Below are 56,426 nucleotides of genomic sequence, written 5' to 3' on the forward strand. Positions count from 1 at the left end.
TGGCCGGCTTTTCCACAAAGGCGTTGATCTTGCGATCGCCATCGATCGCCATCACCCCGAAGGCACTCGCTTCACTGCGCGGCACTTCGATACAGGCAACGGTCACCTTGGCGCCCATGTTGACGTGGTCGAGCAGCATGGCGGCGTAGTCCATCTTGTAGATGTGGTCGCCTGCCAGTACGACGATATATTTGGGACCGTGGTCGCGGATGATGTCCAGGTTCTGATAGACCGCATCGGCGGTGCCCCGATACCAGTTGACCTCGTCCACGCGCTGCTGCGCGGGCAGCAGGTCGATGAACTCGTTCATCTGATAGCGCAAGAAAGACCAACCTGACTGAAGGTGGCGCAGCAAGCTGTGGGATTTGTACTGGGTCACCACACCGACGCGGCGAATGCCGGAGTTGATGCAGTTGGAGAGCACAAAATCGATGATGCGGAATTTTCCGCCAAAGTGGACTGCAGGCTTCGCTCTGTTATCAGTTAACTGTTTGAGGCGACTACCCCGCCCTCCGGCGAGAACCAAAGCCATGGTCTCGTTCAGCAACTGTCTTGCCTTTGCTGTATTGGCAGGTTGTAACAACATCTTGTATCCCTTTGTAGATAAATCACTACAATCTTGCCGCTTTTGAGACCTAAAGAAAGTGCTTTCAGTCACACTTTTGCGGGGTATGCCGTAATAAAATGACTTTTTTGTTATTAAGGTGTGGTTGTTTTTTCATCTTTTGCTGTCAATCTGCTCACTCGTAAATTTTCTTCGCAAAAAGAAGCTAACAGCGTTAACAGAGGGGGCAGGAAAGAGGCCCCTGCTTGTGTGCAGGGGCCGCAAGGTGGGAGGTAAAACAGACCGTAAAAAGAACCGCAAAAAGGGCGGTTATGCCGCCTCTGCCAGCGGCTCCTCACCCTTCCTCTGATAGGCCTGCGGGCTCAGACCCAGCAGCTCCTGCACGGTGGAGGCCACCGTGATGGAGGAGATGGTCCCCACCAGAATGCCGGTGAACAGAGTGAAGGAGAAACCGTAGAGGGTATCGCCGCCAAACAGCAGCAGTGCCCCGACGGTAAACAGGGTGGTGCCCGAGGTGATCATGGTACGGCTGAAGGTGGCCTTGATGGCGACATCAGAACATTCGTGGATCCCCATCTGGGTGCGCGAGCTCAGCAGATCCCGCAAACGGTCCGAAATCACGATGCTGTCGTTGAGGGAGTAGCCGATCACCGCCATCAGACCGGCGATGACGTTGAGATCAAACTCGATGTTGAACAGCGCCAGCAACCCCAGCGCCACGATGGCATCGTGGATCACCGAGATAAGGATGCCGATGGCCTGACGCCACTCGAAGCGAAACGCCAGATAGGCCGAGATGGCGAGGGAGGCGACCAGCACCGCCAGCATCCCCTGCTGGAACAGCTCGGCGCCCACCTGCGGGCCGACGATGGTGGTGCGCAGCAGCTCGACCGGCATGCCCAGTTGCTGGGTCAGCATGGTGGCAAGCTCGGTGGCCTGCCAGGGCAGTTCGTGCGGTGGCAGTTTGATCAGCCACTCGCCGGGGACACCGGCAGAGCTGAGCTCCACCGCGCCTGCCAGCGGGGAGGTGAGCATGGCGTTGAGCTCATGGGCCTCCTTGAGTGTCTGGATATGAAACTCCAGCAGGGTGCCACCGGTAAAGTCGAGGCCGAGGGCAAGGCCGTTGACCAGCAGCATGGCGATGCTCGCCACTGTCAGTACGATAGAGGCCCACAGGCCGATATAACGCCAGCGGGTCAGCCCCATGGCAACAATCATTCTCAACATAGTTCTCTCCTTGGCCTGCCAGCGCCTGGCTGGCGGCCGGATCCCGACGTGCCTTGGCACGGCGGGGGAAATGTCTCTGATCCGGTGCGCCCAACTGGCCATATCCATGGCCGGCGGCGGTGCCGGATCCGCTCATCAGGGGGAGGTTCGCCCCGTTACACCTTCAGCGTGCGCTCGCTGCTGCGGCCCCACAGGGGGTTGATGATGGCGCGTGTGCCCCAGATCCCGGTCACCATGCTGGAAATAAGCCCCAGAATGAGGGTGATGGAGAAGCCTTGCAGAGGCCCGGAACCGATGGAGTAGAGCACCACGGCGCAGATGAGCGTGGTGATGTTGGCATCGAAGATGGTGCGAAATGCCGAGCGATAGCCAAAGTCGATGGCGTTGGCCAGCGAGCCGCCGTCACGCAGGCGATCCTTGATCCGCTCGAAGATGAGCACGTGGGTATCCACCGCCATCCCCACCGTCAGCACCAGACCGGCGATCCCCGGCAGGGTCAGCACGGCCCCCGGCAGCACCGCCAGCATGCCGACCTGCATCAGCAGGTTGGCGACCAGCGCGGTGATGGCGACCCAGCCGAACTTGCGATACCAGGCCATCATGAACAGCATCATGCCTGCCATACCGAAACCGAGGGCGGTGAAGCCCGCTTCGATATTCTGCATCCCGAGGGTCGGGCCAATACTGCGCTCTTCCAGGATCTTGAGCGGTGCGGTGAGGGCCCCGGCGCGCAGCAGCATGGCGAGCTCCTGCGCTTCCGGCAGGCTGCCAATCCCGGTGATGCGGAACTGGTTGCCAAGGGCGGTCTGGATGGTGGCGACGTTGATCACCTCGCTCTGGGCGCGCAGCTTGCCCTGAGCGTTGGTCTTGTACTCGGTAAAGACGGTCGCCATCGGCTTGCCCACATGCTGGCGGCTGAACTGGTTCATCTTGTTGCCACCCAGGGTGTCGAGCACGATGTTGACCTGCGGTTGGCCCATCTCGCCCATGTTGGCCCGGGCATCGACGATGTGCTCGCCGGTCAGCACTGGCCGGCGCGCCATGCCGACGGCCTGACCGTTGCGATCGGCGATGTAGAAGTGGCTGTCAGCCTTGGCCTCGTAGAAGGCCAGTGACGCGGTCGCCCCGATCACCTCTTTGGCCTGTTTGGGGTTGTGCACGCCCGGCAGCTCGATGCGGATGCCATCCTGCCCCTGACGCTGTACCGAAGCTTCGACGATGCCGAGTTCGTTGATCCGCTTCTTGAGGATGGAGAGGTTCTGGGTCACGGCGTTGTTGATGAGCTGGGTGCGTTCGGCCTCGCTCAGCACCAACTTGAGCTGGTTGCCGCTGCGGGTCATTTTCCACTGATCCTGACGGGTACCGGCGCTCTCCTTGATGATGGTGAGCCAGCCACTCTGATCGTCAGCTTCCGGCAGGGTGACATTGACGCTGCCCAGATCGGCCCGGGCCACGCTGGCACCGCGCAGATTGGCTTCACGGAAGCGGGTGCGCAGGGTGTCGACCAGATTCTTGGTCTGGGCATCGAGGACGAAATCGACATCGACCCCGATCAGCAGCTGGGAGCCGCCGCGCAGATCGAGCCCGAGCTTGATGGGATCGGCACCAAGGCGGCTGATCCAGGTCGGGGCGTTGGAGTGGAACTCCAGCGTCAGGGCTGCGCTGTCGAGGCCCTGCTGCTCCAGCAGTTGTTTGGCTCTTTGCTGTTCACTCTGGCTGGCAAAGACCAGCTCGACCCGCTCCGGTTGTTCGATGATCTTGGCCGGGGTCAGGTGGTTGTCGGTCAGCAGCATCTGCTGTTTGGTGGTCAGGCTTTGCTGACCGTGCAGACCAAGAGAGGGCTGCTCACCAAAGAAGGTGGGCAGCGAATAGAAGGTAAAGGTCAGCAGCATGAGCAGCAGTAGGGCGTACTGCCACTTGCTCATGCGGTTGAGAAGGGTATGACTGGTTTTTCTCATGGCAAATTGGCCTCTGTCAGGAGAATGGTGCGCAGGCCGATAGCATCAAGGCTCGGCAAGGCGCAGAAAAATGGATGCATCAAGTGCGGATCAGGCCGAAGCGGGATCCGTCAGAAGGAGGAGATGAGCAAACAGTGGATGCGCCAACCCCTCGGGGTCAGGCGCTCAGATAGCTCTGGGTGAAGCGGTACTGCAGATACTGGCGCTGCAGCCGGTGGCGGTGAATGGTGGCGAAGGGATCGCGAAAGCGCTGCTTGTGGTAGAGCTGGGCGGCGAGCAACAGCCAGCCAAGCAGCACCAGCAGGATTGCCTGGGCAGACCAGCTCTGGATCAGTTCGTAGACCACATTTTTGGGCTGGTTGTCGCTGCGCAGGGAGTGCTCAAAACGCAGCAGGTGATTCTGGTTGGTCGCAACAAACTTGATGACACCATCGTCGCTCTCGCTCGCTTGCGAGAGGCTCTGGGTCTGTTGCTGATCGGGTAGCAGCGGGCCTTCCATCACATTGATGGAACAAAGCAGAGTGAGCGAGACAACGAGTGCCACCAGCCCCAGTTTGACTTTGTCGATAAGGCGCAAAAGGGTATTCCCGATAAATGGAAAGGGGAAACTACCACAGGCGGCGCAGGCGGGACAACCCTTGCCGCCCAATTAGGATTATTCTGAAACCCCTTGGTCAGCTCCCGGTCATCTGCTGGAAATCGCGGGCATAGCCCTTGAGCAGGGAGTAGAGATGGGCCCGCTGGGCCAGATCCAGCGACTGGCTCATGGCGCAGAGCCAGTTGACGGTGCGCTGGCGCGACTGCTCGGTATAACCGGTGAAGCGGCCATCCATCATGCCGTCCCCCTGTGCCAGCAGCTCGGTCAGCTCGCGGGTGAAGTCGGGGCTCTGGCGCTGCTGCATCAGCCTGTCCAGCTCTTTGGTCCAGGAGGTCTGGAACTCGAGCCAGGGGGGCATCAGCTCGTACTGCCACTCGGCCCACTGGGCCACCAGTGGCGCCTGCGCCGGTTTCACTTCGCCAATCCAATACTCGAGGCGCTGGTTCATCTTGTCGCGAAACTCCGCCAGCATCTTCTCTTTGGGTTCGCTGGCAAACTCCTGCTGCCGCTCCTGCTGGCGCTTGAGCCGATCGGCCATGAAGCGGGTCACCTGCTCATCGCTCAGGGTGCTCGCCAGCCTGACGGTGCGGGGAATGGCGTTCTCCAGGGTGCGGGTCAGGCTCTGCTGCACCGCATCGAGATTGGTGGAGATCTGCTCCGGTGTCATGGGGCTGGCTACCGCTTTGGCGAGGGTATCGAGATCCCGGGCGTAGCGGGGCAGCTCGTGCTGGCGGTGCCATGCCATCAGCCCTTTGACCTCGCGGCTCAGCAGATCCTTCTGGGGTGAGGTGAGGACGAAATAGTCGTCCAGCTGCCAGATGATGGCAGTATCAATCCAGTAGTAGATGACCCGGGTCGAGCAGCCGGTCAGCAGCAGGCCAAGCAGTAGCAGACCCCAGGTTTTTGGCTTGTGCCAGCGTACCTTGTTGATCATCTGTCACTCCAGTCGTTGCCGGTTGAGGGCAATCAGTGCGTCGTAGTCGGGCGAAACGTGTTGTTCCGTCATCAGCAGGGCCCAGAGCAGGCCGATATAGTCGACCCAGGGGATGAACGCCTCACTCTGAAAATCGGGCCACTGATGGCGTGGTAGCGAGCGCAGATAGTGCTCCTCCAGCGCTAGGCGCCGCTCTGCGGGCCAGTCGTGGGTGCGCTGGATGCTGGCCACCTCAAAGCCGGGATGGCCTGCCGCACCGTACTCCCAGTCGATAACCCAGGGCGCGTGACCCAACAAGTTAGCCGGATTGAGATCATGGTGGCAAGGTCGCCAGCAATCGTCGGGTTCGCGGTTGGCAAGCAGGCTGCGCTCCAGTGTCGGCAACCAGGTCGGTACCTGAGCCAACCGGGTGCGATAACCGGCGGCGTGGGCGCGCACCGCCATCACCACCGTGGGCAAAGGGAGGCGATGCAGCTTGCGCAGCACTTCAGCCAGCAGACGGGGCTGCTCGGCGACGGAGGGCGCAGCCTCTAGCCAGTTGGGCTCGTCGCACCACTCCAGCAGCATCAGGCCGCTGGCAGGGTCCTCGTAATGACAGGGCAGGGCCAGACCCGACCTCATGGCTCCCTGATAGAGCTGCCACTCGGTGGCCCGGTCGATGCCAAGGCGCACCGGGTCCGGGTGGCCTTGGCGCAAAAAGTAACTGCGCCCCGAAGGGAGGCGCAGTCGATAGTTGCTGTTGGTGAGGCCCGCGCCGAGCGGCTCGAGAGCCCCGTCCCGCCATGGGACGGGCAGCGTGGCGAGCAGGGCGTCGGGGGCGAGCATTACCGGGTCAGCCTTACCAGCCAAAGGTGGACTTCTTCGCCTGCTTGCGGATCTCTTTCTGGTCAGCCCAGAGCAGCTCGCCGCTTTGCAGGTCCATCAAGTTCATGGTCATCTGGTAGTAGACATCCTTCACCTTGCCATTGTCCTTGACGATGCTGGCGAGGTTGCCATAGACCATGTAGCGGGCACCGGTCTGCTTGCCAAGCCGCACCATGGAGGCGGGATCAACCATGCCGCTGCTCTGCTGATATTCGAGTTGCTGCTTGACGGCGGCAACCTTGCTCATGTCGACGAAGCGGAACTTGCCGGCCCGCAGCAGCTTGGTGCGGATGGTGTCGGTGATCGCTTCAGTATCGATGTGCTCGGAGGTCTTGTTGCGGATAGAGTCCATAAACATCACCGGACGGCCGCCGGCGGTGATCTCGCTGGTTGCGGGGGAGGCCAGCATGGAATCCGCCATCTTGTCGGCGATGGCCTGCAGATCGCTTGAGCCGTAATCGACGGTGACCGTTTCGGTTTCGGTCGGATCACCGTAGCTGACCGTGGTGCTGGAGCAGCCGCCCAGCAGCAGGGCAGAGGTCAGGATCAGCAGGGCATGATTCATTTTCATCAGTAGGATTCCTCAATCACTTCACGTACATAAATCCGGTAACCGCGGGCGGTTGGGCTCGGCGCCAGGGCAGACAGGGTGCGGGTCTGATAGCCATGCAGCTTGAGCGGTGTCCAGCCACGACCGTCGCTGGCGACCTCCTGACCGGCCTCATCATACCAATAGAACATATATTGCAGCTTGTTGTCGCCACGCTGGGTGCTGGCGGCGGCCACATTGACCTGCAGCAGGCCGTTCTGTTCACGGCGGCTCAGCTCGGTCAGGGTGACGTTGACGTTTTGATGCTGCTCCGGCACCGCTGCGGCGCCCGGTGCTCCATAGAGCGCCACGCCGGAGGTGTTGGTGGCGCAGCCGGTCAGCAGCAGCGTGAGCCCGAGGGCCAACCCGTATGCTTTCATCTTGCTCTCCTTGATTGGAGTGAGTGGGGCAGCACTGGGGGCTGCCCGGTTAATCGTCTTGCTCATCTCTCTTTGCCGCTTGCTCAGAGCGGCATCACCCGGGTGGTCAGGCCGGCGCCGAGGCGCTGAACCCAGACCAGGGTGGTGCGGCCGCTATGAATGGTCAGCGGCAACTGGCGCTGGGCAGCACCCGCTCCCAGAGTGAGGTTCACCTCACCCGCCGGCACCATCCCCTGCCAGCTAGATGCCTGCGCCGGCAGTGTCAGCCAGCTGCGGGTATCGGCTCGCTCCGAGAGGGTGTTGAAGATCCCCACCAGAATATTGCCCACATCGCCCCCCTCTTTGGCGGCGGTGCGGCGCATCTGCTCCTTGGCCACCAGCCGCAGCGCCTGGCGGGTCAGCATACCGGGCAGCCGCTCCTGCAGATCCTTGGCGGCCAGCGCTTCCAGCCTGACCAGCTCGCTGGTCTGCTCAACCCGTTTGCCGAGCGTGACCGTGAGCGGCCCCGTGTCGCTGGCCCGATTATCGTAATAGGGGATGGCCACGGTAAAGGTGCGAAAATCGCCGTGGGAGGTGGAGATGGGCAGCGGCAGGAAGAGTTCGCGCCGCGCCGGGATCAGGCCATCTTCAAACAGCACCACCAGTTGGCCCTGATTTTTAGCGGGTGGTGGCGCTTTGCGACCCACCTTTTTCTCGGTCGCTCGGATCTCGTCCGGCGCGCCGCGCAGCACCGCCAGACGCAGCAAGGCATCCTGCAGGCTGCGGTTGTCCGGCGCTATCTGGTAGCCGCGCTGGTAATCGATCCAGGCGTCGTTGAGATCCCCCGCAGCCTCATAGAGCACGGCGGAGAAGTAGAAGGTATAGGCGTTCTGGAAACCGTTCTTGACCTTGCCGATCAGCCGGTCGAGCTCGGGTGCGCCGCGCGACATCAGCTGGCGCATCTCCCCCTCGGTCTCGGCCTCTTCGCTCTCATCCTTCGCTTTGCGCACCTCGTCTGCTCGCCGTTTCAGGGCCTGCTCCTGCACCTGATTGGCCCGACGTACCTCCACCAGAGCGCCATCGGCATCACCCCGTTGCAGGTAGTTGAGGGCCAGATAGTGGTGCAGCATGGTGCGTTCGTAATCGGGGGTGAGGTAGGCCATCGACTGGTCGTTGGTGAGCAGGCTGCCCACCTGATCCAGACCGTGGCTCAGCCGGTATTCGGCCTGATTGTCTTCCCACTCGAGGCGACTGTCGGCGGCAGAAAACGCCTGCTTGCTGCCCGCATCCTGACCGGCGAGCCAGGCGATGCGCCCCTCTTCAAGGCGATCGAGGACAAAGGTGTCATCGCCGAGGGTGGAGTCGCGCACCTCGGGCAGCGCTTCGGCGGCATGGCCCAGCAGCAGCTGGTTGCGCAGCGGCACCATCTGATCGGAGTAGGAGACGAACATGTCTTGCCAGCGGGAGGCGCAGCCCCCCAGCAACAGCAAGGCACCGCAGAGCAGCAGGGCTCTGCGGCAGGTGGCGATGTGGCGAGTCATTACAGGCTGAGCAGCGGTCCCAGCGGCTGGCCACCGACCAGATGCATGTGGATGTGGTAGACCTCCTGCCCGCCGTGGCGGTTGCAGTTCATGATGAGGCGGTAGCCATCCTCGGCAATACCCGCGTCGGCGGCGAGCTTGCGGGCCACGGTGAACATCCGGCCAAGGGCCAGTTCGTGCTCCGGCTCCACATCGTTGACGGTGGGGATCAGCACATTGGGGATGATCAGTACGTGGGTCTTGGCTTTGGGCTGGATGTCCCGGAAAGCGGTCACCAGATCGTCCTGATAAAGGATGTCGGCGGGGATCTCTTTACGGATGATTTTGCTGAAAATGGTTTCTTGCGCCATGGCTAACTCCCTTATGAGAAAAAGAAAATCGAATTTGGATCCCAAGCGGCTCCGCGCTGCACGGCAAGTGTGACACAAGCCGAGATTTGACACAGCTGATGTCCCATTCCCTTCAGTTATTGTTAAAAATACCGATAGCCGGAGGGACGTCATCTGTAGCGCCTGTTCAGGGTGGTCTGCAGGGTATCAAAAGGACGGGGTACTCAGGCAAGGGACTTTTGCATATACAGCGGGATAATAATGAAACAATCAATGTCGGATCTCTCCATCTTGCAGCGGGTCTATCTCGGCTTCGCTATTCTGGTGGCCGTGATGGTGGCCAGCTCACTGCTCACATTTCGTAGTCAGGAGACCCTCGGCGGGGCGCTGGAACAGGTTACCCAGCAGTCGATGCCGCTGGTGATCGCCAGCAGTCAGACCCAGATCTCTCTGCTCAGCGCCAACAAGTGGCTCGGGGATGTGCTGACCGAGCAGGACCCCAAACAGCTGCCGGCCGAAGTGGCCGAGCTGAAACAGGCCAAGGCGCAGGTCGACAAGACCCTGGCCGCCTTGCGTCAGCAGGTGGCCGAACACCCCGAGCTGCAGGGCGAGATGACCGCCCTTGGCGAGCAGGTGGCGCGGTATCTGGAACTGACCGATACCCTGCCCGGTGAGCACGAGGCGCTGCTCACCCGGCTGCACAAGGTCAATCTGGCCAAGGGGCAGTTTCAGGTCAGCCTGCCCCAGTTCAAGAAGAATCTGGGTGACATGATGATCACCATCGACGACAGCTTCATCAAGATGCTCTCCGAGACCCTGACCACCAAGCTCTCTGCCATCGAACTCTCCACCATGGACGCCCTCAACCAGACCATCCCGGCTCCCATCGAAGGGGCGCTCAAGCGTAACAAGATGCAGATCGAGGGGTTCAACAGCACCATCAAGGATCTGCAGGGGGAGCTCAAGAATTTCGAGAACGACATGGGCCACTATGTCCACGGCTTCGTGCGCGACACCACGGCCAGTGAAGGGGTGCTGGCCCAGTATCTGGCGCTGATGAAGCAGCAGGAGCTGATGCGGGAGAAGAGCAAGCAGGCCAGCGCTCTTATCGTCGAGATCCAGAACCGGCTGGAGCGGATGACCGCGAGCAGCCAGCAGTTGATGAACGGCAGTATCCAGCATGCCAAAGAGGTGCAGCGCCAGAGCACTCTGACTCAGGGGGCGAGCATCGTGGTCGCCATCCTGATCGCCATGCTGGTGGCCTACACCCTGGGCAAGGCGATCCGCCGTCCGCTGCGGGAGCTGCTGCGAGTCCTCTCCGAGGTGACTCGCGGTGACATGACCCAGCGCATCGGCTTTCAGAGCAAGAACGAATTTGGCCAGCTGGGCAGCCAGCTCAACCTGCTGATCGAACAGATGGGGGAGGTGCTGGCCCAGCTCTCCAACGCATCTGCCCAGCTTAACGATGCTGCTCACGGCAACCGCCATACCACCGAATCGGTGCGGGCCGATCTGGAGAAACAGCGGCAGGAGACCGCCTCGGTCGCGGCCGCCATGACCCAGATGGAGGCCTCGGTGCGCGAGGTGGCGCAGGCTGCCAACCAGACTCTGGAGCGGGTGATGGATGTGGAGAAGGCCTCCGAGATGGGGCGCAAGGTGATGGCGGGCAATATCACCACCACCCATCAGCTGGCGGGCAAGCTGCAACAGACCGGCAAGGTTATTGGCGATGTGAGCAGCATGAGCAGCCAGATCGGCAACATCCTCGACGTCATTCGCGGCATCGCCGAGCAGACTAACCTGCTGGCTCTCAACGCGGCCATCGAGGCGGCGCGTGCTGGCGAGCAGGGGCGCGGATTTGCGGTAGTGGCCGACGAGGTACGCAGTCTGGCGGGGCGCACCGCGCAATCCACCAGCGAGATCCAGACCATGATCGAGAACCTGCAGCAGGGGGTCGCCAGAGCGGTGACCGTGATGCAGGAGTGCTCGCGCGAGATGGACAGCTGCATGGATCAGAGCTCCCACGCCAACAACGCCATGGAGGAGGTGCAGGGGATCGTGGTGCTCATCAGCGACATGTCGAGCCAGATTGCCTCTGCCGCCGAGCAGCAGCAGGCGACCAGCGCCGACATCGCCACCAACCTCAACCGTATCTCCGATATCTCGGATCTCAACTATCAGGGGATCGAGCGGGTGGCCCAGACCAGCCAGCAGCTGGACTCCCTCGCCGAGCAGCAGGAGAGCCTGGTCAAGCGCTTCCGCCTGAGCGCCTGATGGCAACAGGCTGAAACAACAAGGCCCCGCAGATGCGGGGCCTTGTTGTTTGTGACAGTGACAAGAGGATCAGGCGTAGGCGATGGCGCCCTTGCCGACCCCTTCATAGGCAACAATCTTGACGAACTTGTCGCCCACCATCTTCTTCACTTCACGGGCGATGTAGCAGGCCAGCAGCTCGACCGTGGTGTCGGTGTCGATCATCTCCACCTCGGTGGTGGGGATGGCCAGCTGGAACAGCCCCTGCGGCGCCACATATTTGAAGCCGGTGTGGTGTTCACCCAGCTGCACGTTGGCACGGGCACTGAGGGCCAGCTCTGCGAGGGCAACTTTATCTTCATCGGTGCCGAGATAGATATCTGCCCAGCGTTCGGCCCAGTTAAGCTCCAGCTCGCCATCACGCTCGCCATCGATGTGGATCTCGATGGGGGAGCGGTGGCCGTGGGCGATACGCTGACAGTTGCCATCGTGCTTCTTCAGGCCGTGGCTGTAGTGATAGAAGGGGCCGTCGATGGCTTCCTGACGCAGGGTCAGCGACAGATCCTTGATGTTGCCCGGCAGCCGCTTGGCCAGAACCGCCAGCAGGTAGTGAGTGACCGACTCCTTGTCGACCTGCGGGGCAGGGATAAAGGCAAAACCCTGAGTCGGGCAGCGCAGGTGGATGGAGCGGCCGGGGCGCAGCAGATCGACGCAGCTCTCGCCATCTTCCAGCGTCTCGACATGCACCAGAGAGCAATCGGTCGGGACCAGCAGCTTGTGATCCACCTCGTCATCGATGATCGACTTGATCAGCTTCTTTACCCGGCCGAAGTCCAGCAACATGCTCATCTCGTTGAGCTCGCCGCTCATTTCGATATCTACCAGCCAGCTCTCACCTACCATGCCGCGGCGTTCGCAGAGGTAGCTGGAGTCGATCACGGTCAAATCTCTTACAAATAACTTCATCAGTCAGGCCTTGCTACAGAGAAAGGGCAGTTTTGCGCTATTATGACCCGCGATTATCGGCAAAGGAACTGGAACCCCCCATGAACAAACTGCTTATCAAGAATGCCACCTTGGTCAACGAAGGCCGCATCTATGCCTCCGACGTGTTGATCGAGGGGGAACGGATTGCCCGCATCGCACCCGATATCGACGCGCACGATGCGGTGGTGATCGATGCCGCAGGTCGCCACCTCATCCCCGGAATGATCGATGATCAGGTCCACTTCCGGGAGCCGGGGCTGACCCACAAGGGGACTATCGCCAGTGAATCCCGGGCCGCCGTCGCCGGTGGTACCACCAGTTTCATGGAAATGCCCAACGTCAATCCCCAGACCACCACCCTCGACGCCCTCGAAGCCAAATACCAGATCGCCGCCAACTCCTCCGTCGCCAACTACAGCTTCTATCTCGGTGCCACCAACGACAACCTGGAAGAGATCAAGCGACTCGATCCCAAGCAGTCCTGTGGGGTCAAGGTGTTTATGGGCTCCTCGACTGGCAACATGCTGGTGGACAATCAGGAGACCCTGGCGGCCATTTTCCGCGAGAGCCCGGTGATGATCGTTACTCACTGCGAAGACACCCCGACCATCGCCAAAGCCGAAGAGGCGGCGCGGGCCAAGTGGGGCGAGAATGTGCCGATGGGCGAGCATGGTCGCATTCGTAGTGACGAGGCGTGCTACAAATCCTCCAGCATGGCGGTGGCGCTGGCCAAGCAGTACGGTGCCAAGCTGCATGTGCTGCATCTGACCTCGGCCAAGGAGCTGTCGCTCTTTACCGCCAGTCACGATCTCAGTGAACTGAAAGACAAGAACATCACCGCCGAGGTGTGTGTTCACCATCTGTTCTTCAACGAAGCCGATTACGACACCCTCGGTAGCCAGATCAAGTGCAACCCGGCGGTGAAGAGCGCGGCCGATCAGCACGCGCTGCTCGATGCGGTGCGCAATGACGTGCTCGACATCATCGCCACCGACCACGCCCCCCACACCTGGGAGGAGAAGCAGAACAGCTACTTCAAGGCGCCGTCCGGTGTGCCGCTGGTGCAGCACTCCCTGCAGGCATTGCTGGAGCTCTACCATAACGGCGTGTTCACTCTGGAGACTATCGTCAAGAAGACCTCCCATGCGGTGGCCGAGCGTTTCCAGGTGCAGGATCGCGGCTACATCCGCGAGGGCTATTTTGCCGATCTGGTGCTGCTGGATCTGGGCAAGCCCTACGTGGTCAACGATGACAACATCCTCTACCACTGTGGCTGGTCGCCCTTCAACGGCTACCGTTTCCACAGCACGGTGGAGATGACTCTGGTGAACGGCCAGATCGCCTGGCAAAACGGGCAGGTCACTGACCAGATCCTGGGCAAGCGGCTGACCTTTAACCGCTGATTGTTCGCAAAGCAGGCGAACGCACCATTGTCGGGGAATTGGCGGCGTTTCTTTGTTGACAGGGCAGGGCCATCTCCATAAACTCAGCCCCCGTCAGCTCAGACTGACTTCGTCGGCGTGTAGCGCAGCCAGGTAGCGCACTGTCATGGGGTGTCAGGGGTCGGAGGTTCAAATCCTCTCACGCCGACCATCATTCCCCGGAAAAGGCCTTGTCAAACGACAAGGCCTTTTTTCTTTTCTGCTCTTTGCCGTTGCTGCGATTGTCTATCCCCCTTGCGCTGTGCTGTAGTAGCGGCACTGTTCTGCCCTGACGGGGATTATCGTGTCTCTCTCTGCATCCATCTGGCGATCTCTGGTTTTGCTCTCGCTGCTGCTCGGTGGCTGTGCCACGCCATATCAGCAGGAGAAGTCGTTCTGGAACGGTCGCACCGGCTTTTCCGAGACCCGCCTTGCGCCTGACAAGTGGCAGCTGGAGTTTGTCGGCAACGATCTGGTGGACAGGGAGACGGCCCGCAAATATGTGCTCAAGCGGGCAGGGGAGCTAGCGCAGCGGGAGGGTTACCCCATGCTGCAGGTGGAGGAGCTGACCATTGCGCGCGATGCGATAAGGGTGACCCCGGAGCGCCCCATGTTCGGCTTTGACGAGGATGAGCCGGACACCTTCATGGCGCAGATGCAGGTACAACACACCATCTCGGCCCTGCTTACCTTCCGGTTGCTAAAGCGGGCAATTAATAAACAGTCGCTTTCCACCAAATATCTTGCTGATATAAAAATAAACGGTGATTAATATCGGTTTGTTGCAAGATCCATATCACATACATCTAACAGCAGCATAAAATTCTGGAGTAAGCCTCTAGATTTACCCCCTGCTTTTAGGCATTCTCCCAGCATACCAGCCGCCAGGAATCAACGGCTCGGATCACAAAAACGGACTGTAGTGGCTCCCATGCCACTGTCAACGGCTTGCACCAATCAAAACCGGGACTCCCCCATGAAAATGAATAAACTGACGGTCGCCATCCTCATTTCGATGTTGCTTGGCATCCTTACCGGCCAGGGCTATCGCCTGTTTGCTGCCGATCAGGCGGCAGACTTTGCAAACAACATCACGATCCTGACCGATATCTTCCTGCGACTGATCAAGATGATCATCGCGCCATTGGTCTTCACCACCCTGGTGGTCGGCATCGCCAAGATGGGCGATACCCGCACTGTGGGTCGTATCGGTGCCAAAACCCTCGGCTGGTTCATGCTGGCCTCCCTGCTCTCCCTGAGCCTGGGTCTGGTGATGGTCACCCTGATGCAGCCGGGTGTGGGCCTCTCCCTCTCCCTGCCCAATGATGCCGCTACCTCTGGCATCTCTGCCGGCGCGATTACCCTGAAAGATTTCGTGACTCACGCCATTCCGAAAAGCGTGGTCGAGGCGATGGCCACCAACGAGATCCTGCAGATCGTGGTCTTCTCCCTGTTCTTTGGTCTGGCCGCTGCGGCGCTGGGCGATCTGGCCAAACCGGTGGTAGTGCTGATGGCCAGTGCTGCCGAGATCATGCTGAAAGTGACCGGCTACGTGATGAACTTTGCGCCGTTCGCCGTGTTTGGCGCCATTGCCGCCATGGTGGCCAAAGAGGGGTTGGGTATTCTGGTTACCTACGGCAGCTTCATGGCCCAGTTCTACATCGCCCTTGGCTGCCTCTGGCTGCTGCTGATCGCCATGGGTGGCGCCTTCCTGCGTGGCCGCATCATCAAGCTGCTGGCGATGATCCGCGAACCCATCCTGCTTGCCTTCTCTACCGCCAGCTCTGAAGCGGCCTATCCGAAGACGCTGGATCGTCTGGAGAAGTTTGGTTGTGACAAACGCATCGCCAGTTTCGTGCTGCCAATGGGTTACTCCTTCAACCTCGACGGCTCCATGATGTACTGCACCTTCGCGGTGATGTTCATCGCTCAGGCTTATGGCATCGAGCTCTCCACCGCCCAGCAGATCACCATGCTGCTGCTGCTGATGGTCACCTCCAAGGGGATGGCCGGGGTGCCGCGCGCCTCTCTGGTAGTGATTGCCGCGACCCTGAACCAGTTCCACATTCCGGAAGCGGGCATCCTGCTGCTGCTGGGTATCGACCACTTCCTCGATATGGGTCGCTCTGCCACCAACGTGCTGGGCAACGCCATCGCCGCCAGCGTGGTCGCCAAGACCGAAGACAGTCTGGGCGAGACCGAAGAGCTGGGCGAGAGTGCTCCCGCCAAGGCATAACCATGGCTTGAGCTGACCAGAGGGTTGGCCGGTGCAAAGAGAAATCCCCGTCATGATCATGGCGGGGATTTTTTTATGGCTGGCCGGTTTAGAAGCCCGAACCGGGTTGCAGCAAAAACGTCGCCTCTTCCGGCGTCGAGGTGCGACCCAGAATGTCGTTGCGGTGGGGGAAGCGGCCAAAGCGTTCGATGATCACCTGATGGCTGCGGGCAAAGTCGGCAAAGCCCGCGAAGGTCTCGTTCGCTGGGGAGTGCGCCTGCTCGGCCGCCAGCTCTTCAAACAGGGCCACGCTTCTGGCTTGCTGCTCGCGGGATTCGGCGTGTTCCAGCGGCAGATAGAAGAAGACCCGCTCCAGCGGCGAGAGCTGCCGATCCATGCCAAGGGATAGCCCCTTGAGGCACTGCTCGCGGGCGAGCGGATCCCGGGCAAAGGCGGTGGGGGTGCCGCGATGGATATTGCGGGGCAACTGGTCGAGCAGCAGGATCAGCGCCAGCCTGCCGTGGGGCTGATCGGCCCAGTCGGCCAGCTCCCCGTTGGCGGCCGCCTCTGCTTGCGCGCCAAAGCGCCGGGCCAGCAGGGCATCGGTCTCGCTACTTTTGCCCCACCAGAGCGGGGCTTGTCGTTTGGCGCGCAGGGTGTCGTCGGTCGGGTCGCCAAACCAGAAATCGAGCAGAGGTTGCCAGGGTTGCATGGGGACTCCTTGCTGGTGTGTTGAGGAGGGCCAATAACAAATGGCTCCGGGTTGCTGCCGAAACGGTAGCTTCTCGTTACACTGTGCCATCTTTTGCCCGAAAGAAGTAACCCCAGATGGCGAGCGACGGTTGCCTGGCGCGGCCGATGATGGCCTGCCACCGCCATGAGGTGGCCCTGCTGACCCTGGTGGTCATCAGACCGCACATCTTTCTCCAAGGGTTGTTCTCATTGATATAAGGAATCTCTGATATGGCCGGAACCAGTTTGTTGGCCCTGCTCGACGATATTGCCAGCGTGCTTGATGACGTGGCGCTGATGACCAAGATGGCGGCGAAGAAGACTGCCGGGGTGTTGGGGGACGATCTTGCTCTCAATGCGGAGCAGGTCTCCGGAGTGCGTGCCGAGCGGGAGCTGCCGGTGGTGTGGGCGGTGGCCAAGGGCTCATTTCGCAACAAGTTGATTCTGGTACCTGCCGCCATCGCCATCAGTGCTCTGGTGCCCTGGCTCATCACTCCGCTCTTGATGCTGGGGGGCGCTTACCTCTGCTTTGAAGGTGCCGAGAAGCTGGCGCACAAGTTTTTGCCTCATCAGGAGGAGGGAGAACATCATGCCGGCCCCATTCCTGACGATCTGGTGGCCTTCGAGCAGCAGAAGGTGAAGGGGGCGATCCGCACCGACTTTATTCTCTCCGCCGAGATCATCGTCATCGCCCTTGGCACTGTGCAGGGGGCGAGCATCGCCCTGCAGCTCTCGGTGGTGGCGGGTATCGCCCTGCTGATGACCATCGGGGTCTACGGGCTGGTGGGGTTGATTGTCAAACTGGATGATATCGGCCTGCATCTCCTGAAAAAGCCGGATGGCGGGGCACTGCGCCGCGCGGTGGGGCAGGGATTGCTGAGTACGGCGCCCAAGCTGATGCATCTGCTGGCGCTGGTGGGGACGATCGCTATGTTCATGGTGGGCGGCGGCATTCTGGTGCATGGTTGGCCTTTTGCCCATCACCTCATTGAAGGTGCCGCCGCTGTTGTCGCCACTCTGCCCACTGTGGGGGCCGTACTGGCAGTGGTGATGCCGACTCTGCTCAACGCGGTGGCCGGTGTGGTGGCGGGCCTGCTGCTGGTGCTGGCGATGACGCTGGTAAGCAAACTCAAGCCAGCCAAATAAGACCCTGCATTATCTTTCGGGGCCGCCAGTGACAGATGCTGGCGGCTATCTCTCCCTGTTCGACATCTTGATAACGAGCCTTCAATGCAAGCAACCCGATACCTTCAGCAGTGGCACAACCACCATATTTATCCTGCTCTCGACAGTCCCGAGCTTGAGTCCGACATGGCCGAGGCCCGTGCCGCCCTTGCACCACTGGCGGCACTGGTCGCCAATCTGGCCGACCTTGCGGGGGATGCGCGGCAAGATTGTCTGCGGGAGGTGCGCCTGCGTGCCCGCCGCATTCGTCATATCGGCTGGAACGTGGCGATTCTGGCCGCCTGCCGGGGCAGTCAGGATGCTCGCGATACCCAGGCCAAGCAGCTGGCATCCCGTGCTCGCGCCCTCAATGCCGATCTGTTCAAGACGCTGGCGCCGGTGGAAGACCTGATGCTAGCGCTGCCGGAGGCCGAATTTGGTCTGTTGATGGCGGATCCCCTGCTTGGCGAGGAGGAGTATCGCCTGCGTCACGAACGCAGATTGCAGGATCAGCGCCTGCCGGTGGCGGCAGAGCAGCTGGTGATCGGTCTTGGTACCGATGGGCTGCACGCTTGGGGCAACCTCTACAACGATCTGGTGGGCAAGATCCGGCTGGTGATCGATGGCCGCGAGATGGGACTGGCGGAGGCGAGCAATCTGCTCTCCAGCCCGCTGCGCTCCCTGCGCCGGGAAGCATTTGATGCCATCAGCGCAGGCTGGGAGGGAGAGCAGGAGACGGTGGCCGCCATCCTCAACGCCATCAACGGCTGGCGGCTGGAGCTCTCGCGTCAGCGCGGTAGTGAGCGGCAGCTCGATGCGCTCGCTCTCTCCTGTCATCAGAGCCATATCGAGCGCGCCACCCTGGATACGCTGATGAGCGAGACCTGGCAGGCCCGAACCCTTGGTCAGCGGGCGCTGGAGCTGATGGCCGCACGCCTTGGCATTGACGATCCTGGGGCCGAGGATCTCTTTGCGCCGCCTCCTGCTGCCAGCAGCCGCGAGATCCCGTTCGAGGAGGCGATCGAGCTGATTGCCGCTGCCTTTGCTCGTTTTGATCCCGAGATGGGGGAGTTTGCCCGGATGATGGCCGAGAAGGGGTGGATCGATGCGGCGCCCACGCCAAATCGCCGCACCGGCGCCTACTGCACCAAATTTGCCGAACCGGTCGAGCCGCGGGTCTTCGTCACCTATGCCGGCACCATGGACAACGTCATTACGCTGGCCCATGAGCTGGGCCACGCCTGGCACAACTGGGTGATCCGCGATCTGCCGATGAGTCAGCGCAGCTATCCCATGACGTTGGCCGAAACGGCCTCCATCTTTGCCGAGACTCTGGTGCGCAGCGCCCTGTTCGAGCAGGCAGAAAGTCCCGAAGAGCAGTTGGCGATCGCCTGGGCTGAGGCCGATGGTGCAGCTACCTTCCTGGTAAATATCCCGGCCCGTTTCGACTTCGAGCGGGCGCTGGTGGCCGAGCGGGAGCATGGCTATGTTGCGCCGGCCCGCCTCAAGGCGCTGACCGATGAGGCGTGGGGACGCTGGTATGAGAAGAGCCTCTGCCGCTATCACCCCATGTTCTGGGCGGCCAAGGCGCACTTCTCCATCGCCGGGCTGGGTTTTTACAACTATCCCTATCTGTTCGGTTATCTCTTCAGCCTCGGCGTGTATGAGCAACTGATGAGTCGCAAGGCGGCGGGAGACGACAATGTGGCGCAGGCGTACCGCGATCTGCTGCGCGATACCGGCCGCATGAGCGCCGAGGCGCTGGTGGCAAAACATCTGGGGCAGGATATTCGCCAGTCGGCCTTCTGGCAGGGGAGTCTGGCTCAGGTGGCGCAGGCGGTAGAGCGCTTCGCACAGCTGCCAGCCTGATTGGGTAAGCGGTGATGTGAGTGACAGGCCCCGGACCTGTGTCCGGGGCCTGTTGGTTATGCCTGCTCTTGCTTCGGTTTGACCGGGCCGACCAGCAATGGTTTGGTCTGGTGGGTCAGATCCGGTTGGTAGCCGTTGAAGAAGAGGTTGAGCACTACCGAGCTGATGGTGGCCAGCAGAATGCCGCTATGAAACAGCGGCTGCAGTGCCGCCGGGAAGTGCTGGAAGAAAGAGCCGGAGACGGTCGGGATCATGCCGATCCCGAGGCTGATGGCGACAATGTAGAGATTGTGGCGGTTGGTGTTGTAGTCGGCCCGCGCCAGAATGCGAATGCCGGTTGCCAGCACCATGCCGAACATCACTATGCCTGCGCCCCCCAGCACGAAGGGAGGGATGGAGGCGACCATCACCGACATCTTGGGGATAAGGCCAAAGGCGAGCAGGATCCCCCCTGACATCACGCAAACCCAGCGGCTCGATACCCCGGTCACACTCACCAACCCGATATTCTGGGAGAACGAGGTGTGGGGGAAGCTGTTGAAGACTCCGCCGATGATGGTGCCGATGGCATCCACCCGCAGCCCGCGTACAATATCGCCGCGACTGGCCGGATGGCCTACGATATCGCCGAGCGCCAGAAACATCCCCATCGATTCGATGAAGGTGATCAGCATGATCACCGTCAGGGTGGCGATGGAAATGGGATCGAAGGTGGGCCAACCAAAGGCGAACGGTACTATGGGGGCAAACCAGGCCGCCTCACCAAGACCGTCGAGACTCACCTCTCCCATGGCGATGGCTACTATGAAGCCGAAGATGATCCCGAGCAGCACCGAGATATTGCTGAAAAAACCTTTGGTGAAGCGGGTCACAGCCAGAATGAAGGCGAGCACCACAAAGCTGGTGCCGATATAGCGCAGGCTGCCATATTCGGGGTTGCCCTTGCCCCCCGCCATCCAGTCGATCCCCACCTGCATGATGCTGATCCCGATGGAGGTGATCACCACCCCGGTCACTACGGTGGGGAAGAGCGGCATCAACCGGCCTATCAGGGGCACCAGCAGGGTCGAGATGATACCAGCGGCTATGGTGGCGCCGAAGATGCCGGTGAGCCCCAGATCCGGATTGGCACCGATGGCCAGCATGGGCATCACGGCGGCAAAGGTGACCGACATGATGACCGGTAGCCGGATCCCGGCGAAACGTCCGATACCGACACACTGCAGCAGGGTGACGATGCCGCAGCAGAAGAGATCCGAACTGATAAGGTAGGAGATCTGCTCCTTGGGCAGTCCCAGACTGCCGCCTATCACCAGTGGGACGGCGACGGCGCCGGCGTACATCACCAGCACATGCTGCAGGCCGAGGGTAAATAGCTGGCCAGCGGGGAGCATGCGCTCCACTTCGTCATCGGGACGTATTCGCTTTCCCGGTCGGGAGGCGGGGGGATTGGTCTCGTTCATCAACAGATCTCTCCTTGGCGAGCCCCGGCAACGGGCAGGGGCAAGATAGGGAAAGCCGCGGCTTTCCCGGTCACAGATGTTATCGAGTGCGTGGATCGCCAAGCTCATCCGGATTAGCAGGAGGGAGGGATCCGGTGCAGGCCATGGTCAGTGCACAAAACATGCTCAATCGTGACTGGTGGTGAAAACGTTTGGCTTTTTTGAGGGTTCAATCACATCCGGATCGGGATCAGGCACAAGAAGAGGGACAAAGGGCACTGCCGGGCATCTCAGATTGGTAATGGCGGTATCATTTTTGGCCACCGCCTCTCACTTTGATAGGGCTGCTCTGTGTATTGCGCCGGGCAAGGGCTCCCGCGCAGCATCTTGTTGCAGGGGCTGGCGTGATCCAAAGCAAGAAAGTTGGATGTTTTGGTGGCGCGTGAGGCTGCCGCTGGGGTAGTTTCGATAAAACCGACACAGATCCTGAGGTCTTATCCATGATCATCTACCTGCATGGCTTCGATGCCACCAGCCCCGGCAATCACGAGAAAGTGCTGCAGTTGCAGTTTATTGATGATGATGTGCGTTTCGTGCACTACAGCACGGTTCACCCCCGTCACGATATGAGCCACCTGCTCAAGGAAGTGAAGAAGCAGCTCGACATGAGCACAGATCCCAAGCCCCTCATCTGCGGTGTCGGACTCGGTGGCTACTGGAGCGAGCGCATCGGCTTTTTGTGCGGCATTCGTCAGGTGATCTTCAACCCCAATCTGCACCCTGAAGAGAACATGCAGGGCAAGATCGACCGGCCGGAGGAGTACGAGGATATTGGCACCAAGTGTGTAACTGAATTTCGTAAGAAAAATTCAGGAAACTGCCTGTGCATCCTTTCCGTTCAGGATGAAGTGCGCGATAATCGGGACACTGAACGTGAATTGAAGAACTATTACGACATCGTGTGGGATGATCGCGAGACCCATAAGTTCAAAAACATCTCGCACCATCTGCAGCGGATGAAGGCCTTCAAAGAAGCCTGATCCATCACGTCGACCGATTTCGTTTTAGGGAGCCAATGGCTCCCTTTCGTTTTGAGGAACCGAGGAAAAATCATCATGATGAATATTGTCGTTGTAGGCGGCGGCGCCGGTGGTCTGGAGCTGGCCACCAGTCTGGGTCGCAAGCTTGGCAAGAAGAACAAGGCCAAGATCACTCTGGTCGATCGCAACCGCACCCACCTGTGGAAGCCCCTGCTGCACGAAGTGGCGACCGGCTCCATGGACGCGGGCATCGATGCCCTGAGCTACCAGTCTCACGCCAAGAACCACGGTTTCGACTTCCAGCTCGGCACCCTGACCGACATCAAGCGTGACGAGAAACGCATCGTACTGGCCCCGATCCACGACGACAGTGGCGACATCGTGGTCAACGAGCGCGAGCTGCCTTACGACTATCTGGTGATGGCCATCGGCTCTGTCTCCAATGACTTCAACACCAAGGGCATCAAGGATCACTGCATTTTCCTCGATAGCCCCTCCCAGGCGCACCGTTTCCACAACAGCATGATGAACCGCTTCCTGCAGTTCGCCACCGAATATCAGCCGGGCGACAAGGTGAAGATTGCCATCGTTGGTGGCGGCGCCACCGGCGTCGAGCTCTCTGCCGAGCTCTACAACGCGGTCGAGCAGCTCTATGCCTACGGCTTCAAGAACCTCACCACCGACAGTCTGAAGGTGACCCTGGTGGAAGCGGGCCCCCGCATCCTGCCGGCCCTGCCGGAGCGCATCAGCGGCGCCGCTCATCAAGAGCTGGTCAAGCTGGGTGTGGATGTGCGTACCGCCACCATGATCACCGAAGCGACTGCCGAAGGTCTGCATACCAAGGATGGCGAGCTGATTGAAGCTGACCTGATGGTGTGGGCTGCCGGTATCAAGGCGCCGGATTTCATGAAGGATATCGCTGGTCTTGAGACCAACCGCATCAACCAGCTGGTGGTGAAAGAGACCCTGCAGACCACCCGTGACGAGAACATCTTCGTTATCGGTGACTGCGCAGCCTGCCCGCAGCCGGATGGCAAGTTCGTGCCGCCGCGCGCCCAGTCTGCCCACCAGATGGCCAGCCAGGCATTCAAGAACATTCTGGCCAAGATGAACGGCGGCGAGATGAAGCCCTACCTCTACCACGACCACGGTTCGCTGGTATCCCTCAGCCGCTTCTCCACTGTGGGCAGCCTGATGGGCAACCTGATGCGCGGCTCCATGATGGTGGAAGGCTACATCGCCCGTCTGGTGTACATCTCTCTCTACCGGATGCACCAGATCGCCCTGCATGGCTACGTCAAGACCGGCCTCATCATGCTGGTGGGTCGCATCAACCGGGTATTGCGTCCGACCCTGAAGCTGCACTAAGCCGGGATTTGTCACAATTCGGAATAGCAAAAGGAGAGGCCATGGCCTCTCCTTTTTTATGCGCGCAGATCGGGGAAAAGGAGTTATTTGCCCAGATAGGTGCGATCGAAGAAGGTGTTGACCCAGTGGGGGCGGTAGATGGCGAGCACCGTCATCGCCATGCCGTTGAGCAGGGCTTCGGGGAACAGCAGCAGCGGCCAGATGGAGAGGTAGTCTGCCGTGATGGTATGCCAGGGGTAGCTGCCGCTTATCCCCATCAGCAGGGCGCTGGCTGCCACCTTGACCGAGATGGCGAGGGCGCCGCCAAGAAAGGCGGCAACGAAGATATAGACAAAGAGATGGCGCGGCAGCCAGGCCCAGCTGGCCAGAAACAGCAGCCAGCTGCTGGCTACCGGCAGGGCAATGCCAACCAGCGCCTGCCAGCCAAAGTCGGCCAGATTGGTGACGCCAAAGTAGTCGAGTACCAGCAGGGTCAGGCAGGGGGCGAGCAGGGCCAGCCGCCAGCCCAGCAGCAGGGTGAGGGTGGTGAGTCCGAGAAAATGCACCTCCAGTCCGTCGTGCAGACCGGCGCGCAGCGTCCAGAGCGGGATGAGGGCGATGGCGCTTCCCAGCAGCAGATGCTGATAGAGGGGGTTGTCATGAAGCAATTGCCACAGGGTGCGGCGCAGGCTGAAAGTCAGTAGCAGCAGCCAGATCAGAAGAGCGGCGAGTTGTCCTTCACTCATCATTCGTTCACTCACGAGGCAGTCGGATTACGCCGGGCAGCCAGATCCCTGCCGCCCGAAAACAGAGCAGGCTGACGAGTCAGCCTGCTTGCACATCAATATTTCACGTTGTTGTGGTACTTGCCAAGGATCCCCTTGACCCGCTCCATGGTCTCCTTGCTGGGGGGCTTGATCCCGCTCAGCTCGTAAGGATCACCCAGCACATCCCACTTGTGTTTGCCGAGTTCGTGATAGGGGAGCAGCTCCACCTTCTCGACGCTCTCGCCCAGCTCGGCGATAAACTGACCCAGCCCTTCGGCGCTCTCGTCGTCGTCGCTCCAGGTCGGCACCACCACGTAGCGGATCCACATGGTCTTGCCTTTGGCTGCCAGATAGCGGGCAAACTCCAGGGTGTATCTGTTGCTGACATGGGTCAGCGGAATGTGTTTCTCGTCATTGATCTGCTTGATGTCGAGCAGCACCAGATCGGTCTGGGCGAGCAGCTTGTCCACCTGTTCGTCGAGATGACGGACGAAGCCGTTGGTATCGAGGCAGGTGTGGATCCCTTTCTCTTTACAGGCGGTAAAGAGTTCGGTGATGAAAGCAGGTTGCAGCATGGCTTCACCGCCGGATGCGGTCACACCGCCACCGGAGGCATTCATGAAGTGGCGATAGCTGGTGATGTCACTCATCAACTCCGGCACTGTCACTTCGCGGCCACCCTCGGTATCCCAGGTATCGCGGTTGTGGCAGTACTTGCAGCGCATCAGGCATCCTTGCATGAATACGATAAAGCGTATTCCCGGACCGTCGACGGTACCGCAGGTTTCAACGGAATGGATCCGGCCAATGGCGCCGTGACTCTCGGCTTGTTCACTGATTTCAACGGCAGGGATCCGGTTAATGACTGACATAGACAACTCCAACGATTCGAGCAGGCCGTTATTTTATTACATAAACCCCTATTGATCCTACACCTTTAGTCCGGCCCGTTGCCGTCCAGCAGCTGTTCCAGCTCCCTGATGGTGAGCGGGCGGCTGGTGAGGAACCCTTGATAATGCTGGCATCCCAGCTCTCTGAGAATGGCCAGTTGTGCCTCTTCTTCCACTCCCTCGGCAGTGACGGTAAAGCGGAATACCTGAGCCAGATCGAGGATTGCCTTGACGATGGCCCTGTCCTGCTCGCTGTGCACCAGGGTCTGGATGAAGCTTCTGTCGAGCTTCACCTCATCGGCGGGCAGATCCCGCAGGTAGGCGAGCGACGAGTAGCCGGTGCCAAAGTCATCGATGGAGATGAGGATGCCGAGCTCCTTGAGCTGGCGCATGCGGGCGATGCTCTCGATGCGATTCTCCAGCACCACGGATTCGGTTACCTCCAGCAACAGGCGGGAGGGCGGGATGCCGGTATCGCGCAGAATGTACTCCACCTGCTGGACGAAGCCCTGGGTGTGGAACTGGCGGGCGCTGACGTTGACCGACAGATGGGGGAGTTGCAGACCGCGGTTGAGCCAGAAGCTGTATTGCGCGCAGGCGGTTTTCATCACCCAGTAGCCGATTTCGAGGATCAGGCTGGTCTCCTCGGCGATGGGGATGAACTCGCCGGGGGGCACCATGGTGCCATCGCTGCGCTGCCAGCGCAGCAGCGCCTCGACCCCCGAGAGGGTGCCGTTATCCACCCGATATTGTGGCTGGTAGTGTAGTTGCAGCTCGTGGTGGCGCAGCGCATCGCGCAACTGGTTGGTGAGAGTGAGGCGGTTTTTCTCCTGCTCGGCCATCGCTTCGGTAAAGAAGACGTAGTTGCCCTGACCGGCGCGCTTGGCCATGTGAGTGGCCGTGTCGGCCTGCTGCATCAGGGTGAGGTGATCCATGCCGTTGCCGGCAAAGAGGCTGATCCCGACCGAGGCGCTGCAGTGCAGCTTGTGATCGGCTATCTCGAACGGGGTGCGAAACAGCCCCATCAACTCGCGGGCGAAGTGCTCTGCCAGAATTTTGGCGGTCACTTCACCCTGCCCGAGCTGGGTAAAGAGCAAGGCAAATTCATCCCCCGAGATGCGGGCCTGCACCAGATTGTCCTGTGGCAGCTCCCTGAAGCGGTGCACCACCGCCTGCAGCAGCAGATCGCCACAGGCGTGGCCGAGGGAGTCGTTGATCGACTTGAAGTTGTCGAGATCGACCAGCAGTAATGCCCCCCACTGGCCATCGGACGTCTCCAGCGTGCGCTGCAAAATAGTGTTGAGGCTGCGGCGATTGTGCAGGCCGCAGAGATCGTCGTAGTAGGCGAGCTGCTCTATGTGTCTGGCCGCCTCTTTCTCCTCGGTGATGTCGTAGAAGCTGCAGATGAAGTGGCTGAGTTCCCCCCGCTCATCCTTCACGCCGCTCACCATCAGGCGCACCGGGAAGAGGTGGCCATCCTGATGCAGGCAGCGCTCCTCACCCAGCCAGAACTCCTGCTCGGCCACGGCACGACTGACATCCTCTTTCAGGTGATCGCCGTAGTAGGTGGGGCGCAGCTTGCGGATGGAGTGGCCAACCACCTCCACCTCGCCAAATCCGGTGATGCGGGTAAAGGAGTGGTTCACCTTGAGGATGATGCCGTTGTGATCCATCACCAGCAGGCCATCGTGGGTATTGAAGGCCACTTCGGCCAGCCGCAGGGCGTCGTCGGTAGCAAGGCGCTTGAGCTCGATGGCGGCCCGCTCGTGCTGGCTGCTCAAGAGATCCAGCAGCGGCTCCGGGTCACTCAGCGTCTCGTCAAGCAGCAGGGTGAGCTGGCCGGTTGGCGTGCCCCCGGCGTTGTGCAGCGGGATGCCGATATAGGCCCTGGCATTGAGGGCCAGCAGACGGTGCGCCTTGGGATAGCGCAGTGCCAGATCTTCCACATAGATGGCCTGCCCGTGCTGGAACAGCTCCCTGCCGGGGCCCGGATCCATCTGCAGGGGCTTGAGGGCGGAGAAGGTCTCCTCGTTGAGGACGCAGCGGGGAATGATCCAGAGATCCTGCCCCCGTGGCTGGAACTCGCCGATCCAGCCGGCACGTGCACCGCTGGCGGCTTTGGCCCATTGCAGCAACGTTTTGCAGTAGTCAATGCCGGTGAGCTGGTGCAGCTCGGCAGGCAGGGCGAGGTCGCTTGCGCTCTCCTCCTGCACCGGTTGCCAGTGGCCAAGCAGTTGGGCGCAGTGGCGCACCAGTTGCAGCATCTCGTCGCCAAGAGGAGTCGGGTCGAGATATTCGATGCTGAGCACGCCAAAGAGCTTGTCCTGCTCCAGCATGGCACCGTCGAGGCGCGAGCTGACGCCGGCACTGGCCAGATAGAGGTGGTTGCTCAGCATCGGCTGATGGGCCGCTTCCGAGAAGCTCAGGGATTTGCGGGTGCGCAGGGCACGGATATAGCGGCTGTCGCCACGAATGGGATAGATGCCATCAACACCCAGAGTAAAGACGGGAGTGAGCTGCTCGCAGCCCAGATCGCCGTTGGCCTGATAGTGCCAGAGAATGAGTCGATCGGCGCCCAGACTATCCTTGAGGGTTTCCAGCAGGAGAGCATACTGTTGCTGGCTCGCCATCTGGCTAAGGCGCGGCAGTTGCAGTGCCAGCTCGGAAACCGGCTCCAGATGCCGGTGCTGCAGGCAGATAAGCCAGAAGCCATCCTGCTCGTGGGCGATGGCAATGTGCCAGAGCTGGCCACCAAAGCGCAGGGAGAGTTTGCCGCCATGGCCATTGGCCAGCATCTGCTCGATGGGCAGGCGCAGATCGGTGGGCAGCTGGGCAGGCCAGGGGGCGCGCGGTTCGTCGAGCCAGTAGAGCGGCGTTTGCATCACGTCGGTCAGGGCGACCAGCCGTTGGCTGCGCAAATCCAGACGAAAGAAAAGGGGAGTCTGGAGGGCAGGGGGAAGATGACTGAGAGCGGTAGACGACATGAACGAACAACATCCTGTTAAGCAACCGTCGGGGCTGCAAGAATACTGCAAAATCGAGGGAAACAAAATTTCATTGAAATCTAAATTAGAGGTTGCTAATTTATTGGCCATTATCTTCTAGGAGGAGTCTTGCAGATGAAACGGATCCTGATTATCGGTGGGGTTGCGGGGGGCGCATCGGCGGCCGCCAGAGCACGCCGGCTGAGCGAAGAGGCGGAGATCGTGATGTTCGAGCGGGGCGAGTTTGTCAGCTTTGCCAACTGCGGTCTGCCCTACCACATCGGGGGGGATATCCCCAATCGGGATGCCTTGCTGCTGCAGACTCCCCAGAGTTTCAAGCGCCGTTTCAACGTCGATGTGCGAGTCTTTCACGATGTGATCGAGATAGACAGGGCAGGCAAGACATTGCTGGTGCGCAACCTGCAAACCGGTGAAGAGCAGCGCGAACCTTATGACGTGCTGCTGCTGAGCCCGGGCGCCGCACCGATCCGGCCGGCTTTCCCCGGTATCGATAGCCCTCGGGTGCATACCCTGCGCAATATCCCCGATATGGACCGGATTCTGGCCTCTCTTCACCACGAGAGGCCGCGTCACGTCACCGTAGTGGGCGGCGGCTTTATCGGGCTGGAGATGATGGAGGCGCTGCACCAGCGCAAGCTGGATGTCACCCTGCTGGAGCTCTCCGATCAGGTGATGGCACCGGTGGACAAGGAGATGGCCAACATGCTCCATGCCCGCATTCGTGAAGAGGGGATCGACCTGCGCCTGCGCACCGGCCTCACCGCCATCGAGAGTCTGGATCTGCCCGCCGAGAAAACCGCCGCCGTGGCTACCGCCAACAGCGGCGGCCTGCGCCTGACCCTCAATGACGGCTCCCATCTTGATACCGGTCTCTTGATCCTCGCCATCGGCGTCAAACCGGAAACCCTGCTCGCCGCCAAGGCGGGGCTGGAGCTGGGGCCGCGCGGCGGCATCAAGGTGGATGCCGGCATGCGCACCTCGGATCCCTTTATCTATGCGGTGGGGGATGCGGTGGAGGAGATTGACTTCGTCACCGGCGAATCTGTGCTGATCCCGCTGGCGGGCCCGGCCAACCGGCAGGGGCGCATCGCCGCCGACAATATGCTGGGCCGAAGCGAAACCTACAAGAAGACGCAAGGGACAGCCATCTGCAAGCTGTTCGACCTGGCGGTGGCCAGCACCGGGCTCAACGAGAAACGGCTGGTGCAGCTGGGATTGCCGTTCGAGAAGGTCTATGTCCATCCGGGCAGCCACGCCGGTTACTACCCGGGCGCCCATCCGGTCAGCCTCAAGCTGCTGTTTGCCCCCGATGGCAAGATTTACGGCGCCCAGGCTGTGGGCAAGGATGGCATCGACAAGCGCATCGACGTGCTGGCAGTGGCCCAGCGCGCTGGTCTCACCGTGTTTGACCTGCAGGATCTGGAGCTCACCTATGCGCCGCCCTTTGGCTCGGCCAAGGATGTGATCAACATGGCCGGATTTGTGGCAAGCAACCACCTGAAGGGGGATACCCTGCTCTGCCATGTGGCCGAGGTTGAGGCTCGCAATCCTCACCAGCAGGTAGTGGATGTGCGCAACGGCCCAGAGCTTGACAAGCTGGGCCGCATTCCGGGTGCCATGCATATCCCTCTCGACGAGCTGCGTGGTCGCCTCCATGAGTTGCCCAAGGAGAAAGAGCTGCTGATCAGCTGTCAGGTCGGGCTGCGTGGTCACGTTGCTTGCCGCCTGCTGAGCCAGCATGGCTTCAAGGTGAAGAACCTCTCCGGCGGCTTTAAAACCTGGCAGATGGCTACTGCCGAGTAACCCCTTTCTGTGCCTGTTTGCCCCTCTCCCTTGTGCGCGCAAGATGAGGGGCTTTTTCTTTTTGCCGCCCGGCGCCATTTCGCCGCATTTTTTTCTCTCTGCGAGACAAAATTAACGTTTTGTTCATGGGGGGAGTGCTATAACCCCTGCCTCGTTCACGGTGAACGTTGTGGTAGGGAGTAAGAGATGCTGGATATGTTGATGGCCATTTGGCATCAGGACTTTGATGCCCTGATCCAGATGCAGGCGGTGCCCATGCTCATCTGTTGTCTGATGCTGGTGCTGTTGCTGGAGTCGGCGTTTGTCTTTCTCCCCCTGCCGGGAGACAGCCTGGTGCTGCTGGCCGGTGGACTGGTGGGAATGGGCGTTCTGGGGACGGAAGTGACGCTCATCTATCTGCCGCTGGCGGCGGGGTTTGGCTCCGTGCTTGCCTATCTGCAGGGCAGGGCGCTGCAGCGCACCCGCTTTATGGAGCATATCGAGCGGATGTTGCCGCCAGACAGTTTGCCCAAAGCGACCCGGCTGCTGAACCGGTATGGTTTTCTGGCCATGTTTGCCTCCCGCTTTATTCCGTTCGTCCGGGTGCTGACCCCCATGCTGATGGGGATAGGTCGCCTGAGCGTGTTGCGCATGTGCGTGGCGAGTTTCGCCAGCGCCGTGCTCTGGTCACTTTGTCTGAGTCTGGTGGGCAAGCTGGCGATGACGGTGCCTTTCTTTGTGGCACACAGCGAACTGCTGACCCGCATGCTGCTTATCACCTCTCTGGTGCTCTTCCTTATCGCCATCACGGCCATCCTCTTTCGCTGGTTCAAGGGCGGCGCCAAAAGAGAGCAATCCCCCCTCCGTTGATTTCGGTCTGCTGAGTGTTCGGTCGCTCTGAAAGGGCGGCCGTTGTCGCAGCAAGGTTGCTTCTGCCTGTTGTCGCGAGAATCCTCTTTGTGTCAGGGGCGCTCGATGCTTTATCCTGTTTGCTGCCTCGCTGCTGTTGCAGCGGATCCCAGCCAGGATGGAATCTATGCGCCTCTTTCACGCTCGCCCGGTTTCCCGTCGCTCTGCCCAAGGAGCACACCCTCTGAATCGTCGCCGCTGGTCGGCCCTGCTGCTATCCGGGTTGGCCGGTTTGCTGCTGGCCGGTTGCGGCCCCGACAAGCCTGTCGCCAATGGTCCGACTACACAGCCTGCCGCACAGCAGGAAACGGGCGCGCCAAGCGCCGTGGTACAAGCCAATGCCCGCCAATATCGGGATGCGCCAGCGCTGGCGCTGGTCTTCTCCGGCCCCTTGGTGCCCAAGGCAAACTGGCAGAGCTGGCTCGGGGTCAGTGAAGGGGGCAAGCAGGTGCAGGGGGAGTGGATCCTGGCCGACGATGGTCGCACCCTCTATTTCCCGAACGTGCAGCCCGACAAGAGCTATGAGGTGAGCCTCAAGGCGGGGCTGGGCCCATCCCCCCAGAGCTGGACCCTCAAGACCCGGCCGCTGGAGGCGGGGGCCTCCTTTACCGCCAGCGGTATGGTATTGCCGCTGCGCGACGAGCTGCGCCTGCCCATCAGCGCGGTCAATGTGGACGAGGTCAATATCGACTTCTTCCGGGTCGATGCCGAATACCTGCCCCGCTTTCTGGCCGAGTATCGCCCCGGTGCCGGCATAGGCAACTGGGAGCTTGAGCAGATCACCAAGCGGGCCAAGCGGGTGTTCAGCGGCCGCTATGCGCTGGAGCTCGATGCCAACCGGCGCGAGACCCGCCTCATCAATGTGAAGGAGCCGCAGCTGGCGGAGGCTGGTGTCTATTTTGCAGTGATGTCGCCCCTTGGCAATTACGACTGGCGCAAGGAGACCACCTATTTCGCGGTGAGCGACATGGGGCTCAGTGCCCGCCGTTACCGCGATGAGCTTGAGGTGTTCGTCAGCTCCCTGGCCAGCGCCGACCCGCTCAAGGATGTGCAGCTCTCCCTGCTCGACGAGAAAGGCAACCGGTTGCAGGTGCAAACCACCGATCCCCAGGGCCATCGTCGCTTCGATCAGGTGCAGGGGGCTCGCCTGCTGCTGGCCGAACAGGGCAACCATCTGGCGGTGCTGCGTCTCGATGGGGCTGCGCTCGATCTCTCCACCTTCGATCTCGGTACCCAGCCCTGGCAGGCCCAGCAGCTCTATCTGTTCAGTGGGCGCGACCTTTATCGCCCCGGCGAGCGGCTCGACAGCGAGATCCTGCTAAAAGGGCAGGATGGCCAGCTGCTGCCGGGCATGGCGGTAGAGCTGGAGGTGAAACAGCCGGACGGCCAGCTGCTCGAACAAAAGCGGCTGCTACCGGATAGCCTTGGCGCTGCCCACTACGGTCTGCGTTTGCCGGATGATGCGCCGCTCGGGCGCTGGACCATCAACCTCAAGACCGCCGCCGGCAGTCGCTTCGAGTGGCCCTTTCTGGTGGAGGAGTTCTTGCCGGAGCGGCTGAAACTGCAGCTTGGCAAGGGGCCGGATGGGGAAGTGACGAGTCTGGATGCCGCCCTCAGCCTGCCACTGCAGGGGGACTATCTCTACGGCGCGCCGGCCAGTGCCACCAAGGCCAAGGCTGAGGTAAAGATCAGCCGCGCCATCATGCCCTTTACCCAGTGGCAGGAGTTCACTCTGGGTGACGTGCTGCTTGCCGAGCAGGCAAAGGATCTCGAGCCTCTCAATCTCACCCTCGATGCGCAGGGGCAGGGGACTTTTTCGCTTGCTGATGAACTCGATGGGGTGCGCGCCCTCGGGCCGCTGGAGGTGGCCTATCGGGTATCGCTCGCCGAGCCCGGTGGCCGCGCTGTCAATCGCAGCCGCACCCAGTATGGCTGGCCTGCAGGCAGCCAGTGGCCGGCCCTCAAGGCCGATTTCGTGGCGGATCGGGTAGAGGGGGGCAAGCCGCTCCCCTTCCAGATCCTCAACCTCGATGAGCAAGGCCAACCGGTGGCGGGGGCGGTGAAGGTGCGCCTTATCAACGAGTACCGCGACTACTACTGGCACTACGCCGATGGCGAGGGGTGGAAGTACGAGTTCAACAGCCAGCCCTATCTGGAGCAGGAGCAGACCCTGCAGCTGGATGGCAAGGGGCCGACCCCGCTCACGCTGCAACTGGCGGCGGGCTGGTATCGATTGGAAGTGGAGAACAGTCAGGGCCATCAATCCAGCCTGCGGGTAGAGATCGGCAGCTACGCCTGGGGCGGCGGTGGCGAGCAGGCACGGCCCGACAAGATTGCTATCACTCTCGACAAGCGCGCCTATCAGGCGGGTGACAAGGCCCAAGTGACGCTTGTGGCGCCGCGCCCCGGCAAGGGGTTGCTGCTGGTGGAGGATGGCGACGGCCTGCGCTGGTGGCAGCGCATCGAGCTCAAGGGCGCAGGTGGCGATGCCAAGGATGCCCGCGGCGAGTTCGAGATCCCGGTCAGTCCCGAGTGGCAGCGTCATGACCTGCATATCTCGGCCCAGATCGCCGCGCCAGACAGCGCGTCCAAACCGTCCGGCAAGCAACAGGGGCAGAGCCTGCGCTCGGTCGGACTGGTGCCGCTCACCCTGGATCGGGAAACGCGTCGTCTGCCGCTTACCCTGAGCGCACCGGATAAAGCGGTGCCGCTTACCCGGCTGGAAGTGACCGCCACCTCCACCCCCAACAGTCAGGGGCGCGTGGTGCTGGCGGCGGTGGATCGGGGCGTGCTCAATATCAGCGACTACCAGCCGCTCGACCCGTTCGAGATCTTCTTTGGTCGCAAGCGCTTCGCTCAAGATTTGTTCGACAACTACGGCCAGGTGATCCCGCCGCAGGATGGCAAGCTGGCCCGCCTCAATTATGGGGGTGACCGGGCGCCGCTGAAAAAGGGTGGCGCGCTGGAGAGTCGGGTCGAGATCGCCGCACTGTGGAGCGGCGAGGTGAGTTTTGACCAGCAGGGCAAGGCGGTGATCCCGCTCGATTTGCCCAACTTCAACGGCGAACTGGCGCTGATGGCGCTGGCCTGGAACGAACAGCAAGTCGGGGAGGCCGAGCGCGCCGTCAAGGTAGTGGCGCCGCTGGTGGCAGAGATCGGCTGGCCGCGCTTTGGCGCGAGAGGGGATGAGACCCGGGCGCTGGTGCAGCTTCGCAACATGAGCGGCGAGGATCTGACCCTCTCCCTTGTCTGGACCCTCAACGGCGGGCTCAAGGCAAATGGCGAGCTGCCCGGCACCCTTTCCCTTAAAAACGGCGAGGAGCAGTGGCTGACCCTGCCGCTCACCGTGACCGGGGCGAGCGGCGTGGCAAGCCTGCAGTTGGCGGCCAGCGGCAAGGATTTTGCCATCAGCCGCGACTGGACTTTGCCGCTGCGCTCCCCCTGGCCTGCCGAGACTCGCCAGCGCTATCAGATGTTGGCTCCCGGCCAACAGATGAGCTTCGCGCCAGCTGAGCTGGTCGGGCTGGATCGCGCCAACCTGCAGGGGCTGCTCAGCCTCTCCGGTACTCCCCCCTGGGATCCGGCTGCCCAGTGGCAGGCGCTGGCCGATTACCCCTATGCCTGTCTGGAGCAGACCTTGTCCCGTGCCTGGCCCTACTTGCTGACCACGGCCGATGAGCGGGCCGCCTGGCGCAAACCCGCAGAGGGCAAGAAAGCGGCGAGCGAGGCGGATGTGCTGCGTGCCCTGCTGCAACGGCTGCAGCGGTTGCAACTGCCAAGCGGTGGCTTTGGCCTCTGGGATGGTCGCTCCGACGAGGAGCAGTGGCTCACCGCCTATGCCGCTGACTATCTGCTGGCGCGCAAGGAGGCGGGTGACGCAGTGCCGGAGGCGATGCTCAATCAGGCTTTGAACCGGCTGCAAAACTATCTCACCGACAGTCAGTACGGTGAGCGCTGGAGCAGTGCCCCCGAGCACAGCCGGCTGGCCTATCAGGCCTACAGTGCCTATGTGCTGGCCCGGGTGGGCAAGGCACCGCTCGCTACCCTGCGCCTTATCTGGGAGCAGCAGGCTGATCACGCCCGCTCCGGTTTGCCGCTTTTGCACCTATCGCTGGCCCTCTCGGCCATGGGGGATGAGCAGAACGCCGCCAAGGCCCTCAGCCAAGCATTGGCGACCGAGCGTGGTGATGACTATCTGGGTGATTACGGCTCGCCGCTGCGCGATCAGGCCCTTGAGCTCTCCTTGCTGCGCCAGCACAAGCTGGCTGCGGAGCGCTGGCCTGCTCTCAGCTCCAAGGTGGCCGATACCCTGGCCCATCGTCAGTGGCTCAGCACCCAGGAGCGGCTCGCCCTGCTGCGACTCGCCCGCTTCGATCCGGCCGCCGACTGGCAGGCCAGGGTGACTTCCTCTCTTGGCAGTGGATCCCTGAGCGGTTCGGCTCCGTTGCAGCAGGGCGCCCCCGAGGCGCTGGCGGCGAGCACCGTCACCAACGAGGGCAAGGGCTCCCTCTATGTGCAGCGCACTCTGGTCGGTTACCCCGAGCAGGCACCGGCACGGATCAGCAAGGGGATGAGCGTGACCCGTAGCTGGTTCAATAGCGACGGTCAGCCGTTTGATCCCGCCAAGGTGAAGGTGGGCGATCTGGTGGTGGTGCGGCTCAACGTCAGCAGCGAGTCGGCGGTGCCCGATGCCCTGCTGGTAGAAATGGTGCCCGCCGGCTTCGAGCTGGAGAACCCGGCCCTTGGCAACAGCATCAAGTTGGAAGAGCTCTCCATTGAGGGGAAACCGGCGTGGCAGAGCGAGTGGAACGACTATCTCAAGCATCAGGAGTTTCGCGATGACCGCTACACGGCAGCACTCGATCTGAGCGAGGGGAGCAACCAGCAACTGGTCTACCTGATGCGGGCGGTGACGCCGGGTCGCTATCAGGTGCCGCCGACCCAGGTGGAGGATATGTACCGCCCCGAGCTGCGTGCCGTGGGTGAGGATATCCATGAGGTGATCATCTCTGAGTAACATTCCCTCCCTTGAGCGGGTTCGCCCGCTCACTTTCTGGCAGCGTGGCGGGCTGAAATTAGTTCGCAGCGGCCGCGCTGGCTGGCGCTGGCTTGGTCGCCTGCCACGCTGGCTGCGCTTTTCGGTGCTGGGCGTTGTAGCACTGATCCTGTCATTGCTGGCGCTGGATCGACTCTTCCCGCCGCCACCGCTCGACCCTGCCTACGCACGGGTGGTGCTCGACATGAAGGGGCGACCGCTGCGCGCCTTTGCCGATACCAGCGGCGTGTGGCGTTACCCCGTGACCCTGGAGCAGGTCTCCCCCCGCTATATCGAGGCGCTGCTCGGCTACGAGGATCGCTACTTCTGGCGTCATCCCGGGGTCAATCCGGTGGCCATGGTGCGCGGGGTCTGGCAGTGGCTGCGCTATGGGCGGGCTGTATCGGGCGGCTCGACCCTCACCATGCAGGTGGTGCGTCTTATCGAGCCCTACCACCGGAGCGTGCCCGGCAAGCTGCGCCAGATGGCCCGCGCGCTGCAGCTGGAGTGGCACTACGACAAGCGCACCCTGCTCACCGTCTACCTCAACCGGGCGCCGTTTGGCGGCAATCTGGAGGGTGTGCAGGCGGCAAGTTTTGCCTATCTCGGCAAGAGTGCGGCCAAGCTGACCTATGCCGAGGCGGCGTTGTTGGCGGTGTTGCCGCAGGCTCCCAGCCGCAACCGGCCGGACCGCCATCCCGAGCGGGCCCGCACCGCCCGTGACAAGGTGATGCAGCGACTGGTAGCGCAGGGCGTCTGGCCCGAACAGGTGTGGCTGGAGGGGCGCATCGAGCCGGTGCTGGCCCGCGGTCACTTCACGCCGATGGAGGCGCCGCTGTTTGCCCGCCTTGCCGCCGATAATCAGGCCGGGGCGCTGGTGCACACCACCATAGACGGGGATCTGCAGCGTTGGTTGGAGGGGCGGGTGGCCAGCTATATTCGTCGCTTCCCCGAGCAGACCTCAGCGGCGTTGCTGTTGGTAGATAACAAAACCATGGCGGTGCGCGCCTATGTAGGCAGCGCCGAGTATGGCAATTTGCGCCGCCACGGTTACCTCGACATGGTGCAGGCGATCCGCTCTCCCGGCTCTACGCTGAAGCCCTTCATCTACGGTCTGGCCATGGATGAAGGGTTGGTGCACTCGGCCTCCCTGCTCTCCGATGCACCGAGACTGGGCTCGGAGTATCGTCCCGCCAATTTTTCCGGCGCCTTTCAGGGGCCGGTGACCCTCGCCCAGGCGCTGCAGCAATCCCTCAACGTGCCGGCAGTGCAGGTGCTGGAGGCGCTGGGGCCGGACAAACTGGTCAGCCGCCTCGACAACGCCGGGGTGCGGCTGGCCCTTTCCGACAAGCCCAATCCGGCCATAGCGCTGGGGGCGGCGGGCATTCGGCTTGAGCAGTTGGTGGCGCTCTACAGTGCGCTGACCCGTGAGGGGCAGGTGGCCATGCCGGTCTGGCTGGCGGGGCAGCAGGCGGTGTCGCGCCCTTTGCTGAGCCCGGGAGCGGCCTGGATCATCTGGCAGATCCTGAGTGCGCAGGGACGGGCGGATCAGCCCTTTGCCAGCGAGGCGACTGGCCGGGTCAACCGACTGGCCTGGAAGACCGGCACCAGCTATGGCTATCGTGACAGCTGGGCGATGGGGGTCTCAGGTCGCTGGACCATCGGCGTCTGGCTGGGGCGCCCCGATGGCACCCCCTTGCCCGGTTTTTACGGTCAGAGTGCAGCTGTGCCGCTGCTGCTCTCCGTTTACTCGCGGTTGGCTGACAATAGCCCCCTGCCGGCACAGCCCAATACGGTGAGCGAAGCAGAGATCTGCTGGCCGCTGGGACGCAAGGCCAGCGCGACCCTGCCTGAAGCCTGTTTGCAGCATCAGAGCGCCTGGTTGCTGGAAGGGCGCGATCCTCCCACCTTGCCGGATCCCATGGACTGGCCCTCGCCGCTGCGTCAGGTTGCATTGACCGCCGCGGGCAAGCCGACGCTGACCCGTTGCCCCGATGCGGCGCAATCTGGCTTCTGGGCACTCTGGCCATTGTCGCTGGAGCCGTGGCGGTCCTCCGGCGAGCGACGGCAGGCGCTGCTGGCCAGCGGTTGTGCAGGAGAGGGGCAGAGCGCCGAGCAGCAGGCCCCCATTCGCATCGTGGCGCTGGGGGAGGGTAACCTTATCCGCAGCCAGCGCTATCGGTTGCAGCCCAAGGTGCTCGGCGGTGTCGGCAAGCCGGCCTGGTTTCTCAACGGCCAGCGGCTGCGCTGGGATGGGGATCAGGTGCTGAGTGTGGCGGGTCGTTATCAGCTGGTGGTGGTGGATGAGGCGGGCAACAGCGATCGCATCGAGTTTCGCGTGGTGCATCCTGACAGTGATGCCGGCACCATCACCCGTTGAGCGTTTTGCCGACAGCCATTGAGGTGAATGTAATTAACCATTTTAAATGCATAAATATTGATTGGATGAATTAATTTTTGAATAATTGCGAGTTCATTCAAATCCAATCGGGAGTTCTCTTTTGCTGCGTGTTCTGTGTCCCTTGCTGGTGCTGATGAGTTCGGGCTGTGCCACTACCAATCATGCTGATCACCATGTTTCTCCTGAACGTACCGGGTTCTATTCACCTTTCGAACCCGCTTCCGAGAGTTTTGTACGTTGTTATCAGAAACAGTTTGCCTGTACCCCTGCCAATATCCGCCGTGACAGGGCGATGGAAGCGCGCCGTGACGCACAAGAGCGGGCCAATCACCGGGTTGATGATTGGTAGGCTGCAGAAAACGAGAGGGGTTGGCAGATGCCAACCCCTTTTTCATTCAGCCAATTCAGCCCGGTTGGCGCAGATGACCGAGCCGGGTGAAGAAGTGCTGGCTCTTGCGCTGGTGAAAGTGGCTCTTCTTGATGGGATGGAAGATGAGGTCGCTTTCGGGATGGCTCGCCTTTAACTGATGGAGCATCGCCACGGCGGGCAGGCTGGTGCTGACCAGGGTGGTGAGTGGCATGCTGATGGTCTCGGGGCCGAGCAGTTGATTCAGCCCTTGCCGGGCCTGCTCGAAGCGGGTCAGAGCCGCCGGATCGGCATAGCCGCTACCGAGCATGGTGAGCAGGTTGTCGAGGGCCAGATGAAATTCGGCCAACTGCTGGCGAAAGCCGCTGCGCCAGCGCAGGGCGATAAGCTCGGCAAAAGAAATCTCGCCGAGGTGAGTGGGTACTTGCAACGGGATCTCGAGGTGGAAGCAATCCTGACCGCCGCGATTGTGGTAGCGGGATTCGAGCAGATGGAGCAGGCGGTCCAGATAGTCGTGATCGGTAATGAGCGCCCCGTCATTGGCGAGTGCCCACTCACGGGCGAGACGCATGGAGAGCAGATTGGCAAAGCGCCGTGCCATTCTGATCCCCCCCTCATCCCGGCTGGCAAAACCATGGTTGAGGCAAAAGCCATGCAGCCGCTCCAGCCCCGCTTGATCCGGACAGAAGCAGTCGTGGTTGGCCCCCTGACGCCAGCGGGTGACCAGCTCCTTGTTGCCAAACACCTTGTGACGGACAAAATCGGGGGCAAGCAAACCGCTTAACTGGCTTTCTAGTTGTGGAGTGATGGTGGCAAAGAAGGCGGCATCGGGTCGCTCGGCCAGCAGATCGGTCTCCTGCTCGAGGGTTTGCTGCAGGGCGGTGAGACCGCTCTTTTCGCTGACGGTGAAGACAAAGGCGAGCCGCTCCAGATAGAGCAGAGCAAACTTGAGCCAGAGCTCGTCACGTACCTCCATACCGGGGTAGTAGATGTAAGTTTTTACCACTTTAAAAACAATGCCTTATAGTTATTCGCCGTTTTCTTGGGGCGTGGTTGGGGCAAAATGGCCTTTTGACGTCATCAGTTCCCAGATCCGTGCAGCCTCAGATTTGCTGGCTGACGCGATCCACTTCCCGTAAACGGATTGAAGCATTTCAAGATCTGCGTGACCCATCTGGTCGGCGATATAAGCGAGGTTTCCGTGCGATGTCAAATTCCAGCTGGCGAAAGTATGCCGCAGTTGGTAGAGACGGCGATACCGGATCCCGGATCGCTCGACCACCCGAACCCACATGCTCACAAAGCCAGACTGGGTAAACCAGTATCCTGAGTTGTGTTCAAACGTAGAGGTCAGCTTCGGCGAGAACACTGGCCGAACGGATATGGTTTCCTTACCGTCCTCCAGGTCAACGCTGATCACCACAGGCTTTCTTGAGTAAGTGAGTTCACGCTGACAAGATAGCGCCTCTATCACTGGTGGCTGCATATCAACCACTCTAACCAAGCCGGTCTTTGGCAGCTTGAAGTAGTCGCCACCAGGGCTGACGCTGCGCCTTACCGTAATCGTCCGCTTTTCGAAGTCGATATCTTCCCACGCCAGAGCGCGAAGCTCACCGGGGCGCAGGCCGGTATAAACAGAGATGGTGATCATGCGCTGGTGCTGAACGTGAGTGCAGGCATCCAGCGCCAGCAGGTACTCTGAGTATTCGAGCGGGTCGGCAGGTGATACATTGCTGGAGGATACCAGCTTTACGGCCGCCAGCATCTTGCTGGCATCTTTCATGATGTCGTTTCTCTCGCACCATAGCAGAAACTGGCAAAAGCGTTTCAGATAGGTGTTCACCGTGGCTGGCCGCAGTTGCACCATAAGCTCGTTACGCAGCCGCTCGAGATCCTTTGGCTTAAAGCTGGCCATGTCCCGATCGGCGCCGAGAATGGAAATGCAGGACTTGAAACCATACGGGTAGATCTTTCTGGTGGTCGGCTTGAGAGTTGGCTCAAGCAGTTGCCAGAACTCAGCGTAGGCGCTCCCAAGCTGATGGCGTTTTCTCACCGGGCCGAACTTGTTCGCCGCTCCACTGTTTGGAAAGTGAGAGGCGTAGTTGAAGGTGTTGATGGCGATCTCGTGCTTTATTGTGGCCAGCTTGTTGGCTGCGAATTTCACGTTCGCTTTTGTGATGGGGAGGTCCAATACCTCCCGACACCTGACGCCTTTATAGGTGAAGTTGATGCGCAGTTTTTTGCCATGAACTTCCAATCCGGTGACGCCAGCCACTAGATCATCATGCTTGACTCTACCCACTTGTCATACTCCGCAACGTTGTAACGAATCTGGTTATCAGGGGCACGGCGCCATACCAACCCCTCTGGCCAATCTCCTTTGAGTCGCCGTCCTTCGGCGGCCTTCTCTGTCATACCGGTAAGTTCAGCGAAAAGCTTTGGCCTTACCCACTTGGCGCAGGGGTAGACAAATTGCTGCATGGTTTGGTCCTCGCGGTTAAAAGAGACTCGAGTCGGTGACGCCCGAGCTGGTTGTAGTAAAAGGTTTGAACTTGCTTGCGGGAGTTGGCCGCCTGGTCAAGACGGTATTCCCCCAGTTCGGTGGTTTTTAAGTTGTGCTGGTTGGCCAGCCTGCCGATGGCTTGGGCACTAACCCCCAACTCCTTGCCCAGATCGGTTGCGCTCCATAGCTGTCCGGTTACCCGCGGCGCTTCGATTGGCAAGTCGAAGTGAGCCAGGATGCGGCCGATCTCGGCGAGCTTGGCCGATTGGGAAAGGGTGGGGGAGAGTACGGTATTAACCAGATCGTCCAGCAGTTGGCTGCTCTGGTCGATGAGTTGTAGCTGTTGCATTGGCGTGGCCCTCCTGTCCTTGAGGATGGGGCGCCAATTGGATTTAAGGAAGGGCCGTTAATCCTCTTCATCAAGGATTGGCACGTAGACATCCGACATGTCTGAGAACAATTCTTCGCCTTCTATGCTGACGCAGTTGACTGAATTGCTCATACATATGATTTCATCAACTACGCGCCTGAGCTCGTCTCGGTCTAACTCCTCATCATTAAGTAGTTGCTTGGCCGTATCCCTGAGCGAGCGAACCTCTTCACTTAGGTTTCTGCGCCAGCCGTTCATACTAAACCCAACTTTTGGCATTAATGCATCCTCAACTTTGCAGCGGTTGCTGCTTTGGTTCGATTGTCACCACCCCGAGATCGCACTCGAACTGGATGGGCTGGCCGTGGTCTGCCGCGACCCAGCACATCACCCTGGCCATGCAGCCAAGAGCCTCCTCGGTACCGAGATCCGCCATAGCGGCGGCGATCTGCTCGGCAAATTCCTTGTTGTCAGCCATCAGCCACCCTTCACAAACAGGTCGGCCGCCACGATGACGGCCAGAATGCTAATGGCCAGGATTGCGATCCCGGCCGCCTTTTGTTTGGTCACGCCGCCTCCTCATGCAGGATGGAGGTCAGGATCACCGGCTTGCCGAGCTTGATGGCCAGTGCGTGCTCTGCGGTGGCCCCGGCGCTGCGCTCCCAGTTGGGGAGCAGTACCAGCTGATCGGCAATCTTGACCATTTCGATGCAGATGGCCATGTATTCGTGCTGCTCAAGGCCATCCGGTAGGATTGCAGGGTTGAGCGCCACATGGCCAAGGCCTTGAAGGCGATCTTCCTCCTGGTTGAAGGCGTCGCGGTTGAAGTTGGGCAAGCCGCTCATCGGGCCAGCAATATAGATTTTCGCCATGGCTATTTCACATCCTTCATGCTGATCGAGATCCCGACGTAGGGGCACTGGGCGCGGTACACATCGCGGCCGTGCTCGCGCTCGATGCTCCGGCAGCGAAAGCCAGCGCGGGACTCGGTGGAAATAGGAAGGCCAGCTGGTTGGCTGGCCTGTAGTTGGGCTATCTGGTGCAGGGCGCGCTCGAGAGCCGCCTGCTTGTTGGGGTCAGTCAGCATCGCCACCCCCTGTACCCGATAAAGCCGGGCTCCATGACGCGCCGGAACGGCAGCACTGGGAGGTGGGCTATCAGGGTCTTGAGCTGGGGGTTATCTGGCTGGCTGTCGATGGTGACTTTGGCTCCGGGGTTGATCTTGAGGTATCTCTCCCTGGCGTCGGATGCTTCTTCCCGAGTCAGGCCGGGCTGGATGATGGGGGCTCGGTAGCGCACGGCTCACCTCCTTGGCGTGGCGGAAGCTGGAAGGAGTCACCAGTCCACGGCACTTCACCGGCAATCCGCTTAAGCAGCGCAGCGGCGTCGTGGGCTGGGTCATCACTGAACCCGTTCACGATGGACTGCAGCACGGTTATCAGCTCAAGCTCCTGACCTTCGGTAATAAGTCTTCCTTGTGGCTTAGCTTCAAGCATGGCTTGGTAGTGGCCAAGCCATATAGCCAGCTGAATGTGCTGCTCAGCGCACTCGCCACTACCATTTGATTTTTCAATCGCGTGCTGGATTGCTTCGTCAAGGCTCATGGCTTTTCGCTGGCATGTATCTGCACCATGAACCATATCGAGCGGCTGATCTGGTTGGTCTGGCATCTTGCCAGCCAGCGCCACCTCGATGCGATCAAGCAGATCACCACGATTGGCGCAGTCTTGCGGCAATGGCGGGATAATGCGGCGCATTACCTCATGCGACTTCTGCAGCAGATCCAGCGCCACCTTGTGCTTACTCTGCAACTGGTCGTGCTGCTCCTGCAGTTCGCGGTAGTCGGCGGCGACCGGTGAGGTGGTGGCATCAGTCCATTCGGTGTCATGACGACCATGGCGCAGGCTAGCCAGCACTCTGTCGCGAGCCGCCTTAACCTGATCCCACACTTCCGCGCCGTTCTGCGCACCTCCTGGTGCGTCAAGCCCTACGCAGATGTCGTGCAGCTCATCCATCATCATGGCGAGCGCATTGCTGCTGATGCACTCAGTAACTTGACCTGCCAGCACGGAGTCGATGCTGTCAATCAGCTCTTCAATCGCCACTGACTTATCTTCGCTTGATTCTTCCATTGCGAAGATGAGCGGACTTCTCGCTTCGCGCAGCAGTCTCTCCAGCTCCAGCTCGCGCTTGTGGTGGTTGGCCAGCAGATCTAAGCGTGACTTTAGGCCATTTTTTTCTGGAACTTTACCGCAGAGAATGGCTCGATCTATATCCATCCCTGTGCGGCTTCGCTCTTCAAGGAGCTGATTAATGCGCTGATTCAGTGGCCCTACTTCTGAAAAGGGGACAAAAGCCCCCTCCTTGTGCTCTTCCATGCAGAGCCCAAACGCGCCGCGCTTGTCGCTCGATGTGCAGTTGTATCGCTTCACGATTGCTCTCCTTCCACAAATTCGAGGGCGGTGGCCACTTCCGGCAGCAGCTCATCCCAGCTGGCGATGTCGCCGCTCTTGTGCCAGCCAGTCACGCCTTGGCTGTTGTTCATCACTCCATGCACGCCATTCAGCGCATCGAGCAGCACATCCCGCTGCTTGGTCATGGCCTCAAGCTTCTCAACTGGCGTGAGCCCTTCGGTGCGCTGCAGGGTGATGGTGAAGGGGCCAAGCTCAGGCCGAGCCCCTTTTACTTCCAGATAGTTGTTGGCGCCGCGCTCGACGAAGAGGCTGGCATAAGCGGCGATAAGGGCTTTCTCTGCCAGCTCTGGGTGGTTGGCCACGAACTCACTCAGGCTCATGCCCTCAAGATCCTCGGTGGCATATCCGTCCAGCAGGTTCCAGCAGGCGACGATGCGGCGGCCGTTTTCCTTTCCTTCGCAGTTGGGAAAGCCTTCATCAGTTCTGGGCCAGAGCTCACAGACGCCGTAGCCATCGACTGATCCGACCGACTGGCCGTTACGAAAAAGGGCCAGAAGGCCCTTGGTGTGTTCGGTCATGCTGCCTACTCCTCTGCCGGTGCCTGGTAGTCCATCATGGTGCAGAGGTCGGTGATGGCCTTTGACAGCAGGATGAGGTTGGCTGCGTTGCACTGGCTCCAGTGGTGAGCGTAATCGTCTGCATCATCGTCGGAGTCATAATCCGGCATGGTGATGGCGCGCAGGCTGAAATCGCTGTTCAGCTTGAAGCTGATGGGCTCGTGCCACAGCTCCAGCTCCTCCACCTGATAGCCAGCCTCCAGCAGGGAAACCACGTCAGAAGCGCGATCGCCGTTGAGATCCATGCCCTTGAAGGTCACCATCTCTTGCGCGGTGTCGGCAGACTTGAGCTTGACGAACTGGAGCGGGGAGAAGGGGCCGAGCGCTTCCGGCCGTTCTGCGCTATCGGTCAGGTAGTCTTTCAGGCGGTTGCTGATACCCATCTTGATGTTGTCGATGTGGATGGTCTGGGTTTTGAGCGAGCCCATGCACTTCACCAGCAGGTGCATAACCACATTGAGCGGGCGCTTGGTGGTGGTATTGAGGTACAGCAGCTCGTTTTTCTGGTCGTACAGGGCGTGGATGAGCGTAGTTTCATACTCAGCGGTGGCGGCCATCTCGACAATCAGCTGCTCCTTCATGGCCTGCTTCTGTTTGCGAGAGACCTTCTCGCACAAGCCGGAGGCAAGCAGTTCGTCAACGCGCTCTTTGAGCTTGCGGTTGACGATCTTGGTCGGGATGAGCTTGGTGTCTTGGCGCACGACGAATGCGAAACCGACTCCGGGCAGGTTGGTAACCAGCTCGCCGGTCACCTGATTGTTCTCGAACCCGGCGCAGCTGAGCTGGTTTTCAGTGAGAGGGGTGAAGGCAAGCTCGGACAGGTGTTCGCGCAGGGCGTTGATGGTCGGGAGCTTGGCGCTGTAGACGCTGGCAGATTTGAGTACGGAGTGATTCATGGTCAGAGGTCCTTTTGGTAGGTTAGTTGCGGGCTTTCGCCTGCAGGTCGTGGAGTTTCTTGGCGGCTGCTTCGGCCTGTGACCGGTTGCAGATGGTCCCGCCTGGCAGTACAAACTTGCCGCGCAGCTTGGGGTGTGGCATGACGACGCCCAACCCGATGACTACCGCGCCGCAGTAGGGGTTTTCCGTGTCTTTCATGGGGTTCCTCGACTTATCCACCGTTTCTGTGTGGCTGGCGGTGGATGGTTTGGGGGTATCAGGCTGCAGCGCTGACGGGCTCTGCTCCGGCAAGTAGCAGGGTGAGCCTGCTGACATCGCGGATCCGGCACTCGCCGCGCCAGTTGGGGGCGAAGATGAGGAGCATTGATCCCTTTGGGTTGCCCTTCATCTCTTCGCCTGTTGCCTTGTTGATGAAGCTAACCCGGCCGTTGTGCCACTTGCCGTTATCGTCGTGGTAGCCGGTGATGTGCCGCACCTCGCTGGCGCGCTCACCGGGATACCATTCTGTGCTGGTGTCCTGCGGGACCAGCATGACGGTGCCGATGCCGCGGCCCTGCTGCTCGATGGCCTTTTCCACCCATGGCCCGATATCGGAGTAGGGCGGATTGAGCCAAGCCCAGGGCGATCGCACAAACGGGCTGATAAAGTCGCCCCAGTCCACGCTCAGGGCGTCGATATCCGGCGTCAGGAACTTCTCGCAGAGCGCCGTTTCCGGCAGGGCTGCGGCATCGAGGGCAAAGTTGAACTCCAGATCCAGCGCCCTGAACAGATAGAGCGGGGTCTGAGTCATGTCGCGGGTGGCCTCTGGAGTGGTGGAGCCGCGGTAGTCAGCCATTGGCGGCCTCCTTTTGGCGATATGGCTCCCGATAAGCCTCCCAAGATGCGGTGTCTACATTCGCAACATCTATAGTGCCTTCACCAACGGTCCAGTGAGCGGCATAAGTTCCACCAGGAAATGTGAATGACACCTTTGCTGGTTCTCCATCACCGACCCACTTAACTTCTACGCCGGGGAATTTATCGGTTACCAACTTGATGGTGGCTTCTTTTCTGGCCTTGGCTTCGGCTCGGGCTTTCAGCTCTGCATCCCGGCATGCTGGAGTGCAGTAAATGCAGTCGCCTTCTTCCACCGGTTGGTGCATGACTTCCTGACCGCTTTCTTTGTCGTAGTGGCAGCTGTCCTCACACACCTTCCGGTAGCAGTGTGAGCACTCAAACCACCAACCATGCGCAATCAACTCAAGCGACGGCACTCTCCCTGCGCTGGCATATTTGTCAGCCCAAGGCAGGCGCCGGCAGCTCTCTATGCACTCAAAATCAGTATTAAGCTGATTCGCCCCAATCCTGCGAGCGGCTATCCCGCTGGTAGCAAACACAACCTCGCCGTGTTCATCATCCTGCACGCTGTAAGCCTTGAGAGGCTTCACGGCGGTAATTTGCTGACTCATGCCGCCTCCTTGTGCTGTTCCGGTTGCTGGCTAGCTGTGAACTGCTCCTCCCACAGCTTCACTTTGAGCTCGCAGGCATAGACGATCTGGCCGACCAGCTTCTCGCCAAGACCTTTGACCTTGTTCAGTTTGTTGCCCTGGTGGCTCATTACCTTGTAGAGGGTGTCGATCCCGGCATCCTCAAGCGGCTTGATGGTGCGAGGCGGCAGGCCGCATTCATGGATGCTTACCGTCTTGGCCCACTCTGCACGCGGTTGCAGGTGAGGGTGGCTCTGCTCAAGGGCCTCCTGCATGAAGGCGAAGATGTCCCGCGTCATCTCGTCAGGGATCCCGGCACCATATGGCGTCGGGTAGATGGGGTTCATCCACTGGCTCAGCATGACCGAGCATCCGGAGCCATCGGATTTCATGGCGTGCAGCTTCCAGTTGAGGTCGTTGATGAGGTAGGGGAGGTTGGATTTCAGGCCATGATCCACCAGGTAGACGTTCCAGAGAGCACCATCCTTGTCCTTGTAGGTGTTTCCGAGGTGTTTGTGCCAGACCAGCTTGGCAGCGCGAGCGCTCTCCAGCTCCATGATGACGGCGTGGCGGCGCTCCAGCTCGCGATCCTGCTCATTGATAGCGCCAAGCAGCTCACTGATGCGTCGCTCGAGTTTCAGCACCTCGGCTCGGTAGGCAGCATCGTTGCTCTTGTGCTTGGCGATCGCGGCGCGCTGCTGCTCCAGCAGGTCGTTTTTCTCCTTGATGCGGCGCTTCATGCCTGCCGGGTCCATGGCCTTGAGGTCGGCAAGTTGGCGATCGGTCTGGCGTGAGGTGAATTGCAGGGCGCTGAATTTGGTCTCCACCTCGTTCATGGCGCGTTGCGCCTTGTAGAGCTCATCTGCCTTGGCTTCCAGCTCGGCAGCGCCCTCTTGCCGTGCTGCTGCGATGCGCTGCTCGGCTTCGGCTACCTGCTGGCGCAGCTGGCTGACCAGTGCGATCTGGTCATTCAGCTCTCCATCCCGGGCTTCCAGCTGGTCGATGAGCCAGTTGAACTCGTCGATATGGGCGTTGGCCGACTCGCTGACCATGGTCAGGTTGGCGGTAACGATAGGCTCCAGCCCAGCGACTGCCTGCTTGCAGTGTTCGGCTGGCATGTCTGCCAGCAGTCGGATCTGGTTGGTGATGGTGTTAAGGGCAAGGCTGGTTGCCTCACTGGGGTTCAGTTCGGTGGTCATTGTTCGTGGTCCTGTTGTAAAGCGAAAGCCCCGTTGGCGGAGGGGCTTGTTGGTCAGTAGTTGATGGAGAGGTGCTCGATCTTGTTGCTGGCGATGTGCTTGACGAGGTTAATGGCGAAATCCTCAGAGAGCCCCATTCCCATCAAGTCCATCACGATGGCACTGTTGATGCGGCCGCGGTGGGCGCGGTCTGCTGCGCGGCGGGCATCTTCTTCGGCTTTAAGAAGCTGCTCTCTCTCGATGCGCTGGCGTTCTTGCTCTGCGGCGCGGGCGGCAGCCTCTTCCGCTTGGCGGCGGGCATTTTCTTCGGCTTGCAAGCGGCGTTGCTCTGCCTGCTCTGCTTCGGCAATGCGGCGGGCCTCTGCCTCCTGACGGGCCTTCTCTGCGGCTTCGGCGTCGCGGATGGCCTGCTGCTCGCGCTCTTTGGCTTCGCGCTCGCGGCGCTCGGCATCGAGGCGGGCCTGCTCTTGGCGTTGGGCTTCGGCTGCTGCGGCCTGCTCTGCGATGCGGCGCTCACGATCTTCCTGCTCGCGGGCTGCCTGCGCTTGGCGCAGGCGCTCCAGCTCGGCGGCTTGCGCTTCACGCTCCTTGGCCTTTTCAATGGCGGTGCGCAGGTGGAGCACCGCAGCATCCTTGGCCACACCGGCTTGGGCTGTCATCTCCTCCCAGCTGTCATCGATGGCGATCGCTTCAATCTGCTGCAGGTAGTGCTCCAGTTCGGTGCTCGGCAGCTCGGCGGTGGCTTGCTTGGCATCGGCGAAGGCGGTCATGCGCTCCTTGAGGGCGGCAACCCGGGATTCTTCTGCCGCTTCGTACTGGGTGAGCGGGGCGCGCACCTCGTCTTTCAGGGCATCCAGCGTGTCGCGCAGTACCTTGCGGTTAGCATCGATGCGCTTGGGGATCTCTTTGTACTGGTCGGTCAGCTCTTTGCCGATACCGTCCAGATAGGTTTTTGTTTTGGCAACGGCATAGGCGACGCTGGCGATCTCTTTGCGTCCCTTCACAGTGGTCACGTCCGGCACCAGGCTGGATGCCTTCTGGCGGATATCTGCCAGCAGTTCAGCCACGCCATGCCCCTCGGTAAACAGGGCAACGGCGGTGGTGGGTTCGATGACAACCAGCTGGGTCTGGGCGGTATCGGTCTTGGCTTGTTGGGTCATGTCGGGGTCCTTGTGGCGCTAGGCCATAAAAAAGCCCGCTGGTTGGCGGGCTGGATTGGTTGAAGTGGTGGATTACGCTTGCGACTGGTCGAGTTGGCGCTTGCGCTCGCCAGCGATCTGCTTGATGCCTTTGACTGTCTGCGGGTCGCCGGTGCCGTTGGCCCACTCCCACGCGACGGTGTAGGCTCTTTGCCACTCCTCGCCGGAGGATGCGCCCTCGATGGCTGCGCTGTGGTCGGCGTAGGCGCTGGCGTGGTCAACAGGATCGACTGTTTCGATAGGGGGTTCCGGTTCAGCCTCGAGCGTCACCGGCTGATCCATACTGCCTTTCATGGCGGCAAGCGTGCGGTTTGGCGCTTTCTGTTGCTGTACCTGGGCACCAGGGAGCTCGTTGATGATGATCTCCTTACCTTCCATCTCTTCGGCGGTCGGCTCGCTGCCGATCTCAGGCCATGCCTTACGCAGCGCTTGCGCCTCGGTACACTTGGCCAGCTGGGCATATGGTCGCTTGCGCCACATGGCGTTGGGGCACTCGGTCTTGCCGCTCTGAGTGGCGTAGTTCTCCTTCCAGCGCTCAAGGGCATGGAAGGCAACCCGTTGACCGTCGATCATCTTGTAGACGGTGTATTTGCACCACTGCGGATAGGTGACCTTGATCTTGACGCTCTGGTTGTATGGGTCTTGAAACTCCTCGGTCACATCAGGTCCAAACACTGGCTCATCAGCGCCAGCGTAGTTGCCGGATCGGTCTGCCTGAATGCGGTACATGCCGATACCTGGCATTGGCACATCTCGCCACACCTTCTCCTTGGTGCGAGCATCAGTGACCTGCATGGGTACCAAATGTACCGGCTTGAGCAGAATATCCAGCCCGCGCGCCTTGCAGTAATCGATGGCCATCACCACAGAGTCAGGGTTAGCGCCAGGGTAGATGGTGTTGCACAGGGCGTTCCAGGTTGGCTCATCGATGCCGCGCTGGGCCAAGATTGGGAACTCGGCGGCGAAATTCTCCGCCGCCTGCTGCTTGATGATTGCGATGTTGCTCACGCTGCTCTCCTTGCCCATGCCGGGCGGGTAAGTGGTATCAGGTCGTGCCAGTCGTTGTTAACTCGGCACTCGTGGAATTTGCGCAGGTCGCGGCGGTAGAGGTCTTTTCCTGCCTCTTTCCACTCCTGCTCCAGCGGGCGAACCCGCACCGGGTAGCGGCCGCACTCAATGGATGAGCTGACCGCGATAAAGATGAAGTCCGGGATCTCGTCGTAAATCTCGCGAAAGCCGTCGGAGTACATAGCGTCCTGAACGTGGTAGCGAAACTCCTCGACGTGGCGCTCGAAGCGGCCCATGTCGTCCACCTTCTTCACGTCAGCCAGAATTGGGTAGTTGTTGAGCTTCTTGTCTGGCCGGCAGCGGCAGAGCTCTTCTGTCTCGCGGTCAGTCCAGTACAGAGACCCCTCGCAGATGCCGTCCTGTTCCAGCAGCCAGCGGGCGTCAGGGTGGGCGAACACGCTTTCGCGCATCAACTCCAGCTTGTGCCCATCCTCTGCTGTCATGATGGTCTTGCCCAGATCGGCGCAGTTGGCCAGAAACTCCTTCTCTTCCTCCTTGCCAGCGTTGGTGCGGCGGTTGAACTCGGGGGCGATGATGAAGCGATCCTTGAACTCTTCCGGCTCCAGCAGCAGGCAGTGGATGGCGGTACCCATATCCAGCGCCTTGAGCTTTTCCTCGTCAACCGGCGCGCTTTTGCGCCAGACGTAAGTAGCTGGGCTTACGGCAATGTCGTCGAGCTGTGATTTGCTAATGCCTGGGCCGGAGTGGTACTGCTCGTTTGATAGCCCCAACACCAGCCCTTGCGGCAGGGCCAGGCTGGTATCGACGGCGGCGTTCATATAGCCTCCTTTATTGCCTTCATCACGCCATGAAACAGGCCTGGGTGTATTCGGTCCATTTGCGGCCTTAGCTCAATGGCAAGATTGGTTTTGCACTCAACCCATGCGTAATGGGCATCGACAGGTGAATCAAACAGGCCGAGGTGGATGCTTTTTCTGGTAATTGGGTTTCTGCATCTTGACTCGAATGTATTTGGCTCTTTATGCAGGCGAACACCTATAGGCCATTTACCACGAAGCGCAGCCCTGTCAGTGTTGAAGCTATTTAGCCATGAAGGAACATAGATGCAGTTATCTGGCGAGTAGATTTTCGAGTTACCAAGAAGGTCTTTATCAAGCTGCCAGCCATCTACGTGATGCTTAATCCACCATTCCCTAAACCCCATAAAAGAGTGCCAGACAGAGCCAACGGTAACGCCAATATAAGTTGGGTTTTTGATGTGACTCGTCTCGCTGTACGCCCTATACAGCATGTGGCTCCAGGTCTCATAAGCAGGGCAAGTGACCTGCTTTCCATCAACCCTTGGTTTTGTTAGGTAATCGGCATCATTAACACCTATCCCATGCAATTTCTTGCGAAAAGCCATTGCGCGACTGTTGGCTGGATAGTTGGATCGAAGCCACTCAGAAAGTTCAACGCCTTTCATGCTGCGCTCCTCTGCAGATACCTTTCAAACTGCTCTTCGCTCATGGCGGTTTGCAGCTCGGCGAGGTGGTTGCTCCATGCGTCATGGGCAAGGTTGGAAAGGCCGGCATCCACCACCTGCTGGATAAACTGCACCAGATGGGAGTGATCGCCGTCGTTCATCAGCAGCCAGATGGCTTTGTTGTACTGGCGGTACTGGTCGTTGTTGCTGAGCTCACACAGCAGGGTTGCCGGGTCGGTGCCCAGCATGCCTGACATCAGGAGCGGTCGGTTGGTGGCTACCCACTCGGCGATCCACTCGGCTTTGGCGTTTGCCTCAGCTTCGCGGCTTTCGAGCAGAGCCAGCAGAGCGGATTCTCTGGTCATGGCTATAACTCCAATTCACGCTGCAGGGCGCGCTTCTCGTGATACTCCTCGATAGCGCGGCGGGTGGCGGTGCGTTCGTGGGCGCTTCGGCGCTCTGCTGCACTGGGTTCGACGTTCACGCTGTAGCGGTGTTCAGTGCGGGGCGGCATGGAGCCGCGAAAGCCCATTACCTGGGCCTCGGTCAGTTGTTTCATGGTCGTGGTCCTCTTGGTTATCCGATGGCGGCCACAGCTTCGACGCTATGTTGTTGCCAGCTCCACTGGAGCCGCCTTGGGATACCCGCTGTTGCCAGCGGGCGAGTTATTGGATTGGCCGCTTTTAACGGCTGTCGGTTACATCATTCGCACTCCCTGTTGTGTTGATGTCGCAATAGTCGAGTGATAAATCGTTCACGTTCACGCACCGCTTTCCGAATTGACGGGTTATCGGCGCATCCCTACCGGCATCGGGATTCGTGTTTGTGAGCCGGTTCCTAGTTGTTAAAGAGCGAGCTCAGCCGAATTTGGCGTGAGCGAAGCCAAAGCGCACTTTTGGCACTTTTTGAAATGGGCTTTGGCTACGGCGCTATGAGGGAAGCGCCAGGCCCAGGTCAGACGGCGTTACGGTGAAAATCTGCGCGCCAGTGGGGGATGGCGCTGTGCTTGGTGAAGCCTGTAGTGCGGCGCTGGGCGGCGCGGGCTGCCACAATGCGGTGTTGCTCTGATGCCAGCATTGCAACGTGAAGGCGCTGGCGAATGGCGCGGCGGCGGGCGGCGTTGCCATTAAACTTGTCTGCGATAGCGAAGATGAATTTGTCTGCGCGTTTCGCGGCTCTGGAAAAAATGTGCTTGGTCATGGTACATTCACTCCTGTTGGCGAGTTGGTCCTCGCTGATACTCACTGGCTTTGGCTGGTCGAGGTCCTGATTGCTGGGGTTGGTCCCCCGGCATTCTATGACCGGGTGGTACCCGGTCCTTCAAAGCCCGCCTCGTGCGGGCTTTGTCGTTCTTACGCGCTGGTCAGGCGCTTTACTTCTGGTCGTCCTGATTGCTGGGTGTCTTAATTTGGTCGGAGATACAGGGATCGAACCTGTGAAGCCCTCATCCCAAATGAGGTGGCATACCGCTTGCCTAATCTCCGATGTTGCCGGTTACCTGATCCGGCGACCGCTAGCGTCCAGTTAAAGGCTGTAGCCCGGCCGGTCTGTTGTTCACTCACCTTCCAGCAAGCTCGGTTCGGATAAACACGCAACGCGTGTTGCTACGAACTAGGCGGGATCGATGACAGGTGCCGCCTCATTACTCCATGCCACCATTCTCAAGACCTTCACCACGATTGGCCGCCTTCCACGCTGCCCCTTGCTGTTACCGGTCTTGGTTCGGTGGATTGCTTTACCGAACGATTCAAAGGTTAATATTCCCGATCGGTATCGTCAATAGAAAACGTTCGGTTTTTCGAACTATTTTTTTTGCGGTGGTGTTATCCGGCAAGATGAAGGCACAAAAAAGCCCGCGTGATGCGGGCTTTACTGATGCTGTGGTGGTTACTCTTTTACGTCTCGTCGCAGTTCAATCATGCGCCCGTACACCAGGGCATCTTTGATCGGTACCACTCCAAGGCGAGGGTCATCGGTTACCAGGGTGATGCCTGATAGACCTGCTAGAGCCTTGAGCAGCCTTTCCTGCTTGTTGCTCGATAGCCTCACAAGAACGATGTCGTTATGACGAGGCTCGCGATCAGCAAGGTCAATAACGCAGATGTCACCAACTCTGATGCCGGTTTCGGAGAGGTTATCATCGTCAGCAACAATCCCTATCAGGTGGCCATTGGCCTCACTGAAAATACTCCTGCCGCTGTCGAGCGTAGACAGGGCATCGGTTGGGTGTTTGGCCATCTCAGCCATTTCCCATACCGGAACCTTTCCGAGGTTCGTGTCTGACACATAGGTGCCGCTTTCCTTGCCGGTATATAGCCATAGAGGATCACACCCTAGAGCCTTTGCTATTGAGAGCAGGCTGCTCACTCGCAAGTCCTTGGATGGGTTAGACAGCAGCTCGGAGATCACGGCCTTGCTTACCCCTGACTTGCGCGCCAGATCGGCCTGATTCCACTCACGCTCATTCAGCATGTATTTCAGTCGATCTCTAAAAGAGGTCATGTCGATCTCGTTCGAATTAAAAAACACTTGGTCATTTTGACCTATTTCTTGTGCGAGATGCCGATGGTTGACTTGTTCGGAAAACCGAACCAAAATGGATTTTGTATTGTCAGTAACCATAAAAGGACCCAGACCAATGAAGAAAGACCAAGCCATCCAGTTTTTTGGTGGTAGCAACGCAATGGCACGCGCCATCGGCGTCACCAAAAGCACCGTATCCGAGTGGCCTGATATCGTTCCGGCCAAGTACGCCACCAAAATTCATTTTGCCTCCGGTGGCAGCCTTGATTTCGGCCTGGAGGATTACCGACCAGAGCAAGAAGAAACCAAGCAGGCCGCCTAACCACCGGCCTGACCAATAACCACCAAAGGACCACGACCATGGGAAGAGACGCGCTACAAGACCACCAAAAACTAGACACCATCTCGCCACTACGGGTGCGCGGCACTGTCGGCCACCGCCAAGTGTGGCAGGAAGTCGGCGCCGAAGTCGGCATGACTGAAACCGCATTTGCCCGCACCTCGCTGCTGATGCTCCTTAACTCCATATCGAAGCACGAGCCGCAGATCCTGGCGAGAGCCGTGAAACGAGCCAACCGGAGCCTCATAGAGCAGGGTTACCCGCCCGTCACCGTCGATGAAATCCTGAAAGGGGATGGCCTGCCAGAGCGCGGCCTGCTCACGTTCACCGCTGCCGACGAGGCCGCATACGACGAGGAGCGCCCCAAAAAGCCGGTGCAGAAGCTCATTGGCCTGATCAACTTCGTTTTAGGGAGATAACCACCATGACTATCCAAGCAAGACCGCCTCGCCCCGCAGCCAAGCACGTCAGCGATCGGGAAAACATCATCCTGAAATCGGTAATTCACGAGCTGTCGCTCGAGCTGGACACCGCGCTTATCCCAACTGCGCACGCCGCCGGCACCGATAAAACCGCCGTTCGGCTCTCACGCGAGCTGATGGCCCGCAAGATCGAGCGCGCCGAGAAGCAGCCTAGCGCTTAACCAGTAGCAAACCAGCCCGCCTAACCACCGGGTACAGGACCAAGACCATGACTATTGAACCCAAGGCCCTGGGGGCCGCCTCTTTTTCCACTTCCGATCTGTGCCACTGCCCGCGCTGCGGCAGCGAACTGCGCACCGGTACCGATGACCGCTCATTTGAATGCCAGGGGTGTGACTACACCGAGCAGGAGGTGGCGGCATGATCTACGGCAGCGTTTGCAGCGGCATCGAGGCCGCCTCGCTGGCTTGGGAGCCGCTTGGCTGGAACCCTGCGTGGTTCGCAGAGATTGAGCCATTCCCGAGCGCGGTGCTGGCGCACCATTGGCCGCACGTCACCAACCTTGGTGATATGACCAAGATTGCTACCTCCGTCCTCAAGGGGGATGTCGTGGCTCCCGACATCCTTGTCGGCGGAACGCCATGCCAGGCGTTTTCCGTTGCTGGCGCCCGCGAGGGGCTGGCTGATTACCGTGGTTTTCTGACTATCAAGTACGTGGAGCTTGCCAATGCCATTGATCAAAAACGAGCAGCAGCTGGAGCTGTTCCCTGCATCACCGTCTGGGAAAACGTCCCAGGCGTCCTCTCGTCAAAAGACAACGCTTTTGGCGCATTCCTTGGCTTCCTTGCCGGGGAAGATTGCGAACTCGTCCCACCAGGGAAGAAATGGGAAAACGCTGGTTGTGTGCTTGGCCCCCAAAGAGCAATCGCGTGGCGGATCCTCGATGCCCAATATTTCGGAGTGGCCCAACGCCGCCGCCGTGTGTTCGTTGTCGCAAGTGCTCGAGAAGGGTTCGATCCCGCAAAAGTTCTTTTTGAGTGCGAAGGCGTGCGCCGGGATTCTGCGCCGAGCAGAGAAGCGGGGAAGGCAGTTGCCGCCCTTACTGCAAACGGCGTTGGAACGTGTGGCGCAGACGACAACCATGGGCAAGCCGGACATCTGATTGCGCAGCATCTTGATGTCGATTGTATCGGCACCCTAACGGCAGGGTTTGGAAAGGTTGGCGCTCCTGAAGTGGACGCCTATACCTGCATCCCATGGGCAAGCCATGTTGCAGAAACACTCAATGCCAACGGCAAGGCTGCTGGCTCGGCCACGCAGCAGGACGCCGAGGCTGGTCTGCTGGTTGTCCACGGCACCCAAGACCCAGATACCAACGTCGAGCTTGCCCAC

At 60.3% G+C, this 56,426-nt stretch carries 56 protein-coding genes and 2 tRNA genes (2 of these 58 running past the window's edge); 19 read left to right on the top strand and 39 right to left on the bottom strand.

The genetic code is table 11. The annotated features are described in order from the left end of the window. From glgC to hinT, 10 genes are all read right to left on the bottom strand, one after another. Positions 1–586: the 5' portion of a glucose-1-phosphate adenylyltransferase gene (glgC, locus tag NOM67_RS00505; protein WP_041209897.1), read on the bottom strand. 692 nt of this gene lie to the left of the window's left edge; only the first 586 of its 1,278 coding nucleotides appear in the window; the start codon lies at positions 584–586; its stop codon lies beyond the left edge, outside the window. Positions 587–874: 288 nt separating this feature from the next. Next, positions 875–1,792: a protein translocase subunit SecF gene (secF, locus tag NOM67_RS00510; protein ID WP_255933084.1), complete on the bottom strand. Its 918-nt coding sequence runs from the start codon at positions 1,790–1,792 to the stop codon at positions 875–877. 155 nt (positions 1,793–1,947) lie between these two features. Continuing rightward, complete coding sequence (gene secD / locus NOM67_RS00515) at positions 1,948–3,750, bottom strand: protein translocase subunit SecD (RefSeq protein WP_255933085.1); 1,803 nt, start codon at positions 3,748–3,750, stop codon at positions 1,948–1,950. 157 nt (positions 3,751–3,907) lie between these two features. Further along, positions 3,908–4,327 carry a hypothetical protein gene (locus NOM67_RS00520; RefSeq protein ID WP_156852076.1) on the bottom strand — a complete coding sequence of 140 codons (420 nt, stop codon included), beginning with the start codon at positions 4,325–4,327 and terminating at the stop codon, positions 3,908–3,910. A 97-nt stretch (positions 4,328–4,424) separates the two neighbouring features. After that, positions 4,425–5,282: a DUF6279 family lipoprotein gene (locus NOM67_RS00525; protein ID WP_042033397.1), complete on the bottom strand. Its 858-nt coding sequence runs from the start codon at positions 5,280–5,282 to the stop codon at positions 4,425–4,427. 3 nt (positions 5,283–5,285) lie between these two features. Then, positions 5,286–6,107, bottom strand: a complete 822-nt coding sequence (locus NOM67_RS00530; protein WP_255933086.1) for a choline/ethanolamine kinase family protein — start codon at positions 6,105–6,107, stop codon at positions 5,286–5,288. 13 nt (positions 6,108–6,120) lie between these two features. Continuing rightward, on the bottom strand, positions 6,121–6,717 hold the full coding sequence (gene lpoB, locus NOM67_RS00535; RefSeq protein WP_021231012.1) for a penicillin-binding protein activator LpoB: 597 nt from the start codon (positions 6,715–6,717) through the stop codon (positions 6,121–6,123). Next, positions 6,717–7,115, bottom strand: a complete 399-nt coding sequence (locus tag NOM67_RS00540) for a YcfL family protein (RefSeq protein WP_255933087.1) — start codon at positions 7,113–7,115, stop codon at positions 6,717–6,719. Before NOM67_RS00540 ends, lpoB begins: the two co-directional genes overlap by 1 nt. An 83-nt stretch (positions 7,116–7,198) precedes the next feature. Next, positions 7,199–8,635: a COG3014 family protein gene (locus NOM67_RS00545; RefSeq protein WP_255933089.1), complete on the bottom strand. Its 1,437-nt coding sequence runs from the start codon at positions 8,633–8,635 to the stop codon at positions 7,199–7,201. Further along, on the bottom strand, positions 8,635–8,985 hold the full coding sequence (gene hinT / locus NOM67_RS00550; protein ID WP_041209906.1) for a purine nucleoside phosphoramidase: 351 nt from the start codon (positions 8,983–8,985) through the stop codon (positions 8,635–8,637). The genes NOM67_RS00545 and hinT overlap by 1 nt, the downstream gene beginning before the upstream one ends. Positions 8,986–9,225: 240 nt before the next feature. Between hinT and NOM67_RS00555 the strand changes: the two genes are divergently transcribed. Next, entirely contained in the window at positions 9,226–11,238 is a 2,013-nt protein-coding gene (locus NOM67_RS00555) for a methyl-accepting chemotaxis protein (RefSeq protein ID WP_124242817.1), read from the top strand. A 69-nt stretch (positions 11,239–11,307) separates the two neighbouring features. Here the strand turns inward: NOM67_RS00555 and NOM67_RS00560 are convergent, their stop codons facing one another. Further along, positions 11,308–12,183 carry a 6-carboxytetrahydropterin synthase gene (locus NOM67_RS00560; protein WP_255933093.1) on the bottom strand — a complete coding sequence of 292 codons (876 nt, stop codon included), beginning with the start codon at positions 12,181–12,183 and terminating at the stop codon, positions 11,308–11,310. Between the two features lie 80 nt (positions 12,184–12,263). On the opposite strand from NOM67_RS00560, the gene NOM67_RS00565 reads away from it, so the two are divergent. From NOM67_RS00565 to NOM67_RS00580, 4 genes are all read left to right on the top strand, one after another. Then, a complete protein-coding gene (locus tag NOM67_RS00565) occupies positions 12,264–13,607 on the top strand; it encodes a dihydroorotase (protein WP_042033408.1) in 1,344 nt (447 codons plus the stop codon). 113 nt (positions 13,608–13,720) lie between these two features. After that, a tRNA-Pro gene (locus NOM67_RS00570) sits at positions 13,721–13,797 on the top strand. 132 nt (positions 13,798–13,929) lie between these two features. Continuing rightward, positions 13,930–14,397, top strand: coding sequence for a hypothetical protein (locus NOM67_RS00575; protein WP_255933096.1), 468 nt, complete (start codon positions 13,930–13,932; stop codon positions 14,395–14,397). A gap of 204 nt (positions 14,398–14,601) precedes the next feature. Continuing rightward, positions 14,602–15,861 (top strand): dicarboxylate/amino acid:cation symporter, encoded by a 1,260-nt coding sequence (locus tag NOM67_RS00580; RefSeq protein WP_033113388.1) that lies wholly within the window; start codon positions 14,602–14,604, stop codon positions 15,859–15,861. Between the two features lie 88 nt (positions 15,862–15,949). On the opposite strand, the gene NOM67_RS00585 is transcribed toward NOM67_RS00580, so the two are convergent. Then, entirely contained in the window at positions 15,950–16,552 is a 603-nt protein-coding gene (locus tag NOM67_RS00585; protein ID WP_255933098.1) for a DUF924 family protein, read from the bottom strand. A 251-nt stretch (positions 16,553–16,803) separates the two neighbouring features. On the opposite strand from NOM67_RS00585, the gene NOM67_RS00590 reads away from it, so the two are divergent. Beyond that, entirely contained in the window at positions 16,804–17,718 is a 915-nt protein-coding gene (locus tag NOM67_RS00590; RefSeq protein WP_255933099.1) for a DUF808 domain-containing protein, read from the top strand. 84 nt (positions 17,719–17,802) lie between these two features. Next, complete coding sequence (locus tag NOM67_RS00595) at positions 17,803–19,605, top strand: M3 family oligoendopeptidase (protein WP_255933100.1); 1,803 nt, start codon at positions 17,803–17,805, stop codon at positions 19,603–19,605. 56 nt (positions 19,606–19,661) lie between these two features. Here NOM67_RS00595 and NOM67_RS00600 read toward each other — a convergent pair whose 3' ends face one another. Then, positions 19,662–21,068: a nucleobase:cation symporter-2 family protein gene (locus NOM67_RS00600; RefSeq protein WP_071911567.1), complete on the bottom strand. Its 1,407-nt coding sequence runs from the start codon at positions 21,066–21,068 to the stop codon at positions 19,662–19,664. 479 nt (positions 21,069–21,547) lie between these two features. Here NOM67_RS00600 and ycfP point away from each other — a divergent pair, with 479 nt between their 5' ends. Then, a complete protein-coding gene (gene ycfP, locus NOM67_RS00605) occupies positions 21,548–22,087 on the top strand; it encodes an alpha/beta hydrolase YcfP (RefSeq protein ID WP_033113393.1) in 540 nt (179 codons plus the stop codon). A gap of 75 nt (positions 22,088–22,162) precedes the next feature. Next, positions 22,163–23,455 carry an NAD(P)/FAD-dependent oxidoreductase gene (locus tag NOM67_RS00610; RefSeq protein WP_041209916.1) on the top strand — a complete coding sequence of 431 codons (1,293 nt, stop codon included), beginning with the start codon at positions 22,163–22,165 and terminating at the stop codon, positions 23,453–23,455. Positions 23,456–23,538: 83 nt separating this feature from the next. Here NOM67_RS00610 and NOM67_RS00615 read toward each other — a convergent pair whose 3' ends face one another. The 3 genes from NOM67_RS00615 to NOM67_RS00625 all read right to left on the bottom strand — a co-directional run bounded on the left by NOM67_RS00615 (position 23,539) and on the right by NOM67_RS00625 (position 28,075). After that, positions 23,539–24,180, bottom strand: coding sequence for an energy-coupling factor ABC transporter permease (locus NOM67_RS00615; RefSeq protein ID WP_042053233.1), 642 nt, complete (start codon positions 24,178–24,180; stop codon positions 23,539–23,541). A gap of 95 nt (positions 24,181–24,275) precedes the next feature. Further along, on the bottom strand, positions 24,276–25,073 hold the full coding sequence (pflA, locus tag NOM67_RS00620) for a pyruvate formate lyase 1-activating protein (RefSeq protein WP_201915782.1): 798 nt from the start codon (positions 25,071–25,073) through the stop codon (positions 24,276–24,278). A 65-nt stretch (positions 25,074–25,138) separates the two neighbouring features. After that, positions 25,139–28,075, bottom strand: a complete 2,937-nt coding sequence (locus tag NOM67_RS00625) for an EAL domain-containing protein (RefSeq protein ID WP_255933105.1) — start codon at positions 28,073–28,075, stop codon at positions 25,139–25,141. Between the two features lie 135 nt (positions 28,076–28,210). On the opposite strand from NOM67_RS00625, the gene NOM67_RS00630 reads away from it, so the two are divergent. The 5 genes from NOM67_RS00630 (at position 28,211) to NOM67_RS00650 (ending at position 38,572) form a co-directional block, all read left to right on the top strand. Further along, positions 28,211–29,899 (top strand): FAD-dependent oxidoreductase, encoded by a 1,689-nt coding sequence (locus tag NOM67_RS00630; protein WP_255933107.1) that lies wholly within the window; start codon positions 28,211–28,213, stop codon positions 29,897–29,899. 186 nt (positions 29,900–30,085) lie between these two features. After that, a complete protein-coding gene (locus tag NOM67_RS00635; RefSeq protein ID WP_185227358.1) occupies positions 30,086–30,748 on the top strand; it encodes a DedA family protein in 663 nt (220 codons plus the stop codon). 166 nt (positions 30,749–30,914) lie between these two features. Continuing rightward, on the top strand, positions 30,915–35,804 hold the full coding sequence (locus NOM67_RS00640) for an alpha-2-macroglobulin (protein WP_255933108.1): 4,890 nt from the start codon (positions 30,915–30,917) through the stop codon (positions 35,802–35,804). Between the two features lie 52 nt (positions 35,805–35,856). Continuing rightward, positions 35,857–38,202 (top strand): penicillin-binding protein 1C, encoded by a 2,346-nt coding sequence (gene pbpC, locus NOM67_RS00645; RefSeq protein ID WP_255935083.1) that lies wholly within the window; start codon positions 35,857–35,859, stop codon positions 38,200–38,202. Between the two features lie 121 nt (positions 38,203–38,323). Beyond that, a complete protein-coding gene (locus NOM67_RS00650) occupies positions 38,324–38,572 on the top strand; it encodes a hypothetical protein (RefSeq protein WP_255933109.1) in 249 nt (82 codons plus the stop codon). A gap of 55 nt (positions 38,573–38,627) precedes the next feature. Here NOM67_RS00650 and NOM67_RS00655 read toward each other — a convergent pair whose 3' ends face one another. The 23 genes from NOM67_RS00655 to NOM67_RS00765 form a co-directional block, all read right to left on the bottom strand. Continuing rightward, positions 38,628–39,566 (bottom strand): hypothetical protein, encoded by a 939-nt coding sequence (locus NOM67_RS00655; RefSeq protein WP_255935086.1) that lies wholly within the window; start codon positions 39,564–39,566, stop codon positions 38,628–38,630. A gap of 51 nt (positions 39,567–39,617) precedes the next feature. Further along, the gene (locus tag NOM67_RS00660; RefSeq protein ID WP_255933110.1) at positions 39,618–40,865 is read right to left on the bottom strand and encodes a site-specific integrase; all 1,248 of its coding nucleotides are present in this window, start codon (positions 40,863–40,865) and stop codon (positions 39,618–39,620) included. Between the two features lie 169 nt (positions 40,866–41,034). After that, a complete protein-coding gene (locus NOM67_RS00665) occupies positions 41,035–41,442 on the bottom strand; it encodes a hypothetical protein (protein WP_106843116.1) in 408 nt (135 codons plus the stop codon). Positions 41,443–41,499: 57 nt separating this feature from the next. Continuing rightward, positions 41,500–41,742, bottom strand: coding sequence for a hypothetical protein (locus tag NOM67_RS00670; RefSeq protein WP_041208815.1), 243 nt, complete (start codon positions 41,740–41,742; stop codon positions 41,500–41,502). A 10-nt stretch (positions 41,743–41,752) separates the two neighbouring features. Continuing rightward, positions 41,753–41,941: a hypothetical protein gene (locus tag NOM67_RS00675; RefSeq protein ID WP_041208814.1), complete on the bottom strand. Its 189-nt coding sequence runs from the start codon at positions 41,939–41,941 to the stop codon at positions 41,753–41,755. Positions 41,942–42,029: 88 nt separating this feature from the next. Beyond that, the gene (locus tag NOM67_RS00680; RefSeq protein WP_255933115.1) at positions 42,030–42,335 is read right to left on the bottom strand and encodes a DUF4406 domain-containing protein; all 306 of its coding nucleotides are present in this window, start codon (positions 42,333–42,335) and stop codon (positions 42,030–42,032) included. A 2-nt stretch (positions 42,336–42,337) separates the two neighbouring features. Continuing rightward, positions 42,338–42,550 carry a hypothetical protein gene (locus tag NOM67_RS00685; RefSeq protein WP_255933116.1) on the bottom strand — a complete coding sequence of 71 codons (213 nt, stop codon included), beginning with the start codon at positions 42,548–42,550 and terminating at the stop codon, positions 42,338–42,340. Positions 42,551–42,725: 175 nt separating this feature from the next. Beyond that, entirely contained in the window at positions 42,726–43,895 is a 1,170-nt protein-coding gene (locus NOM67_RS00690; protein ID WP_255933117.1) for a hypothetical protein, read from the bottom strand. Next, entirely contained in the window at positions 43,892–44,455 is a 564-nt protein-coding gene (locus tag NOM67_RS00695) for a hypothetical protein (RefSeq protein ID WP_255933118.1), read from the bottom strand. Before NOM67_RS00695 ends, NOM67_RS00690 begins: the two co-directional genes overlap by 4 nt. A gap of 5 nt (positions 44,456–44,460) precedes the next feature. Beyond that, entirely contained in the window at positions 44,461–45,390 is a 930-nt protein-coding gene (gene rdgC / locus NOM67_RS00700) for a recombination-associated protein RdgC (protein WP_255933119.1), read from the bottom strand. A gap of 22 nt (positions 45,391–45,412) precedes the next feature. After that, positions 45,413–45,589 carry a hypothetical protein gene (locus NOM67_RS00705; RefSeq protein ID WP_255933120.1) on the bottom strand — a complete coding sequence of 59 codons (177 nt, stop codon included), beginning with the start codon at positions 45,587–45,589 and terminating at the stop codon, positions 45,413–45,415. Between the two features lie 58 nt (positions 45,590–45,647). Continuing rightward, positions 45,648–46,226, bottom strand: a complete 579-nt coding sequence (locus NOM67_RS00710) for a phage N-6-adenine-methyltransferase (protein ID WP_255933121.1) — start codon at positions 46,224–46,226, stop codon at positions 45,648–45,650. After that, positions 46,219–46,839, bottom strand: a complete 621-nt coding sequence (locus NOM67_RS00715) for a hypothetical protein (protein WP_255933122.1) — start codon at positions 46,837–46,839, stop codon at positions 46,219–46,221. The genes NOM67_RS00710 and NOM67_RS00715 overlap by 8 nt, the downstream gene beginning before the upstream one ends. Then, positions 46,836–48,056, bottom strand: a complete 1,221-nt coding sequence (locus tag NOM67_RS00720) for a hypothetical protein (protein WP_255933123.1) — start codon at positions 48,054–48,056, stop codon at positions 46,836–46,838. The genes NOM67_RS00715 and NOM67_RS00720 overlap by 4 nt, the downstream gene beginning before the upstream one ends. Positions 48,057–48,109: 53 nt before the next feature. After that, positions 48,110–49,216: a hypothetical protein gene (locus NOM67_RS00725; RefSeq protein ID WP_255933124.1), complete on the bottom strand. Its 1,107-nt coding sequence runs from the start codon at positions 49,214–49,216 to the stop codon at positions 48,110–48,112. Positions 49,217–49,288: 72 nt separating this feature from the next. After that, positions 49,289–50,263: a phage recombination protein Bet gene (bet, locus tag NOM67_RS00730; protein ID WP_255933125.1), complete on the bottom strand. Its 975-nt coding sequence runs from the start codon at positions 50,261–50,263 to the stop codon at positions 49,289–49,291. Then, the gene (locus NOM67_RS00735; RefSeq protein ID WP_255933126.1) at positions 50,260–51,102 is read right to left on the bottom strand and encodes a PD-(D/E)XK nuclease-like domain-containing protein; all 843 of its coding nucleotides are present in this window, start codon (positions 51,100–51,102) and stop codon (positions 50,260–50,262) included. The genes bet and NOM67_RS00735 overlap by 4 nt, the downstream gene beginning before the upstream one ends. Then, on the bottom strand, positions 51,099–51,749 hold the full coding sequence (locus tag NOM67_RS00740) for a hypothetical protein (RefSeq protein WP_255933127.1): 651 nt from the start codon (positions 51,747–51,749) through the stop codon (positions 51,099–51,101). Before NOM67_RS00740 ends, NOM67_RS00735 begins: the two co-directional genes overlap by 4 nt. Beyond that, a complete protein-coding gene (locus NOM67_RS00745; RefSeq protein ID WP_255933128.1) occupies positions 51,746–52,114 on the bottom strand; it encodes a hypothetical protein in 369 nt (122 codons plus the stop codon). Before NOM67_RS00745 ends, NOM67_RS00740 begins: the two co-directional genes overlap by 4 nt. A gap of 2 nt (positions 52,115–52,116) precedes the next feature. Further along, positions 52,117–52,308 (bottom strand): PA3496 family putative envelope integrity protein, encoded by a 192-nt coding sequence (locus NOM67_RS00750; RefSeq protein ID WP_255933129.1) that lies wholly within the window; start codon positions 52,306–52,308, stop codon positions 52,117–52,119. A gap of 395 nt (positions 52,309–52,703) precedes the next feature. Further along, on the bottom strand, positions 52,704–52,949 hold the full coding sequence (locus tag NOM67_RS00755) for a hypothetical protein (RefSeq protein ID WP_255933130.1): 246 nt from the start codon (positions 52,947–52,949) through the stop codon (positions 52,704–52,706). 209 nt (positions 52,950–53,158) lie between these two features. Beyond that, positions 53,159–53,233: transfer RNA gene (locus NOM67_RS00760), tRNA-Pro, on the bottom strand. A 403-nt stretch (positions 53,234–53,636) separates the two neighbouring features. Beyond that, on the bottom strand, positions 53,637–54,371 hold the full coding sequence (locus tag NOM67_RS00765; protein WP_231499739.1) for a helix-turn-helix domain-containing protein: 735 nt from the start codon (positions 54,369–54,371) through the stop codon (positions 53,637–53,639). 16 nt (positions 54,372–54,387) lie between these two features. On the opposite strand from NOM67_RS00765, the gene NOM67_RS00770 reads away from it, so the two are divergent. The 5 genes in view from NOM67_RS00770 to dcm are tightly spaced (at most 47 nt apart) and all read left to right on the top strand, a layout consistent with a single transcriptional unit that may run on beyond the window. Continuing rightward, positions 54,388–54,594: a Cro/CI family transcriptional regulator gene (locus NOM67_RS00770; RefSeq protein WP_041208796.1), complete on the top strand. Its 207-nt coding sequence runs from the start codon at positions 54,388–54,390 to the stop codon at positions 54,592–54,594. Between the two features lie 38 nt (positions 54,595–54,632). After that, positions 54,633–55,031: a hypothetical protein gene (locus tag NOM67_RS00775; RefSeq protein ID WP_255933131.1), complete on the top strand. Its 399-nt coding sequence runs from the start codon at positions 54,633–54,635 to the stop codon at positions 55,029–55,031. 5 nt (positions 55,032–55,036) lie between these two features. After that, a complete protein-coding gene (locus tag NOM67_RS00780; protein ID WP_255933132.1) occupies positions 55,037–55,255 on the top strand; it encodes a hypothetical protein in 219 nt (72 codons plus the stop codon). 47 nt (positions 55,256–55,302) lie between these two features. Continuing rightward, positions 55,303–55,458 carry a transposase gene (locus NOM67_RS00785; RefSeq protein WP_255933133.1) on the top strand — a complete coding sequence of 52 codons (156 nt, stop codon included), beginning with the start codon at positions 55,303–55,305 and terminating at the stop codon, positions 55,456–55,458. Then, positions 55,455–56,426, top strand: partial view of a DNA (cytosine-5-)-methyltransferase gene (gene dcm / locus NOM67_RS00790; protein WP_255933134.1) — the 5' portion only. Its footprint extends 459 nt past the window's final position; only the first 972 of its 1,431 coding nucleotides appear in the window; its start codon is at positions 55,455–55,457; its stop codon lies off the right edge, out of view. The genes NOM67_RS00785 and dcm overlap by 4 nt, the downstream gene beginning before the upstream one ends.

This window comes from Aeromonas sp. SG16, assembly GCF_024436135.1.
Classification (GTDB): domain Bacteria; phylum Pseudomonadota; class Gammaproteobacteria; order Enterobacterales; family Aeromonadaceae; genus Aeromonas; species Aeromonas jandaei.

Bases quoted from the DNA above. Each gene is read 5' to 3' on its own strand.
- secF (WP_255933084.1), bottom strand. From the start codon at position 1,792: ATGTTGAGAATGATTGTTGCCATGGGGCTGACCCGCTGGCGTTATATC.
- secD (WP_255933085.1), bottom strand. From the start codon at position 3,750: ATGAGAAAAACCAGTCATACCCTTCTCAACCGCATGAGCAAGTGGCAG.
- NOM67_RS00525 (WP_042033397.1), bottom strand. From the start codon at position 5,282: ATGATCAACAAGGTACGCTGGCACAAGCCAAAAACCTGGGGTCTGCTA.
- NOM67_RS00530 (WP_255933086.1), bottom strand. From the start codon at position 6,107: ATGCTCGCCCCCGACGCCCTGCTCGCCACGCTGCCCGTCCCATGGCGG.
- lpoB (WP_021231012.1), bottom strand. From the start codon at position 6,717: ATGAAAATGAATCATGCCCTGCTGATCCTGACCTCTGCCCTGCTGCTG.
- NOM67_RS00540 (WP_255933087.1), bottom strand. From the start codon at position 7,115: ATGAAAGCATACGGGTTGGCCCTCGGGCTCACGCTGCTGCTGACCGGC.
- NOM67_RS00545 (WP_255933089.1), bottom strand. From the start codon at position 8,635: ATGACTCGCCACATCGCCACCTGCCGCAGAGCCCTGCTGCTCTGCGGT.
- hinT (WP_041209906.1), bottom strand. From the start codon at position 8,985: ATGGCGCAAGAAACCATTTTCAGCAAAATCATCCGTAAAGAGATCCCC.
- NOM67_RS00555 (WP_124242817.1), top strand. From the start codon at position 9,226: ATGAAACAATCAATGTCGGATCTCTCCATCTTGCAGCGGGTCTATCTC.
- NOM67_RS00560 (WP_255933093.1), bottom strand. From the start codon at position 12,183: ATGAAGTTATTTGTAAGAGATTTGACCGTGATCGACTCCAGCTACCTC.
- NOM67_RS00565 (WP_042033408.1), top strand. From the start codon at position 12,264: ATGAACAAACTGCTTATCAAGAATGCCACCTTGGTCAACGAAGGCCGC.
- NOM67_RS00580 (WP_033113388.1), top strand. From the start codon at position 14,602: ATGAAAATGAATAAACTGACGGTCGCCATCCTCATTTCGATGTTGCTT.
- NOM67_RS00585 (WP_255933098.1), bottom strand. From the start codon at position 16,552: ATGCAACCCTGGCAACCTCTGCTCGATTTCTGGTTTGGCGACCCGACC.
- NOM67_RS00590 (WP_255933099.1), top strand. From the start codon at position 16,804: ATGGCCGGAACCAGTTTGTTGGCCCTGCTCGACGATATTGCCAGCGTG.
- NOM67_RS00595 (WP_255933100.1), top strand. From the start codon at position 17,803: ATGCAAGCAACCCGATACCTTCAGCAGTGGCACAACCACCATATTTAT.
- NOM67_RS00600 (WP_071911567.1), bottom strand. From the start codon at position 21,068: ATGAACGAGACCAATCCCCCCGCCTCCCGACCGGGAAAGCGAATACGT.
- ycfP (WP_033113393.1), top strand. From the start codon at position 21,548: ATGATCATCTACCTGCATGGCTTCGATGCCACCAGCCCCGGCAATCAC.
- NOM67_RS00610 (WP_041209916.1), top strand. From the start codon at position 22,163: ATGATGAATATTGTCGTTGTAGGCGGCGGCGCCGGTGGTCTGGAGCTG.
- NOM67_RS00615 (WP_042053233.1), bottom strand. From the start codon at position 24,180: ATGAGTGAAGGACAACTCGCCGCTCTTCTGATCTGGCTGCTGCTACTG.
- pflA (WP_201915782.1), bottom strand. From the start codon at position 25,073: ATGTCAGTCATTAACCGGATCCCTGCCGTTGAAATCAGTGAACAAGCC.
- NOM67_RS00625 (WP_255933105.1), bottom strand. From the start codon at position 28,075: ATGTCGTCTACCGCTCTCAGTCATCTTCCCCCTGCCCTCCAGACTCCC.
- NOM67_RS00630 (WP_255933107.1), top strand. From the start codon at position 28,211: ATGAAACGGATCCTGATTATCGGTGGGGTTGCGGGGGGCGCATCGGCG.
- NOM67_RS00635 (WP_185227358.1), top strand. From the start codon at position 30,086: ATGCTGGATATGTTGATGGCCATTTGGCATCAGGACTTTGATGCCCTG.
- NOM67_RS00640 (WP_255933108.1), top strand. From the start codon at position 30,915: ATGCGCCTCTTTCACGCTCGCCCGGTTTCCCGTCGCTCTGCCCAAGGA.
- NOM67_RS00655 (WP_255935086.1), bottom strand. From the start codon at position 39,566: ATGGAGGTACGTGACGAGCTCTGGCTCAAGTTTGCTCTGCTCTATCTG.
- NOM67_RS00665 (WP_106843116.1), bottom strand. From the start codon at position 41,442: ATGCAACAGCTACAACTCATCGACCAGAGCAGCCAACTGCTGGACGAT.
- NOM67_RS00670 (WP_041208815.1), bottom strand. From the start codon at position 41,742: ATGCCAAAAGTTGGGTTTAGTATGAACGGCTGGCGCAGAAACCTAAGT.
- NOM67_RS00675 (WP_041208814.1), bottom strand. From the start codon at position 41,941: ATGGCTGACAACAAGGAATTTGCCGAGCAGATCGCCGCCGCTATGGCG.
- NOM67_RS00680 (WP_255933115.1), bottom strand. From the start codon at position 42,335: ATGGCGAAAATCTATATTGCTGGCCCGATGAGCGGCTTGCCCAACTTC.
- NOM67_RS00685 (WP_255933116.1), bottom strand. From the start codon at position 42,550: ATGCTGACTGACCCCAACAAGCAGGCGGCTCTCGAGCGCGCCCTGCAC.
- NOM67_RS00695 (WP_255933118.1), bottom strand. From the start codon at position 44,455: ATGACCGAACACACCAAGGGCCTTCTGGCCCTTTTTCGTAACGGCCAG.
- rdgC (WP_255933119.1), bottom strand. From the start codon at position 45,390: ATGAATCACTCCGTACTCAAATCTGCCAGCGTCTACAGCGCCAAGCTC.
- NOM67_RS00705 (WP_255933120.1), bottom strand. From the start codon at position 45,589: ATGAAAGACACGGAAAACCCCTACTGCGGCGCGGTAGTCATCGGGTTG.
- NOM67_RS00710 (WP_255933121.1), bottom strand. From the start codon at position 46,226: ATGGCTGACTACCGCGGCTCCACCACTCCAGAGGCCACCCGCGACATG.
- NOM67_RS00715 (WP_255933122.1), bottom strand. From the start codon at position 46,839: ATGAGTCAGCAAATTACCGCCGTGAAGCCTCTCAAGGCTTACAGCGTG.
- NOM67_RS00720 (WP_255933123.1), bottom strand. From the start codon at position 48,056: ATGACCACCGAACTGAACCCCAGTGAGGCAACCAGCCTTGCCCTTAAC.
- NOM67_RS00725 (WP_255933124.1), bottom strand. From the start codon at position 49,216: ATGACCCAACAAGCCAAGACCGATACCGCCCAGACCCAGCTGGTTGTC.
- NOM67_RS00735 (WP_255933126.1), bottom strand. From the start codon at position 51,102: ATGAACGCCGCCGTCGATACCAGCCTGGCCCTGCCGCAAGGGCTGGTG.
- NOM67_RS00740 (WP_255933127.1), bottom strand. From the start codon at position 51,749: ATGAAAGGCGTTGAACTTTCTGAGTGGCTTCGATCCAACTATCCAGCC.
- NOM67_RS00745 (WP_255933128.1), bottom strand. From the start codon at position 52,114: ATGACCAGAGAATCCGCTCTGCTGGCTCTGCTCGAAAGCCGCGAAGCT.
- NOM67_RS00750 (WP_255933129.1), bottom strand. From the start codon at position 52,308: ATGAAACAACTGACCGAGGCCCAGGTAATGGGCTTTCGCGGCTCCATG.
- NOM67_RS00755 (WP_255933130.1), bottom strand. From the start codon at position 52,949: ATGACCAAGCACATTTTTTCCAGAGCCGCGAAACGCGCAGACAAATTC.
- NOM67_RS00765 (WP_231499739.1), bottom strand. From the start codon at position 54,371: ATGGTTACTGACAATACAAAATCCATTTTGGTTCGGTTTTCCGAACAA.
- NOM67_RS00770 (WP_041208796.1), top strand. From the start codon at position 54,388: ATGAAGAAAGACCAAGCCATCCAGTTTTTTGGTGGTAGCAACGCAATG.
- NOM67_RS00775 (WP_255933131.1), top strand. From the start codon at position 54,633: ATGGGAAGAGACGCGCTACAAGACCACCAAAAACTAGACACCATCTCG.
- NOM67_RS00780 (WP_255933132.1), top strand. From the start codon at position 55,037: ATGACTATCCAAGCAAGACCGCCTCGCCCCGCAGCCAAGCACGTCAGC.
- NOM67_RS00785 (WP_255933133.1), top strand. From the start codon at position 55,303: ATGACTATTGAACCCAAGGCCCTGGGGGCCGCCTCTTTTTCCACTTCC.